Origin of the sequence: Acinetobacter sp. YH12069, assembly GCF_013419675.1 — a bacterium.
GTDB classification, from domain to species: domain Bacteria; phylum Pseudomonadota; class Gammaproteobacteria; order Pseudomonadales; family Moraxellaceae; genus Acinetobacter; species Acinetobacter amyesii.
On the sequence record NZ_VOZS01000004.1, the window covers coordinates 115,343 to 173,013 of the forward strand.

Genomic DNA, 57,671 nt, shown 5'->3' on the forward strand with positions numbered 1-57,671 from the left:
AACCCATCAGAAGCTCAGTACATTTAGCCATCAAATCCTGTTAATGGTGAATGAAAGCGACCAATCTTGTTTAAATGCGCTTGAAAGCAGTATTCACAAAATGCGTAATAATGAAACTTTAGATATTGCTCAAGTCTATGCAGCAGCAAGTGAGCTGTACATGGCACGTGCTTTAAGCGCCGATCAAAATCCACAATGCAAAAAAAGCTTAAAACAACACAGCGGAAAATTAGCTTCAAGCAAAATAAAAATGTGTATGGATCAACAGCTTGCAGACTTTGATTTCAGTCTGCGCTACAGCTATGTCTATCTATTTAAATCCGCTCAAGCCCCTGAAGAACGCTTATTTGATTTGCGTCAGGGACAAGTCCGCACCTTTTATAATGTGGCTTTATCACGTTTAATCACCTCATCATTTACCCGTTTTGACTATCAGCAAATGCCTGAAAGTTTAATGTTGGGTTCTTCGCTTTATCATTTTAACTATGAACATTATCCTGAAATCAAAAATGCGGACATTGATAAATTACTGTCGAGCTATAATTTTAATTTTTCAGGCTTAAAAACCATTAACCGTCAGGAAGGCATTGGTTCTGAATTTGTCTTAGTCAAAAAAGCTACGGATCTGTCTGCTGCGCAGCCTTTTATACTAGATCCTGAACAGTATTATTCAAATAAACCCAACCCGAATATCCATACTGCACGCTATTTATCTGTTAGTGCGATCGCCGAGCCTGCCAAGACCAATAGCAGCATTAGTGAAATTTTGTCGCCGCAATCAGACTTTAAGGTTGAATTATTTAATCCCTATCAATTTAAAAAGGCAAAAATTGAATCTCAGTCCTATACCCTAACGGCCAATTATTCTGTGCCTTATGGACTTTGGTTAGCCGAAAATAAATTAGGACAATCTGGCTATTGGACACTTCTGAATAAGGAAGAACATTTGCGCATGCCACATGTGTTTATGTTAGAGCCTTATCAACCCAATAAAAAGATTATTGTCATGGCTCACGGATTAGCCAGCAGTCCTGAAACGTGGATCGGCCTGACCAATAACATTATGGGTGATCAAAAACTACGTGATCATTACCAAGTTTGGCAAGTGTTTTACTCAACCAATATGCCAATATTTGAGAGTCGTTTTCAAATCAATGCTTTACTTAAACAGGCATTTGCAACTGTTCAGCCCAATACGCCTTCGGCTCAAGATGCTGTCATTATCGGACATAGTATGGGCGGCATCATCAGTCGTTTATTGGTTAGTGATGCAGATATTTCCGCTCAAGCTATTCCACTCATGAACTATGAACAAAATACACAGTTACAACGTCATCCAATTATCCGCGATCGTTTTGTCTTTAAACCATTGAAGCCAGTTAGTCGTGCAATTTTCATTGCCGCACCGCATCATGGTACTGACTATGCAGACCGCTGGTTTACCAATTTGGCGAAAAAAATCGTGGTATTGCCTTTAAGTTTTTTAAATGATGTCAATGTTGAAATCCCAAATGCAAAAAATTCAACTATGGGTCTGATTAAGTCTGGGCCGGCAGATTTAAGTCAACAATCACGTTTTATGCTGTTGACCGCAGACATCATGCCAAATAAAGATATTCCTTATCATTCTATTATGGGGAATCAGACGCAAAGTACTGAGCCGAGCAAAATGTCGGATGGCATTGTTCCCTATACAAGTTCTCATTTAGATGGTGCGGTGTCTGAAAAAATATTCAATGGTGGACATTCAATTCATGAGTCTGCAGATGCCATTTTAGAATTGCGACGCATTTTGAGAGAACAAATGGATAAATAAGTAAACTTTTTAATCACGGTTTTTGTGAACTTGATCTTGTAGCTCGTCTAAAGTGAACTTTATCGTTTTTTGCCCTTTAGCTTTTTCTGCTAAATGCACATCTTCCGAAAGACAATCATTCAACATTGTTTGTGCATTTTCCAAAATTCGGTTTTGACTTTCAGAGCTACGAGCATCTAAAAGTTCTTCTAGTTTTTTAGCCATAATTAATAAATCCCCCTTAGATTCTTTTTTAGGTTGAAACGCTTGCAAAAAAGCGTAAATAGATAATATGGTTCATTTTTACCGATGTCCTAAAGATGTAAATAACAGTTAAATATTGATCTTTTTAGTTGGGTTATATTTATCTTTTAATAGCTAAAACAAAATGTTAAAGTTTTATTTTGATTATTTTTAAACCACAAATTCAACTACAGATAAAGATTATTATGAAATTAATAGCACTTAAATTAGAAAACTTTAGGGGATATCAGGGCGAAAACTTGATAAATATTGATTCAGATTTAACTGGAATCATTGGTAAAAATGATGCTGGTAAATCTACTATCTTAGAAGCACTAGATATTTTCTTTGAAAACTCTTCTTTAGATAAGAGTGATAAATGTGTGAACTGTACAGAAGAAGATAATGTTTCAATAACTTGTATTTTTGATGATATTCCAACTTCTCTAACACTAGATGCAACATCCGTCACTACTTTACAGAATGAATATCTATTAAATTCAGAGGGTCATTTAGAAATAAAAAAAACATTCCGTGTAAATCAAAAAATATCTACAGATCTGAGCTTGATTGCGAAATATCCGAGTAATTCCGGATTAGATAATTTGATAATATTGAAAAATGCAGATTTAAAAGCCTTATTTAAAACCAAAAATTTAGATATCTCTCAAGTAACCGATCAAAGATCTAATACATCATTAAGACAATCCTTATTTCAATCAGAGACACTCGCATTCGCAATTAAGGAAATTCCTTTAAACAAAGAGGATGCAAAAAATGTCTGGGATGTATTAAAAAACTTTTTACCTATTTATGCTTTATTCAAATCGGACCGAAATAGTAGCGATCAAGATAGCGAAGTCCAAGATCCTATGAAACTTGCTATCAAGCATGCTCTCTCTGAAATTCAACCACAATTACAAGTGATTCAAGAACATATCAAAAATAAGGTAGAAGATGTAGCAGGAAGAACTTTAGAAAAACTCTCTGAAATGGATTCAGCATTAGCAAAAGATTTAATTCCTGATTTTTCAAAGGAACCTAAGTGGGAATCTATTTTCTCGATGGCTTTAGCATCTGAACAAGGGATTCCTGTCAACAAAAGAGGAAGTGGTGTTAGAAGATTAATTCTTCTAAATTTTTTTAGAGCCGAAGCAGAGAAAAAATTTCAAGAAGCAAATGGACGATCTATAATTTATGCAATTGAAGAACCTGAAACTTCACAACATCCTAATTATCAGGAAATGTTGATAAAAGCTCTATTAGAACTATCTTTACTTCCTAAAACTCAAATTTTAGTAACAACACATACCCCTGCTTTGGCAGGACTTATGCCTATTACTAGCCTGAGATACATAGCTAAAAATGAGAGTAATCAACATGTAATTTCTCATACTGACAACGATGACATACTAAAATCTGTCAGTAGTGATCTAGGTATACATCCTTTTAGTGAAATTTCTAATCCTCAATCTCGAGGGTATATCTTTGTTGAAGGTGTATCAGATGTCGTATTTTTGAAACACATATTTGCTAAATATGCTGAAAAAGGATTGATCCAAAAAGATTATATCGCTGAATTAGAAGTACAACTGCTAATTAGTGGTGGAAGTGACAATCTAAAACATTGGGTTAATTATAAATTAATTGAGTCACTCCAAAAGCCTTGGGCTGTCTTTTTTGATTCAGATAATGATGGACAAAGCTGTCAAAAACATCAACAAAATTTAAATGTAAAAGCAAAATATCCCAATATAGTTTTTCATTTAACTGAAAAAAGAGAGTGTGAAAACTATCTACATCCTAATGTCATATTTAGAGTATCTAATAACAGACTTAACTATACTCCTGATAAATTCTCTGATCAAAAAGTGCTTTTAACTCCTCTTTTATCCGAATATATTGCTATTAAAAAAAGTAATTTAATTGAAAAATTATGGGGAAATAGTACATGTGAGGAAATTATTGAAAGTTGCACAGATCAACAAGGAAATAATGAATTCCTTCAATTCATTAATCAAATCGAGGAAAGATTTGGTTTAGTTGAATTAGAAAAAAAGACCGCCTAAGCGGTCTTTTTATTACTATCTCATCAAGCCACTGGCGACAAAGTAAACAACACCTGCCCTGTTTTCACTGTTTGCCCTTTTTCAATGGTAATTTCAGAAACCTTCATACGTTCAGGTGCAATAATTGGAATCTCAATCTTCATCGCTTCAATCACCGCAAGCGTTGCACCTTCTTCAACAATATCACCTGACTTGCATTCAATTTTCCAAATACTTCCCGGCATGTGCGATTCCACTGCACAGCCACCTTCTGGAATTTGAACATCACTATCATCGGTCACAGCATCTAAGCTTTCAGAAACATATTCTGCAAGCCCGGCTTCATGCCAACGACGACGTTCTTCATCAAAGTTGGCTTGTTGGATGGATTTAAATGCTGAGATTGATTCTGCATTTTCAGTCAAGAAGTCATTGTATTCTTTTAGGTTCAGTACACCTTCTTCTACACGCAGTTTTAAGCGACCCGCTTTGAAGTCCTCACGCATCTGCATCAGTTCAGCTTCTGAAACTTCATAAAACTTAATTTGGTCAAAGAAGCGGAGTAACCACGGTTTTCCTTGTTCAAAATCGGCATTTTTGCGGTAGCGTGACCACATCTGCGTGGTACGACCCACAAACTGATAGCCACCCGGACCTTCCATACCGTACACGCACATATAGGCACCGCCAATACCGACAGCATTTTCAGGTGTCCATGTCCGTGCAGGGTTGTATTTAGTCGTCACTAAACGCTGGCGAGGATCAAGTGGTGTTGCCACAGGTGCACCTAAATACACATCGCCCAAACCCATGACCAAATAACTCGCGTCATAAACCACATCTTTGACCGCTTGTTTGTCTTTTAAACCATTAATACGACGGATAAACTCAATATTGTCAGGACACCATGGTGCATCTGGACGTACCGTTTGCATATAGCGCTCTGTCGCTAGCTGGGTTTGTGAATCCTCCCAAGCAAGTGGCAGATATACGGTACGTGATGGGACTTGCATCTCGGTCACATCAGGCAGTTCAGCTTCAGCGACTTGTAATAAACGCAGTAAATCAATTTGATCAAGTTTGATCGAATCAAAATGGATTTGTAGCGAACGAATCCCCGGTGTGAGATCAATAATCCCTGTGATATTTTGCTTTTGTACCCATTGCATGAGCGCATGGATACGGAAACGTAAGTTTAGATCAAGTACTAACTCACCATATTCCACCAACATGTAGTTGTTGCCCGCAGGACGATACACCACATCCGGCAAGCCATTCTGACCTTTTAAAGTGTCAAGCACCGCATTTTTTAAGGTAGAAAGTTCAGGATAAAATGACTCATCAAATGCCACAACCTGCGTATCATTTGCTTCTAATTGCGCATGATATTTTTCATTTAAAAGTTTCGCTTGATGATAACTCACAGGTATAAATTTGACTTTGTCTCCTGCTTTCAATTGACCGAGTTTCCAAAGCTCAGAATTAATCACCACGGCAGGACAAACAAAGCCTCCTAAACTTGGACCATCTGGCCCCAAGATAATCGGCATATCACCCGTAAAGTCGATAGCACCAATGGCATAAGCATTGTCATGAATATTCGATGGATGCAAACCGGCTTCACCACCATCCTCACGTGCCCATTCAGGTTTTGGACCAATCAAACGAATACCTGTACGGCTTGAGTTAAAGTGAATCTCAAAAGTATTGGCAAAGAAGGTATCAATGTCTTTTTTAGTAAAGAAGTCTGGTGCACCATGCGGGCCGTACATCACCGCAATTTCCCATTCATGGCTAAACGTTGGCACTTGTTCAGGCGCAAGCGCTGTCACTTGTTCAGATGTAAATGCCGTGATTGGCAACATATCACCAATTAATAGGTTACGCCCTGCATGACCACCAAACTGACCAAGGGTAAAGGTCGCTTGTGAGCCTAAATATTCAGGCACATTCAAACCGCCTTTAATCCCGATATAGGTGCGACAACCTGTGGCGATTTTTCCACATTTTAGAATCTGACCTTTGCGCACATTCACGGTTTTCCACATTGGCACAGGCACACCATCAAGGGTTGATGGCATATCACCACCCGCCAATACAATTTGGCTATCACAGTGGAATTTTAAGCTTGGCCCTTGCAAAGTGCATTCAAGCCCTGCCGTGTTATATGTATTACCTAACAATTGATTCGCAACATTAAGTGACAGCGGATCAATCGCACCTGATGGTGGTACACCCACATCCCAATAGCCCAAACGACCTGTGACATCTTGCACAGAAGTTTGAATGCCTGATTGCAGCACTTCAATTTTTTGAGTTTTCCACTCAAAAGTATTGAGGAAACGTGTGGTTTGCGTACCGGCTTTAAATACATCACAGTCGATAATATTTTGTAGATATTCAAGATTAGTTTCGATGCCTGCAACCGATGTTTTGGCGAGTGTTTCGGTCATGGCTTGAATTGCAGAGTCACGATCATCCGCTGTGACAATGATTTTCGCAATCATCGGGTCATAAAATGATGAGACATTTGAACCTGTTTCCACCCACGTTTCATTACGGGCATGGCTATCAAACTCGACATGTGTAAGTAAACCTGCACTTGGCTGGAAGTTCTTAATTGGGTCTTCAGCATATAAACGCACTTGAATCGAATGACCTTTCGATTCAAGTTGTTCTGTTGGTGTAATCCAATCGCCACTACCGAGAGTGACCATCCATTCCACAAGGTCTACACCAAACACTTGCTCCGTCACGCCATGTTCAACTTGCAGGCGGGTATTCACTTCTAAGAAATAGAATTCCTGTGTGTCGGTATCCATGACAAATTCAACTGTACCTGCCGAACGGTAACTCACCGACTGCATGAGCCCAATCGCGACAGATTGAATATAGGCACGTTGCTCATCATTGATATGTGGTGCTGGGGTTTCTTCCACGACTTTTTGGTTTCGTCGCTGCACCGAACAATCACGCTCGCCAAGTGCCAAGACTAAGCCATTACCATCACCAAAAATCTGCACTTCGATATGACGGGCATTCTGTACAAATTTCTCTAAATATAAACCTGCATCTTTAAAGTTGGCTTGGGCAAGATATGACACTGTAGAATAAGCATCTTTCAGCTCTTCTTCATTCCACACCAAACGCATACCAATACCACCACCGCCCGCGGTACTTTTCAGCATCACAGGATAACCAATACGATTGGCTTCAAGCAGTGCTTCGGCTTCATCTGCCAAAAGCTGACTGCCCGGAAGAAGTGGTACATTGGCTTGAATCGCGAGTTGACGCGCGGTATGTTTTAAGCCAAAGGATTTCATTTGCGCCGAATTTGGCCCTAAAAATACAATGCCTTGCGCTTCACACAGATCACAAAATTCTGCATTTTCAGACAAGAAGCCATAGCCGGGATGAATCGCTTCTGCACCTGTTTGCTTTGCAACTTCTAAAATTTTATCGACATTTAAATAGCTTTGGCTGGCAGGACTACCACCAATAAATACCGCTTCATCAGCTAAGGTCACATGCAAAGAATCACGATCTGCTTCTGAATACACTGCAACGGACTGAATGCCTAATTTTTTCAGTGTACGGATCACACGGCAAGCGATTGCACCACGGTTGGCAATGAGGACTTTATTGAACATAGTATTACTCCTCGCCTTCACGAATGATCAATTGAATTTTTGTTGGGTTATAGGCATTACATGGGTTATTCAGTTGTGGGCAGTTTGAGATCAATACGACCAAATCCATTTCGGCTTTAATCTCTACATATTTTCCCGGTGCAGAAATACCGTCATCAAATTTCAAATGTCCCTCAGCGGTCACAGGCACATTCATAAAGAAGTTAATATTTGGGCCGATATGGCGCACGTTTAAGCCATGTTTTTTTGCAATCGGATGTTGTGACAACGCAATCATGAAATTATTACGGCAACTGTGCATTGGAAATTTGTCATGTGCATAGCGAACAGTGTTGCTTTCACATGAACATGCACCGCCTAAGGTGTCATGACGGCCACAATTATCGTCATGGATGGTAGCAATTTTTTTGCCAAAGTTAGTGTATAGCGCCGTGCCTTTTTCTAAATAAATCTGTTGGTTAATCGCTAAAGTATCCGTCGCGCTATAACGCTCTTCAGGGTTTTGGCTAGAGATAAATAGCGTATCCACCGCTTGATTGCCTTCGAGGTCAACGATACGGAAATATTGCCCTTTTTTGACTTCGCACATCCAAGCTTCGCCGGCAGGACATACTTCGCTTAACACTGATTTTTCAAAATTTTGTGTTGGATTTACTAATGCAGTCATGATCATTCCCCTCAAGCCGTTAAAGCGTAATAGCGTTTATTATTTTGAAAAGCACGTTGATTTTGCGGGCAAGAATCACGGCAAACATCGGTGTCTGCCAAAGGCAACGCCTTAAATAAACTTAGTTGTACATCAGCAGGGTTATATTCTTCTGCTTGAGATAATCCATGTGGTGCACTAGATAAAAAGACCAAACAATCCATTTCAAAGCGCAGTTCAATGACTTGATTTGTATTGTCCGATGCAACATAACTTAAGTTGCCATTGTCATCAGGTTGAACTTTAGAGAATAAATTTAAGGTACTGCTGAGGTCAGTTGCAGATAAGCCAAACTTGGTCATTTCAAGCAATAAGCTATCTTTGCCATTACGGTACATATCATTACGGGCATCTTGGAAAGTTTTGTTGCCGAATTGGTTTTCAATTTGCGATGCCGTACTTGGTGCACAAAAAGCATCATTCCAAGCGTGATCATCTTTGACTATCGAGATCATGGCACGGCCTAAATCCGACGCCAAAATATGACCTGTACTTAAATAAGCCGTGTGCTGCCCCTTAAGACTATCTGGCATGTTGTAACGTTCAAGCTTATCTTCACTATTTACACAGTACAGCGACACATTGGCATTTTGCCCTAGCGATTTAAGCTGTAATACTGCACCACGCTGAATACGCGCTGACCAGTGGTGCCCACCCGGTAAAAGTTCAGTCCATAGTGCTTTATCTTCATGATAATGTGTTGTGCTCATTGCAGCCTCTGCCTAATTCTTAACTGTTTACCTCCCGGGCTTTTATCCCTCCGTGCAGCTTTGCTTTGAATTAAAACGAAGCCGTGAACTCTCGGTCGCGGTCATACATGAAGATGTATCGGAACCCTAGATCACTTTATGATGTATGTAGAAATGCAAAGGCTGTGCCAATTTAGTATTACCAATTTATATAAACGTAATACTGCTATTTATTAGACTTTTTTATAGTATTGAGCTATAGCATGACCAAATCGGGTGCAACCCATGCACAAAATTGCTGCAAAAATTGCAAAAAAAAAGGCCCAAAATCATTTTTGGGCTTTATGTAATGCATAAAAATTATTTTACCAATATCTCATGGAACATATGACGTAGCCATTGATGGCTGGTTTTATGATGGCAAGACATATGCCAATATTGCTTCACGCCATAGGTTGGAAATGCAATCGGTGCGTCAAATATTTTTAAGTTGCCGCGCGAAAGCAATACTTCACTCAAGTAATACGGCACAGTAGCAATCGCATCAGTGTCTTGCACGACTAAGCCTACACCTAAATAACTAGGTAAACGCATCAAAATATCACGTTTTAAATCAAGGTTAAGCAGCTCATTTTCAATATGGTAGTGCCCCATCCCTGCATCAATATCAATATGCGACTCTGACAAATATTGCTCAGTTGTAATAGTGTCACCCGTTAATCGTGGATGATCCTTAGCTGCAATCACCACATAATATTGCTCAAACAATTTTTGCTGATAAAAGCCGTTTTCCAAATGCGGTAAAAACCCCAGTGCTAAATCAATTTCACCATTCGCCATTTGATAACTGGTTTCAGTGGTAATCGGGCGTACATTCAGACGTATTTGTGGCGCGTGTTTTTTTAGATATTGGCTGATTTTAGGCAATAAAACCAAATGCGAAACATCGGTCATGGCCAAAGTAAATTGTTGATCTGAAATGGCTTGATCAAAATTAATCGTAAAATTATTAATAGCTTCGACTTTACTCAAGGCTTCGCTAACTAAAGGAAATAATTGACGCGATAACTCCGTAGGCACCATTTCATTGCCGATACGTAAAAATAAGGGGTCGTTATAATGCTGTCGTATTTTATTTAAAATATTACTGACTGTAGGCTGACTCATCTGCAAGTGTTCAGCAGCTTGTGACACATTTTTGTACTTATAAACATGAAAAAAAATGCTAAGAAGTTTACAGTCCAATTCAAACACGAAAGATTTAGTCCCTAATTAAATATTGCAAGTTATGCTGTGCATCATCTGCTGAATTATACAAAAAGCCAATAACGAAATATTACTTTTATTGCAGATGAAACGCCAGTTTAGCCTGCTCAGTTGCATTTGGCTTTTCAACACTCCAATCAGTCCGCATAATAGACCCAGCACGAATTTGGATATCAACATGCTTCAAGGAAAAAAACTGGTTTGTTTTGATTTAGATGGCACACTTATCGACTCTGTTGGCGTGTGGAATCAGGTTGATGCAGATTTGATTCAACAGTTGACTGGACAAACCATCCAATTGGATTTAATTCAACGTGAACGTGACATTCAGCTGCAATTATTTAAAAACACACCAGACCCTTACTTAATGTACTGTAACTATCTAAAAGATACTTATAAGATTGAACAACACACAGCAGATCAAATCAAACAGCAACGATATGCCATTTCACAGCATTTTTTAGAACATATCATTTTGCTTAAACCACATGCAGCGTTATTTGTTCAACAGCTCATTCAGCAAGGCATTCAGGTGGCAATTACCACCACGACCAGCTTGCAAAATATTTATCGATATCAAAAAAATATCAACATTTATCCAAAGCTGCATTTTGAAAATAGTTTTGATCTGATCCTGACCCGTGAAAGTGTCAAAAATATTAAGCCGCATCCTGAAGTTTATTTACAAGCTATTCAACATTTTGCAGTAAAACCTGAAGAATGTTTAATTTTTGAAGATTCACTCATTGGTGTAGAAGCTGCAAATGCAGCAGGCATTGAAGTGGTTGCCGTGTATGATGCATATTCAGAGCACGAAATTGAGCAAATCAAAAATAAAGCGGATTATTTTATCCATGATTTCTCTTCTGTCTTAAACTAATGACTAGTAATCAATCATTCGCTTTAAAGTTAAAAAAGCAGCCCAATTTAGAGGCTGCTTTTGATTTTTTTGCATCAATAGATAATTGATCTATTTTACTTTTTTATAAATGGATCCAGACCCGACTAAATTTCCTGTTTTTTCGTCAATCGCAAATTCAACAGCACCTGTCCCAGAGTTTACAGCCAGTAACCCAGATTCAGCAACAGACGCAGGTACAGGATTTTTCTTTTCAGATTTACCACTTTGTTTATCTTTTAAAGTATTGGTAATGAAATAGTTTTCACCATTTTTACTAATAATCAGCGCATTTTCAAGTTGCGGATCTACTGCGGTATTTTGCCATGTTCCTGCATAATCGGGCGCTGGACTTTGTTTACATGCACTGAGGAGAACTGCGAGCAACATCGCAGAAAAAAATTGAATCTTTTTCAAAATACTGACCTTCTTTGTCAATGAGTTTTGCATTATAGAAAGCCTTGAAGAGAACTTAAGACCGTTCATGTTGTGCAAAAGTTTCAAACCAAGTGCTGCTGTTTTTCTTTTGTCATGTTTTGAAACATTTGTAGTCTTTCATAAAAAATAAGCCCACTTGATCATGGGCTTATTTAAAAATTTTCAATCTTTAGATTTATACGATTTGACGCATTGAACCAGTTTCTTCAAAAGTGGCATGCCAAGATAAAGCCTCTTTTAAAATATGCGGCGTTTGACCACCACGCTCACATGCGCGTTCAAAGTAGCTCAACAATGCTGCGCGATAATCTGGATGCGCACAGATTTCAATGACTTTACGTGCACGCTCACGTGGTGAAAGACCACGTAAATCTGCCAAGCCCTGCTCTGTAACCACGATATCAACGTCATGGTCAGTATGGTCGGTATGACTCACCATTGGGACTACAGATGAAATCGCACCGCCTTTTGCAATCGACTTGGTTACGAAAATGGCAATGTGCGCATGACGAGTAAAGTCTCCAGAACCACCAATACCATTCATCATTTTGGTACCCGTCACATGGGTCGAATTTACGTTTCCGTAAATATCAAACTCAAGCGCCGTATTAATCGCGATAATGCCTAAACGTCGAATGATTTCAGGGTTATTGGATAGCTCTTGTGGACGTAACACAATTTTGTCTTTGTACTGATCAAAATTGTTCATCACGCGCTGTGCGCAAGGCTCAGACAACGTCATTGAACAGCCTGAAGCAAATTTCATTTTTCCAGAATCAATTAGCTGGAAAGTACAGTCTTGTAGTACTTCTGAATACATTTCCAAATCATGAAAATTCGAATGCTCAAAACCGGCAAATACAGCGTTGGCAATCGAACCCACACCTGACTGTAGCGGGCCTAAATTTTCAGGCAAACGCCCTGCTGCGACTTCACCTTCAAAGAAATCAATCAGATGCTGAGCAATCGCTAGGGTTTCAGCATCAGGTTCATCCATTTTAAACTGGGTATCTGGCAGATCATTCAACACAATAGCTGAAATCTTATCGGGGCTGACATTGATCCCAATTGTACCAATACGTTCACCGACCTGAGTCAGTGGAATTGGCCCACGGTTTGGTCGCGCTTTCGGCACATAAATATCATGTACACCTTCGAGCACTGGGTTAATCGTATTATCAATTTCAATAATCACATGATCTGCCATTTCAATGAAATTGGCTGAGTTACCACATGAACCTGTCGGAATAACTTGACCATCTTCTGTAATTGCAGTCGCTGCAATAACGGCCACATTAATGCGCGGTAAATTATGATGACGAATATTATCGGCCATTTCAGACAAGTGTTGGTCAATATACATGACCTCGCCAGCGTTAATGGCTTTACGTAAACCAGGATCTGCCTGATACGGATAACGACGTTCTATCGCATGCGCCGCATTGAGGCGACCATCGATACTATTTCCTAAACTAGCACCCGTTGCCAACGTGATACGAAGAGGATGTGAAACTGCATGATCTGCAAGTGCCAATGGAACCGTCTTTGCCTCACCTGCACCACCAAAACCACTTAAACCAACCACTGAACCATCTTGAATTAACTCAATCGCTTTTTCAGCAGACATTACTTTGTCGCGAAGGGAGAGTAAGCGAATGCGATCTAAACCATTCATAATTAAATCTCAAAAAATAAATATCTCAAAATAAACATCTTTTTTCGCCATCCCAGCGAACTGAGATAGCGTTTGTTATTGCTTATCTAAAAACGTACTTATCTAAAAGCTTACTTATATAAATTGAGGCAAATTAAATCAGTTCAACCGCAATTGCAGTTGCTTCACCGCCACCAATACACAGTGCTGCGACACCTTTTTTACCGCCAGTGCGTTTTAAGGCATGAATCAGCGTCACAATAATACGTGAACCTGATGAACCTAGTGGGTGACCAAGTGAGCAAGCACCACCATGAATGTTCACTTTTGCTTCATCTAAGTTAAATCCATCAATCGCCAGCATTGTAACCATGGCAAATGCTTCATTGACTTCCCACAGGTCAACTTCTTGTGCATCCCAACCGGCTTGTGCAAGTACTTTCTCAATAGCACCGACTGGAGCAATCGTGAACTCTGACGGATGCTGTGAATTTGTAGCATAAGCAACGACTTTTGCCAGTGGTATTAAACCACGTGCTTGGGCCGTTTCTTCTGATGTAACCACCAAAGCAGATGCACCGTCAGAAATTGAGCTGGCATTGGCAGCTGTGATCGTGCCGTCTTTTTTGAATGCAGGACGCAGTGTAGGGATTTTTTCAGGCTTAGCACTTAAAGGCTGTTCATCTGTGTCAACAACGACGTCACCTTTACGGCTTTTAACGGTAACCGGCACGATTTCATTTTTGAAGAAACCGCCTTGAATCGCTGCAACGGCTTTATTGAGTGAGTTGATGGCAAAAGCATCTTGCTGTTCACGGGTATAGCCTTTTTTATCTGCCATATCTTGTGCCAGAATACCCATCGATAAACCTGTCTCAGCATCTTCTAAGCCTTCTTGAAACATGTGGTCTGTAGTTTTACCATGCCCCATACGATAGCCTGAACGCGCTTTTTCAAGTAAATATGGCGCATTTGACATCGACTCCATACCACCAGCAACCACAATATTAGCAGAACCGGCTTTAATCGCATCAGCTGCTTGCATCACTGCCTTCATGCCTGAACCACAAATTTTATTAATCGTGGTGGCACCCGTTGTATCTGGCAAACCTGCTTGACGCATCGCTTGGCGTGCAGGACCTTGTTTAAGACCAGCCGGTAATACACAGCCAAAAATAACTTCGTCAATATCTGTAGGTTCTAAACCTGCACGTGCAACAACAGCCTGAATCGCTGCAGCACCTAAGTCTGGGGCTGTACAAGATGAAAGTGAACCCTGAAAACCACCCATCGCTGTACGTACGCCATCTACAATTACAATCATTTCTTATTTCATCCTGTTTTAAATCTTTTAACCCCAAGGAACCATGACTGGTTCCTCAGATTTTCCATCTTAATGTTTTTCACAGTGGTTTCGATGAAACCTTAAGATTGAGCGGTGAAGTATTCTTCAGATAGCTGCATGATAAGTTCAGAACCTGCTTTAATGCGTTGAGCACGGGCAGCAAGGTCAGGTAGAACTTTCTCAACATAGAAATCTGCGAGTACCAGTTTGTTTTGGAAGAAGCTCTCTGGTTTTGCAGCCGCAGCTTTGCTAATACGCGCAAACATATAAACGAAGCTGAGTAAACCAACAGCGTGCAGGTAATCGACTGCCACCGAACTGCTAAAGTCTGGGGTGGTCTTAGATTGTTCTACAATGAATTGCGTTAATGCTTCAACTTCGTCAGAAACTTGCAATGCTGCAGATTTAACTTTTGAATCAGCCATGGTTGCAGCAAAGTCACGAATTTCAGCAATGTATTCGGCAATAAATGCACCATTACATTTCGTGGTTTTGCGTCCAATTAAATCAATCGCTTGTACGCCATTTGTGCCTTCGTAAATCTGTGAAATACGTAAGTCACGAATGCATTGCTCCATACCCCATTCACGGATATAGCCATGACCACCAAAGCACATTTGCGCTTCTAAAGTAGCTTGTAGGGCTGTATCTGTTAGGTAGGCTTTTGCAATAGGTGTCAATAAAGCCACGCGGTCATTGGCTTTTTTCACTGCAGCTTCGTCAGTTGAATATTTTGTAATATCCAGTTGCTGGCCAACATACACAGCAAATGCACGAGATGCTTCGTTGTTGGCGCGTACATTCAACAACATACGACGTACATCACCATGTACTAAAATAGAGTCTGCTGGTTTTTCAGGAGATTTCACACCTGTCGCAGAACGACCTTGTAGACGATCAGTCGCATACTGTGCAGCATTTTGGTAAGCAAATTCTGCTGCGCCAATCCCTTGGATACCCATCGATAAACGTTCGTAGTTCATCATGACAAACATCGCCGCAAGACCTTCGTTTTCTTTACCAACGATATAACCTTTGGCACCATCGAAGTTCATAACACACGTTGCAGAACCTTTAATACCCATCTTGTGTTCAATTGAACCCGCTGAAACAGCATTACGTTCACCGACTGAGCCATCGGCATTGACATGGAATTTTGGAACGATAAACAATGAAATACCACGTGAACCCGCAGGTGCATTTGGCGTTTTTGCTAACACAAGATGGATGATGTTTTCACACAGATCATGTTCACCACTGGTGATGAAAATTTTCGTGCCTGTAATATTAAATGAACCATCTTCATTCGGCTCTGCTTTGGTTTTAATGATCCCCAAATCAGTCCCTGAATGTGGTTCAGTTAAACACATAGTGCCTGACCATTCACCCGTATAAAATTTTGGAAGATAGGTTTCTTTTTGCTCTTGCGAAGCACGGTCATTAATCGCCATACCTGCACCCACAGTCAGTAGTGGATACAACATAAATGATGGATTGGTACTCCAAATCATTTCGTCAGCAAGTACTGTCAACATTTTCGGCATGTTTTGGCCGCCCCATTCTTCAGAAGCGCCTAAACCCACCCAACCACCTTCAGCGAATTGTTTAAAAGCGTCTTTAAACCCTGTAGGCGTAGTAACAACACCATTACTAAACTGCGCACCACCTTCTTCATCTGCAGTACGGTTCAAGTCTAGAATAACGTTTTTAGAAAACTTAGCCATTTCTTCTAAAATGGCATTTGCAGTCGCCATATCAATATGAGCTAAGTTTTCATTTGACTGCCAGAACTCATCTGCATTGAATACATCATTTAAGATGAAGTCCATGTCCTTTAACGGCGCATTGTATATTGGCATTGTACTTTCCTTTTCTACAGGCTTTGTCAGCGTCTTTGACAAAGTACTTTTTTAAAGTTGCACGCTCCCGCACAAAATCATCAAATCAATTTTGTGTGGATTTTTTAAAGATCTGTTTTTTCAGATAGATATCTAAAAAGAATATAGATAATGTGTTTTTACCGACAAGTGGAAAATAACCACCTGATATTTTGAGCAGCATTATTTTATTACAATTAAATAAATTTATTGAATTGACTAAATTTATAATTGGTAATTGATTAAAACCAAACATAATAGTACCTATAATCATGTTTAATTTAGGTTGTATTAATAACATAACAACCAAGACCGTTTTGTTAAATGCTGCTTTTGTTGTAAAAGCGAAAAGACAATAAATTAAAAAAAATAAAAATGGAATTTTATTTCAAAAAAATGACCTCAAGGGTTCAGTTTTATTGACATTAATTTTATGCTATGAATTCTATATGCTTTACGCACTCTACTAATGTGTTTATTTTTAACCAATTTATGTAATATTTGAGACCATAGTGGAATGTAAGATTCACAAGATTTAGCTTAAGCTAGGCTTGTTCACCATCAAGCTGTTTATGGAACAGGTATCATGAGTTCAGTACGCCAACAAAATTTTATCCTTCGCAAGGAAAAAATTTTAGCCATGGCAGAAACCCTGCTATTAGATAATAATCAAGACATCACCTTAAGTGAGTTAGCTTGTGAACTAGATATTGCCAAAGGCACGATTTATAAACATTTTAAAAGTAAAAACCAATTATATTTAGAACTTATTATTTTAAATGAAAAACGATTATTAGAAATTTCAAAAAAATATAATCACGATATTAAAACTTATGTTTCACAATATATGCTTTATAATATGTTGAATTCTAATAGAACTATATTATTACATGTCATTGAAGAACGTCTAACCAATAATGAACGTAAATTAAAAGAGTTATTTGAAGAGCTCTATCGTGTTCGGGAAGAACGTATTATTGAAATTAAGGACATGACCAGTGATTATTTAAAATCACTTGAAAGCGCAATGTCGATTCGTGATTATTTATCCTATATTTGGACTGTCACTTATGGTGCGTCCCTACTCCTCAATTCAACGCATTATCAAAAATCAATCGGTTCACGTGAACGTTTAATCAAGCTATATATTAATCAGGCGCTGATGACGCCAGATAAAATTTCAGCCGTATAAAATTGATTTATAAATAAAAAAGCCGAACAATTGTTCGGCTTTTTTTATACATTAGACAATATCTAAGTTATGCAATCACAGGTGGGAAACCATCTTCGGTTAAAGCGCTAATCAATTGCTCTGCACTAGCACTAGATTCAACGTCAACTAATTTTGTTGCTACATCAATAGTAACCGTTGCATTTTCATCTAAGTCTTTAATCGTTGCTGTCACGCTACGTGCGCAACCACCACATGTCATATTATCAATACGAAATTTCATGATATTCATCCTTCTTTTCTAATATCAATACTATAAACCTTGCCACGATTGTAAGGTCAAGCGAGTTTAATTCTTTGCTGTATGGCAGCACTCAGCCATGCCTGTTTCAATTTGATTTAAAATCGTACAGTCGGCTTGATCATTACCGGCACACCCATCGACAGACTGTTGCAAGATCTCAACCATGGCCTGTAAGTCTGCGATTTTTTGATTTAAGGTCTGGATATGTTTTAACGCCAATGCTTTAACTTCTACACTTTGCCGACTTTGATTTTTCCAAAGCCCAAGTAAATCTTTCATTTGTTCAGAAGAAAAACCCAAATCGCGCGCATGTCTTAAGAAACTCAAGGTTTTAATATCGGCTTCTGAATAAATTCGATAGCCTGCATCAGTGCGCTGCGCATTATTTAACAGCCCAATCGATTCATAATAGCGGATCATTTTTGCAGAAATGCCCGAAGCTTTTGCTGCTTGTCCAATATTCATCTCAAGACTCCTGAAAAACTGGCCCTTTAAATGCTTTTAAACGTAAGGCATTCGACACAACAAACACCGATGAAAGTGCCATTGCACCTGCTGCTAACATAGGTGAAAGCAATATGCCAAAGAATGGATATAACACACCTGCAGCGACAGAAATCAATGCTGCATTGTAAATAAATGCCCAAAATAGGTTTTGGCGAATATTATTCATCGTCGCTGTGCTCAGTGCGATTGCTGTCGGCACCATTTGTAAATTACCCGACATGAGCACAACGTCCGCAGCCTCTATCGCCACATCTGTCCCTGTACCAATCGCCATGCCCACATCTGCTTGCGCAAGTGCAGGCGCATCATTAATACCATCGCCGACAAAACAAACAACACCATGTTCTTTTTGCAACTGTTGTACAGATTGCACTTTTTGGTCTGGCATTACTTCAGCGATCACATGATCAATCTTCAACTGTCGTGCTATGGCAGTGGCAGTGTGTCGGTTGTCACCTGTAATCATAGCCACTTTCAGTCCTAAATCATGCAAAGCTTGAATGGCTGTAAAGGTTGTGGCTTTGATCGGGTCGGCAACAGCAACAATGGCAGCAAGCTGTTGATCGATCGATACATAGAGCGGGGTTTTCCCTTCATTGCCCATGCGTTCTGCAAATGCTGAAAAGACTTGTGTTTCTAAACCGAGTTTATGCATCAAATGATCTGCACCAATATAAATGCTTTGTCCTTCAACAACCGCCTGAATCCCAGCACCAGTCACGGAGTCAAACTGTTCAACCTCTAAAAGTTGCACTTGCATCTCTTTTGCAGCGTGAACGATGGCATAGGCAATCGGATGCTCAGATTTCTGCTCTACAGAGGCCAATAACTGAAATACGCGATCTTTATCAAAAGCTTCAGTGACTTCAAAATCAGTTAGTTTCGGTTTACCTTCCGTCAATGTCCCTGTTTTATCAACTGCAACCACTTGTGTATTTTTGAGTTGTTGTAAAGCTTCACCTTTACGGAATAAAACTCCAAGCTCTGCACCTCGACCTGTACCGACCATAATAGACGTTGGCGTTGCCAAACCCATTGCACATGGACATGCGATGATCAGAACTGCTACAGCATTGACTAAAGCATAGGTTAAACTCGGTTCAGGTCCTATAACATACCAAACTAAAAAGGTGATCAAGGCCAACGCCATCACCACTGGTACAAACCATAACGTGATTTTATCCACCAAAGCTTGAATTGGTAATTTTGAACCCTGAGCCTGTTCGACCATATGGATAATTTGTGCCAAAACAGAATCTTGACCCACAGCAGTGGCTTGTATTTTCAAGGCCCCATTTTGGTTAATCGTTCCACCGACGACTTGATCACCGGCTTTTTTCTCGACAGGAATCGGCTCTCCACTGATCATCGATTCATCAATATAACTATTCCCAGACACCACAGTACCATCGACCGGACAACGTTCACCAGGCCTTATTTCAATCAGCATGCCTGTTTCAACATCACTAATCGGTAAATCTATAAAGGTACCAGATTGCTCTACACGTGCTGTTTTGGGTTGCATGCCGACTAAGTATTGAATAGCTTGCGATGTTTTACCTTTGGCTTTCGCCTCCATAAAACGACCCAAAAGAATCAACGCCACAATTACTGCGGCTGCTTCAAAGTACACATGAACCGTACCTTGCGGTAATAATTGCGGAGCAAATGTTGCAACACAAGAAAAACTATAAGCAGATAAAGTCCCGACTGCGACCAAAGAATTCATATCCGGGGCAAGTCGCGCAAGTGCTGGTATGCCGTGCTGATAAAAGCGTCTTCCGGGTAGGATTAACACCAAAGTGGTTAATATAAACTGAATATACCAACTATTTTGTGTCCCTAAATTATGCGCAATAAAATGATGAAAAGCTGGAATCATGTGTGATCCCATCTCCAAGATAAAAACAGGAACAGCGAGTACCAATGCGATGATTAAATCACGTTTGAGTAACCGAGCTTCGTCGGCTTTTTTTTCTGCCATTGTCGGTTGTTGCTGCGTAGCAATGCTAGCACTGTATCCCGCTTTTTTAACTGCCGCGATCAATTCTTGTGTTTTTGAAGCGGGAGCCTGAACAAAGGCTTTTTCACTGGCTAAATTTACCGTTGCTTTATTGACACCGTCTACAGCGTTTAAGGCTTTTTCAACCCGTGCCACACATGAAGCACAGGTCATTCCATCAATATTTAATTCAATATTGGGCTGTGCAATATGAAAACCTGCTTTTTCTACAGACTTCGCCAATGCAGAATTTTCAACAGATGCCAATGCCGTAATCGTGGCTTTTTCAGTTGCCAAATTCACTTTTGCATCGATGACTTCTGGAACTATCTTTAAGGCTTTTTCAACACGTGCAACACACGATGCGCAAGTCATCCCTTCAATTTCAAGTTCAAGCTGCTTTTGTGCAACGCCAAAACCGGCCTTTTTAACAGCCTGAATCACCGCCGGATAATCCACACTTTTATCACTCTGAACATGTGCTATTTCAGTGGCTAAATTCACTTGAGCATCAGTGATGCCATCGACTTTTTTTAAGGCTTTTTCGACCCGTGCCACACAAGAAGCACAGGTCATCCCTTCAATAGCAAGTGTGCCGTCAAAAAGTTTGCGTTCTGTCGAATCTGTCATGGCAACATCCCAATTATATGTGCTTGTTTTAGCTTATAGCTTAAACTTTACCATAATGGGAAGGTCAAGTTTTTCTGGCTCACAGCAAGGCTTTTCTTTAAGGTATAAAGAATTGCGAAGATTTAAAAACATAATCAATAATATTGAATAATGATTATTCAATTAGTTTATTTTTCTGATATTAAAACTACACATTTCCTCATTATTCAGTAAGATAGAGATTCGTGACCACCAAACGAATTACTCTCTTTCGCATGTACAAACTGTCGAACATTTGCTTTAACTGCGCATATTTGTGTGCTTTTTTATTTTTAATTTTAAGTTGGAGTCTAGATCATATTGATGTTTGGCTCACTCAAGTGGTTATCCCTGCTGTCACGATATGCATACTCTTAGGCTTCCTGTTTAAATACATCGCTCGAAAGTTAGGACATGAACCGCCTAAACGAAAAATTAAACAACAAAATCCCAAAAACGATGATCAAGACGCGGCTTAAGACACGTACAAATAGCAAAATCATCAATAAAAAAGCCCATTCAAATGAATGGGCTTTTTTCATGTCAGAACTATTAGTCAGCACTAATATCTTCAAATAAAACGGAAGAAAGGTAACGTTCACCACCATCCGGTAAAATAACCACAATGGTTTTGCCTGCATTCTCAGGACGTGCAGCAAGTTTTGCCGCAGCAGCCATTGCCGCACCACTAGAGATACCCACTAAAATACCGTCGTGAGTAGCCGTTTTACGTGCCCACTCAATTGCTTCAGCACTTTCAATACCGATCACTTCATCAACAAGGTCTAGATCTAAGTTACCCGGAATAAAGTTAGCGCCAATCCCCTGAATTTTATGTGGCCCAGGAGTCAGTGTTTCGCCTTTTTTTGCTTGGGCGATAATCGGAGATTCAGCCGGTTCTACCGCAACAGAATAAAGCGGCTGATTTTTCACTTTTTCAAAATAACTTGAAATGCCAGAAATCGTACCACCTGTACCTACACCCGATACTAAAATATCCACTTTACCACCAGTTGCTTCCCAAATTTCTGGGCCTGTGGTCAATTCATGAATTTTAGGGTTTGCAGGGTTTTCAAACTGTTGTGGTAAATAATACGTTTCAGGATGTTCGGCAACGAGGCGCTGTGCTTCTTCGACCGCACCTTTCATGCCTTTAGCAGGTTCAGTCAATACGAGATTTGCACCAAAAGACTTCAACACCTTACGGCGTTCGATACTCATACTTGCTGGCATGGTTAATGTAATTGCATAACCTTTCGCTGCTGCAACAAATGCCAAAGCAATCCCTGTATTACCACTTGTAGGTTCTACAATATGCATACCCGGTTTTAATAAACCTTTTTCTTCTGCATCTGCAATGAGAGCTGCACCTACACGACATTTCACTGAAAATGCTGGGTTACGGCTTTCAACTTTAGCCAAGACCGTTGCTTCTGACTGAATCGCACGATTAATACGAACTAAAGGTGTATTACCAATCGCTTCAGCGTTATTACTATATACTGCGATACCTAAATTACTCGTTGCTGGAAAAGCTGAATCTGTTGTCATGACTATTTATCCCTTGTGTATTTATTGAATACGATCTTTAGATGATACAATTATTTTCAAAGTGTGCATGATTTTTTAAGCTAATGTCTTATATTTATGTGCATTTTGTGAAAGCTTGCACTAAAATCAAGCAATAAATTTAACTGATTAACTAAATTTAAACTTATAAAAATTAATGATATTTGATTTCATAAAAAACCATAGAAATTGTCTTATTTATTCAATGTATTAAGCCGTGATATCCGTATACTTGAGCTGTTGTTAATCGTATGGACATATCCAATGAATACCGATCTGGAAATCACTACTATGCGTGATTCTGCCGAATTAGTCGTGGGCGTTTTAAAGTCGCTGGCAAATACGGATCGTCTACTAATTTTATGTCATCTAGCACAGCAAGAATTGAATGTGTCTCAGATTGAAGAAATCACTGATATTAAACAGCCAACCCTCTCACAACAACTGATGATGTTACGCAAAAGTGATGTTGTGACCACGCGTCGTGATGGAAAGCAAATTTATTATTCAATTAAAGATGCAAATTTAGTTCAAGTTCTCAATACTCTTTACCAATTGTATTGCAACCAATCTTATAAATAACATTCAGTTATTTTAAAATTTCAAGCCAGGCATGCTGTTCTTGCACCACTATAGATGAATTATCGCAATGGACAGCAATTCAATATCTCAATTTACCCTCCAGACTTCTTTTAAATATCAATATCTATTTCGAATATCCAAAGCTTTAAATCAGCGCATACTTTTCATTAATTCATTTAAAATGATGGCTTCTTAAATATCCCCTTAAATTTCCTGCAATATTGTACGGTCAAAATTTATTGCACAAGACTTCTTAGCATTTTTTATGCATAATATATATGAAATTGTGATTTAGATAAATTTATGTCAGATTTAAAACCCCATTTCTTACAGAAATTTCCTGCTTGGCAGTGGTTACAACACTACAGCCCCGTGAAATTTAAATCTGATGTACTTGCTTCGCTGATCGTGATTGCCATGTTGGTTCCTCAAGGTATGGCCTATTCCATGCTGGCAGGTTTACCTCCAATCATGGGTTTATATGCCAGTATTTTACCGATGATTGTTTACGCCCTCATTGGTGGAAGCTCAACCTTATCGATAGGCCCTGTGGCAATCATTTCGATGATGACCTTCGCCACGCTCAATCCACTATTTGAAGTCGGTTCGCCTGTTTATATTGAAGCAGCGACACTTTTGGCCTTAATGGTCGGGCTGATTTCTCTGCTGCTAGGTGTATTACGTTTCGGTTTTTTAATTCAGTTGATCAGTCATCCAGTAATTAAAAGCTTCATTATTGCTTCGGCTCTGCTCATTGCACTAGGTCAGTTTAAGTTTCTCGTCGATGTCCCGCTAAAAGCCAACAACATCCCTGAATTTGTTTTGAGTCTGTGGGAATACCTGAGTTTAACTCACTTTGCTTCACTCATCTTTGGTGTGCTGGCCATACTGTTTTTAATCTATGTGCCGAAAATATTGGCGACTCAATCGATCCAATCTCGATTCGGCTCTACTGCCTTTCTAAGTAAAGCACTTCCATTGATACTAGTGGTGATCTCGATTGCATCGGTGATGTTATTTGACCTGCAAAATGTCGGGATTAAAACCGTCGGTGAAATTCCTTCAGGATTTCCACCCTTAAGCTTTCCACATTGGAACTGGGAACTGGTACAAACCTTACTGCCCGGTGCAACAATGATTGCCATGATCAGTTTTGTTGAGTCACTGTCTATCGCCCAAGCCACTGCCTTACAACAACGCAGCCAACTCAATAGTAACCAAGAGTTGATCGCTTTAGGTTTAGCCAATCTAAGCGCAGGTGTTAGCTCTGCCTTTCCTGTGACAGGTAGCTTATCTCGTACAGTGGTTAATGCAGATGCAGGTGCAAAAACCCCGATGGCTGGCGTGTTGTCGTCATTGCTGATTATCGTTGTCAGTCTCTACTTCACTGGTTTTTTCCAAGACTTACCTTTAGTGATCTTGGCGGCCACAATTATTGTTTCCATTTGGAAATTAGTCGACTTTAAACCTTTTGTGGATACATGGCGTTATTCAAAAGCTGACGGGATTGCGATGTGGGTGACCTTTTTCGGTGTGGTGTGTATCGATATTTCTACAGGTCTCATTATTGGCATCATTTCTACCTTTATTCTGTTGTTATGGCGCATCAGTCGTCCACATATTGCGGTGATCGGTTTAGTCGAGGGCACACAGCACTTCCGCAATGTACAGCGCCATCATGTCTATACCGCACCACATATTCTCTCGCTCCGTATAGATGAAAATATCTCGTTTTTAAATGCCAATACGCTTAAAGGTTTCCTGATCAATGAAGTCAGTCAAAATATTGACCTAGAGCATGTTGTTATCAATTGCTCAAGCGTCAGCTCAATTGACTTAAGTGCCTTGGAAATGTTGGAAGATTTAAATGCTGAATTATCAAAATTAGATATTCGACTGCATTTTTCCGAGGTCAAAGGCCCTGTCATGGACAAATTGCAGCACTCAAAATTACTCACTCATTTGAGTGGTCAAATTTTTCTCACCCACTATCAAGCCGTTACAGAGCTTGCGACAGCCAGTTCTGAGTACCAAATTTAAAGGCCTATTAGCTCACTGTTTAATCAATGCGAATTTGATAAACAGTGAGTTTTGAAGGGTTTACATTTTAATACACAAAAATATATTATAAAAAACAAAGGTTTATTTTTAAATTAAATTATTTTTTAAGCATTCCACATTTTCGTATAAAATACAGGGCTAATTTTCATCATTTTGTCATTGTAATTCTGACAAGGCTCTCCTATGTTTTCAGCATTTACACGCTTGAGTTTAGTAACCCGAATTATTATCGCCATTATTTTAGGTGTATTGGTTGCTGTCGTCGCTCCGGGCGTTGCACCCTATTTAAGTTTGCTTGGTGATTTATTCATTAAGGCATTGAAATCCGTAGCACCGATACTGGTCTTTGTACTTGTACTGTCATCCATTGCAAATTTCAAAGTGGGCAGCAGTAATTCTTACATTAAACCGATTATGTTGATGTACGCTATTGGTATGTTCCTTGCTGCTTTAAGTTCAGTAGTAGCAAGCCTTTTATTCCCAATTACATTAATTTTGGATGTTGCTGCAGAAAATCTTGTTCCGCCAGGCAGTCTTGCTGAAATATTGAAAAACTTATTATTAAGTTTTGTCGCAAACCCTGTTACAGCCATTTCAGAAGCAAATTTCATTGGAATTTTAGCTTGGGCTGTTGCCTTGGGTATTGCATTTCGCCATGCATCAGATACCACTAAAGTTTTCTTATCCGATGCTGCTGATGCGGTGAATAAAGTAATCCGTTTAGTGATTAACTTTGCACCTGTCGGTATCTTTGGTTTGGTTGCTGTTACATTTGCCGACTCAGGTTTGAAAACACTGATCAGCTATGCACACTTACTTGCGGTCTTAATTGGTACCATGTTCTTTGTTGCCTTGGTCATCAATCCACTAATGGTGGCATTTATGACCCGCTCAAATCCGTTCCCATTGGTTTTCCAATGTTTACGTGAAAGTGGTATCACTGCATTCTTTACACGTAGTTCCGCTGCAAACATTCCAGTTAACTTAGACCTTGCAAAGCGTCTTGGTGTACCAGAGTCAACTGCAAGCGTAGCGATTCCTTTAGGTGCAACTGTCAATATGGCAGGTGCATCGGTCACAATTACAGTCCTCACACTAGCAGCAGTTCATACTTTGGGCATTTCTGTTGATTTCAGCACAATGTTGATTTTATCAGTCGTTGCTACCGTTTCTGCATGTGGTGCTTCAGGTGTTGCTGGTGGTTCATTGCTGCTTATTCCAGTGGCTTGTGGCCTGTTTGGTATTTCAAGTGATATCGCGATGCAAGTTGTTGCCATTGGTATGGTTATTAGCGTACTTCAAGATTCAACTGAAACAGCTTTAAACTCTTCGACTGACGTATTATTTACAGCTGCAGTCGACCGTGGTTTAAGATAATATCCTGATATTGGATACTTTTTAAGGCGAGGCCATGCCTTTTCAGACTTTACCGCTTTGGATACAACTGGGTGCTTTTTTTCTCGCAGTGAATGCAGGAATGATTAATGTACTCGGCCTGGTGACGATCTTGCACCAGTCGGTATCTCACATGACGGGTAATGTCAGTATGTTAGCCATGGCTTTAATTGCATGGCAGCCGGCTACAATTATTTATTTGATTTTAGTGTTGCTCTGTTATGTGATTGGCTCATTTTATAGTGGGCTAATTCTAGGAAATAGTCACTTTAGCTTAACGCGACGTTATGGCGTCCCATTAAGCTTAGTGGCTTTTTTTATTGTCCTGTGTTGGATGATATTGCCCTATTTTCCACGTTACGCTTTGCTTTGGGCATGCGTGGCGATGGGTGTACAAAATGCAATGGTCAGCCACTATAAAGGTACCATTATTCGTACCACACATCTCTCTGGTGTTTTGACGGACTTAGGTTTAGCTTTGGGCTATAAAGCTCGCGGATTGCCTGTTGAGTCTAAACGTGTGGTTTTACATGTATTAATTTTGGTTGGATTTATCGTTGGTGGCATACTTGCCAGTTGGCTTTATCCTTATTTAAAATTAAACGCATTCCTAATTCCTGCCGCACTCAGTGTAGTTATGAGCGCAGTATATTGGATCATCTATTTTCATTATCGACATATACACGATTAGTTGGAACGTACTATGGTTAAAAATGCATTACAGGCGCAACTGCTTAAAGCAGGTCTGGTCGATAATAAAAAGGCAAAAAAATTGTCTAAACAAGCCGTACATGAAAAACGTACTGGTGAAAGTAAAGATGCTGAAATCAAAGCGAAAATTGAGCAAGATCAGCAACAGAAAATGGCCAAAGATCAGGCTTTAGAACAAAGTAAAAAAGCGCTATTACATGAAAAAGAATTGAAAGCTGCCATCATGCAAATGATTAATCAGCATAAAATTCGTGATACCGATGGTGAATCGACCTATCAATTTATTGATGATGCGAAGATCAAAAAGCTTTATATCAATCAGCAAATTTATAATGCCCTTGTTGCTGGCAGTTTGGTGATTGCACGTGAAAATGCAAATTATGCCTTTCTTCCAAAAGCTTTAGCCGACCGTATTAATGCAAAAATGGAAGGCTTTATCATTGTGAATAATTCTGAAGTCAATGAGCAAACCACGGATGAAGAAGATCCGTATGCAGCTTATGTGATTCCTGATGATTTAATGTGGTAAGCACTTCAAATCGCCAATGAAGCTCCCAATTTGGGAGCTTTTTTTTAGCTCAACGTTCATCCATTTCAGTCCATGAAATTAGTTATACCTTCAAAAAATCATTCCTTTGCACCCAATAAGTAACATTATGGACTATACATGTCGTAACTCCGTAAAGTTTTCGAGTATAAAATTGCTTAAATAAGCATCATAATTACAATAGTTTGATCATTAACCCTTGCATTTACATCAATAAGAGTAGGATGATTTTGGAAAAAATTCAGTTCATTAAAAATATTCAAGATTGGTCAGATCAATACCCTTGGCTAGAAATGCTGACTTCGCTCAGTCTCATTATTGTTTTTGCCATTATTGCAAATTTTATCGCCAAGCAAATTGTGGTGCGTGGTATTCGAAAGCTCGTATCTAAAATGGCCTTTAGCCATAGTCAAATTTTGTCAGAACATAGTGTGATTAAACGCTTTGCTAACATTGTTCCAGCAATTGTGATCTTAAATGGCATAACTACAGTCCCACATTTATCTGTGAAATTTATCTCAATCGTGCAAATGGCCTGTCAGGCCTTTATCTTCCTGACCATTGCTTTAGCCATTTCTGAATTACTGAATATTTTTAATCTGATTTATCAACGTAATCCGAAATCAAGAAACAAACCAATTAAAGGCTATTTGCAGTTGGTCAAATTGATCATTTTTTTGGTTTGTGGCCTAATGATCTTAGGTACTTTTCTGAAAAAAGATGTATTTACATTACTCGCAGGCTTTGGTGCTATGGCGGCTGTACTGATGTTGGTCTTCCAAAATACCATTTTGTCACTGGTCGCTTCGGTACAAATTTCTTCTTATGATATGGTGCGAATTGGTGACTGGATTGAAATGCCCTCGCTCAATGCGGATGGCGATGTCATTGATATGTCATTACATACCATTACTGTACAGAACTTTGATAAGACCTTTACCACGATTCCAACCAATAAACTGGTGACAGACACCTTTAAAAACTGGCGTGGTATGGCACAGTCCGGTGTACGCCGCATCAAACGCTCACTTTATATCGATCAAAGCTCTATTCATTTTATGACTCAGGATGAGCAAAACAAACTCAAAGAATTTTTATTACTAGATCAATATCTTGATCATAAGCATGAAGAGCTTGCTCAGTTTAATCAGCAACTTTCCAATCAGTCGCAATATAATCAGCGCCGTTTAACCAATCTTGGGACCTTTCGTGCCTATGTAGAATTTTATTTACAACAGCATTCAGGCATTGCCCAACACCAAACGATTTTGGTGCGTCAGTTACAACCCACGAGTGAAGGCATTCCTTTAGAGATTTATGCTTTTAGTAAAACTATTGCATGGAAAGATTATGAAGCGATTCAATCGGATATCTTTGACCATCTGATCGCAATCACACCTGAGTTTGGACTTAAAATCTATCAAGCCCCTTCTAGTGCCGATTTTAAAGCCCTCGTTCAACCAAATGTCGATAAAAGCTAAGACTTAATTGCGCAACTCCCCATGTATATTCGAAGAAGAAATTCTTTGGGTTAAAGAATTCACAATGTCGATTGAATATATATTGGGAGCATTGTCTTTTAGACCTATTCAACTTCCGCTAGTGCTTTTTGATCATGCTAGGTTATGAATGTGAGCGAACCAGATATATGCGCTGACCGAATAATTGCTTAAAAATATATTTCATCCTGAACAGCTAAAGATAATTAAAAAAAACCAGAACAAATACTATACAAATGTAGACAATTTTAGATACTATTTGTTAACAGTTGCATAAAAACGCTTCTAAAATAGGAACTTGATCATGGAAGGCCCCAATCAACCTTCTCGGAAATCAGTTAAAAACGAATCACAATTACTCATAGAATCGATGAATCGCACTTCTACCAAACATACGCTCATACAGGCAGAAGCATGTGACCTAGAGAATCGTGTCCGTATTGAGCGTGCTTTATCCGACCCGATTGCACGTATCCCGGCACAGTTTAAAAATGCTTATTACAAATTTTTGTACTACAACCAGAAAGACTATTTAAAGCAGGTCAACTATTTCGCTCAATTGGCATTTTTAATCTATTTTTGGGCAGATCGCTATGTTCTGCCTGACATAGAAGTACTGTCAGGTGTGATTCGTATCATTGCTATTATTGGTGCATTTAGCCTGAACTATGTTCTGTTTAAATATATCAAACAGATTAAATTGCTCGATTTAATATTACCACTAGCGACTTGCCTTTCTGCAATCCTCTGGTTTGAGATATTACTTCAGTCGAAAAATGAACTGGTTCATAGCTATCAATATGCCGCCATTATTTTGATCGTATTGGGTAATTTAAGTATTCATGTGCATTTTCGCCCTTCGATTATGACCTCAGCCATGATCACGGCAGCGATCCTTTTTGGCGCATGGCGCATTAATGATTTTGGTGATTTTACAATATTTTTATTGGTGTACGTTCCTGTGCTGCTGTTCAGTATGTATATCTGCTGGAACTCTACGCTCAACTCTCGTAAAACGTTTCTAAGAGCGCTGCTAGATGACTGGAACTTTCATACCCTGCGCAAAATTGCCCATACGGATGAATTAACCCAGTTAAGCAATCGTCGCCAATTTGTACATGCTGCCAATAAAAAAATCCAAGAAACCCCAATGACGGTCTGTACCAGTCTTTTGATTTTTGATGTCGATCATTTTAAAGCGATTAATGATCAATACGGACATGATGTCGGCGACCAAGTGCTATGCCAAATTGCTGAAATTGCGCGTAAAGAAATGCGGTTTTACGATATGTTGGCGCGTTTCGGGGGTGAAGAATTTATTGTACTTTTGCCTTTTACCGTCCCAGAAGATGCATTAAAAATTGCTGAACGGTTAAGACATAAAATGGAACAACATCAGTTTTATATGGATAGTCAATTGGTGAAATTTTCGATCTCCATTGGTGTTTCAAAAATTGACCCTGACCACGCCAAACTCGATCAGTTAATTAAACAGGCCGATATTGCTTTATATGAAGCAAAACGCCAAGGTCGTAATCGGGTTGTTCATTTTAATTTTATGAATTTTTGCAGCCAAGCTTTTTAAGTAAATAAACTAATCAAAATGGAGAAAAACCAGCGAATCCATTACACTCAAAGCTTAAGAAAGAAAGTTTAATTACAGTAAAATTCTCAGGTTATCTGCATGCTTAAATGGTTTGAAAATTTAGTTGACGCTTATCCTGAACAGGACTTGAATAATCCATTGCCGACAAAATTTTTCCCCTTTGTATGGCAAGCTGCAACGGGTGTAAAAAAATACCTATTGTTATTGGTACTCTGTACAGCTGGTGTAGCGAGTTTTGAAGCCCTGCTTTATTCCAAAATTGGTGAATTAGTCAATTGGATCAGTAAGTCTCAACCTGAAACCTTTTTACAGCAGCACCAGACGAATCTGACCATTTTAAGCTTTATTTTATTGGCAAATATCTTCTTTTCTTGCCTTCAAACTATTATTAAACATCAGATTTTATACAGTACCTTTCCAATGCGCCTACGTTGGAGATTTCATAACTTATTACTGAAACAAAGTTTAGATTTCTTCCACAACGACTTTGCAGGTCGTTTATCTGCCAAAGTCATGCAAACTTCACTGGCTGTACGTGAGTTTTGGATTATTCTTGGTGACATGTTGGCCTATGTCTTCATTTACCTGATTTCGATCACCGTGATTTTAGGTGCTATATCGCCACTGTTGATTGTTCCATTATTACTTTGGCTGGCTTTATTTATTGGTTCTGCATGCTATTTCATCCCAAAATTGAGCAAAATTTCAAATGAACAAGCCAATGCACGCGCAGTAATGACTGGTCGTGTCACCGATGCCTACACCAATATTCAAACGGTGAAATTGTTTGCCCATGCAGGCCGTGAAAGCCAATATGCCAAAGCCTCAATGAAAGAATTTATGGTGACGGTGTATAAGCAAATGCGACTTGCTGCAAAATACAACATCGCGACGAATTTGCTGATCATTGTTTTATATGGTGGCGTACTTGGAACAGCCGTTTGGCTCTGGATGGATGGTCAAGCTGAGCTTGGGGTCATTGCAGCAGCGACCGCCATGATTTTAAAACTCAGTAGTATTTCCGAGTTTATGATGTGGCAAACATCTGCCCTATTTGAAAATGTCGGGACCATTCAAGATGGGATGAAAACCATGGGCCGCCCAATTCATATTCAAGATAAAGCTGATGCAACCGACTTAAAAGTACCGCAAGGCGAAATTAAATTTGAGGACGTCAGTTTTGCTTATAATGATAAAAATGTCATCGATCAATTTAATTTAACTATTCGACCAGGCGAAAAAATCGGTATTGTCGGACGTTCAGGTGCCGGAAAATCAACATTAATTCAACTTTTACTCCACTTTTACGATATCAATCATGGTCGTATTTCGATTGATGGCCAAAAAATAGATGATATTACTCAAGATAGCTTAAGAAAAAATATTGCATTGGTGACCCAAGACACCTCGTTATTGCATCGTACAGTTGAAGAAAATATTAAATATGGTCGCCCGAATGCAACCGATGAAGAAATGTATGATGCAGTGCGTAAAGCGAAAGCTGATGAATTCATTCCTCAATTGATCGATTTACGTGGCCAACGTGGCTATGACGCATTTGTCGGTGAACGTGGCGTAAAATTATCAGGTGGTCAGCGTCAACGTATTGCGATTGCTCGAGTATTTTTAAAAGACGCACCGATTTTAATTTTAGATGAAGCCACAAGTGCGCTCGATTCAGAAGTCGAAGCCGCGATTCAATCGAGTTTAGATGATTTGATGCAAGGTAAAACTGTGATTGCCATTGCGCATCGACTTTCAACAATTGCGCAAATGGATCGCTTGATTGTCTTGGATCAAGGACGTATTGCTGAGCAAGGCACCCACGAAGAGCTAGTTGCTTTGAATGGTATTTATGCACACTTGTGGCAGCGTCAAACCGGTGGATTTTTAATAGAACAACATAAAGTAGAATCAAAGGAAGATGAAAATGCTGTATCTGGAAGACCTTAAAGTTGGTGATCACTTTAGTAGTCGTGAATATGAAATGACTGTTGAAGAAATCAAGCAATTTGCCAACGCTTATGATCCTCAGGAATTTCATACAGATGAAGTCAAAGCCCAACAGCACCCGATCTTTCAAGGGCTTGCGGCAAGTGGTTGGCATACTGCTGCTGTAACGATGCGCTTATGGACTGAATGTTTCCCTGTGGCTTATGGCTTAATTGGTTCTGAATCAAGTCTACGTTGGCCGCGCCCAACACGTCCGGGGGATAAAATTCGTGTAGAAGTTGAAATATCTGCAATTACTCCGTCGAAAAGTAAGACAGACCGCGGCATTGTGACCTATGTCACTCAAGCGCTCAATCAGCATAATGACGTTCTTTATATGTCTACGACCAAAATTGTGGTCTTTTCCAAAGAATTTAAAGCGAATTAATCCTTAATGGCCTACTTTACAACGCTAAGGTAGGCCGCTATAAATAGTTGAGCCTAGTCAGTTTGTCCAACAATTTTTGTGGGATACAACACAGAATCATGCCAATATAACCTTAGAACAGAAGAAAAACCCGCATTGCAACGGAACGCTATGAAAACAATTAATTCCCGTCAGGATCAGGGTATTCCCGGAGTGTATGGATTGCTCCTTTTAGATGTGGTCTCTCGATGGGGCTACACTGCAGAAACATTATTTAGTCCCTTCGGATTAAACAGCGAACAATTGGCTGAACCAGATTTCCGTATTCCAACACCCATCGCCAATCAATTGGTAGAGCACGCACTACGTTTAACTGGTGAGCCAACATTAGGTTTTCATTTAGGCAACCAAATGCGCATCTCGATTCATGGTTTTATTGGCTATGCCATCATGACGGCGAAGGACATAACCGATGCCTTAGTCTTGGCAAACCGTTTTATTCAGTTACGCATGCCCTTTTTACAGCTTTTTTTCTCGACTTTTGGAACCAAAGCGACTGTTCAACTACAAACCGACGTTACGATAGAGCCTTTACGTACTGAGATTTCAATTGCCTTAATTTTTGGCATGATCAGCATGGGCAAAGCAATTACCGGTGTGGATTATTCTGCTGGTGAAATTGATTTTGATTTCCCTCAACCTGAAGGTTTTGAGCGGTTTATTGCCAAATATCCACGGCACCAATTTAGATTTGATCAGCCACACCTTTTACTCAGTTTTGATAAGCAATATTTAACCAATAAATTGGTCCATGCAGACCCGATTGCCAGTCAAATCGCGATTAATCAATGTGAAGCTGAACTCTCCGCTTTGGGCGAACGTCACCGTATTGCCATGCGCGTTCGTGACATTTTAACCAACTCCGAGCAGCACTATTTAAGTATCGAAAGTGTTGCTGAACGGCTACACATGTCCGATCGAACCCTTAAACGCCAACTTGCTGCTGAAGGGACTTCATTTTCAACTTTGGTCGACGAAGTTCGCTACCGCCATGCTACTTCGCTTCTATCACGGACTGACTTTACCTTAGAGCAAATTGCTGATGAATTGGGCTATAGCGATGTTGCCAATTTCAGCCGTGCATTTAAACGCTGGAGTGGTCGTAGCCCAAGCAATTGGCGTAAAGATCCGTACTTATAAGTCTTTTGTTTTACCTAAAAAGCATGTATAACTCATGCCAAAAATGAATTTAATGGATTTAAGGAGTTATCAATGAATCATCCTTCAGATTTAAAGTACGCAAGTACACATGAATGGGTGCGAATTGAAGGTGACCTTGTTGTTACAGGCATTTCTGATCATGCACAAGACGCATTGGGTGATTTAGTTTATGTTGAAGCACCAGATGTGGGTCAACATATCACTGCTGGCGAACAAGCGGGTGTGGTTGAGTCGGTAAAAACCGCTTCTGATATTCATGCACCGGTTTCTGGTGTAGTCGTTGAAGTCAATCCAGACCTTGAAGATGATCCAGATTTTGTAAACGATGCGCCTTATAGCAAAGGTTGGATTTATAAAATTAAACCAGACAACATGGCTGATATAGATGCTTTATTGACCAGCGAACAATACGAAGCTGGTCTGTAAATATTTATAATATCTAAAAAATCAGCCCTCAGGCTGATTTTTTTATTTCAATAAGATGGCTAAATTGCCTTATATAATATTTGCATGAATATGCAGCTTATATTTCTTCCGAAGCTTCGGTACTTTCAGGTTCTTCTTTCTTTTCTTCAACCATACTAAAAGATTGCGCAGCCGCTGAAGTACCATTTGCACGTGAACTTTTCAGTTTAATTTGCAAACGTAATTCATTAGTTGAATCGGCATTTCTTAAAGCTTCTTCATAAGAAATAGCGCCGTCATTATATAAATCAAATAAAGCTTGGTCGAAAGTTTGCATCCCAAGTTCACGAGATTTTGCCATAATCGCTTTTAGTTCATGAAACTCACCTTTCAAAATCAAATCTGAAATGAGCGGCGTATTTAACATAATTTCAACGGCTGCACGGCGTCCTTTGCCATCTTCAGTCCGGATTAATCGCTGAGAAACAATCGCTTTCATATTTCTCGATAAATCCATAAGCAATTGATTTCTTCGCTCTTCTGGGAAGAAGTTAATGATTCGATCTAGGGTTTGATTGGCGTTATTTGAATGTAGCGTACCTAAACATAAATGTCCTGTTTCAGCAAAGGCAATTGCATGTTCCATAGTCTCGGTGTCACGAATTTCACCAATTAAAATCACGTCTGGTGCTTGTCGCAAGGTATTTTTTAAAGCGTTATGCCACGAATGACTGTCTACACCGACTTCACGATGTGTAATCATGGATTTTTTATGCTTATGCACATATTCCACTGGGTCTTCAACAGTGATGATATGCCCTGCGCTGTTTTCATTTCGATAATCAATCAGCGCCGCTAAAGAGGTTGATTTTCCTGAACCTGTACCTCCAACCACTAAAACTAAACCACGTTTTTCCATAATCACGTGCTTAAGCGAAGCCGGTAATTTAAGCTTTTCAAAATTTGGAATTTCTGCCGTAATGGTACGAATGACCATACCTACATGTAACTGTTGCTGAAATACATTGACACGAAAACGCGAAACGTTTGGCACACTAATCGCAAAGTTACATTCTAGTTCTGTTTCAAACTCTTTGCGCTGCTTCTCATTCATCAAACTATAGGCGAAAAGCTTTGTTTTCTCAGCATCAAGTTCTTGCTGCCCAAAGGGTTTCATCATGCCTTGATGTTTAATACTTGGTGGAAAATCTGCCGTAATAAATAAATCAGAACCACCATATTCAACCACTTTGGTTAACATGTGGAACATAAAACGGCGTGCTTCTTCCAGCAATTCAGCAGTGTACATCAACTTCCCCAATATAAAATTTCAAACACCCAAGCACAGATTGTCATTATTTCAGGCGCTGTATTGGGCTTAGATATTATTGTGCATAAAAAGTGTGATTCACTCAAACATAAAATACTGAATTATCAGTATATATTTTAAAATATAGGCCATATTTCAATTTTTATATTGAAGTAAGCAACAAAGGATTTTTCAAAATAAAAGCCTTAGAACAATCAATATTCTAAGGCTTTGGGCTACATCAATTCAGACTGAATATGCTCTGGATTGTTAAGCACTACGTTTGATTTGTGATGCACGAAGTTCATTCGCAACCTGTTGAATCAAATCAATGGTTTTGTCCCAACCTAAGCATCCATCTGTTATAGATTGACCATAAGTCATGTCACAACTAATTTTTTGATTACCATCCACTAAATGACTTTCCAACATCACGCCACGCACTTGGGTATGCTCACGCTCCGCTACAATAGTGCGTAATACTTCAGGTTGCTTCATTGGGTCTTTATGGCTATTACCATGACTACAATCGATGACTAAAGCCGGTAAATCGCCTTTTACTTTACTACGAATTTTGTCTATTTCAGCCAAACTATAATTTGGACCTGTATTGGAGCCACGTAAAATCAAATGTGCTTGCGGGTTGCCAACAGATTCTAAAACACACGGTAAGCCAGTTTGACTCATACCTAAAAACTGGTGTGGATGCGAAGCAGATTGAATAGCATCTAGAGCAATTTGGATTGAGCCATCTGTACCGTTTTTGAAACCGATGCTGTATGGCATATGACTTGAGATTTCACGATGAATTTGTGATTCGCTGGTACGCGCACCGATTGCACCCCAAGCCAAAAGGTCATCAAAATAACCCGTCGCCATTGGGCTTAAAATTTCAGAGGCGATCGGCAAACCCATTTCAATAATTTGTAAGTACAGCTCACGTGATTTTTCTAAGCCCAACTGCATATTAGATGAACCATCTAAACTTGGGTCATACATATAGCCTTTCCAGCCCACTGTAGTTCGTGGTTTCTCAATGTATGCGCGCATCACAAGAAAAATTTGATCTGAAACTTGTGTCTGTAATTGTTTTAATTTTTCGGCATATTCCAAAGCAGCAATTGGATCATGAATTGAACATGGGCCTGTAATAATCATTAGACGCGGATCTTGACCCGTCAAAATATTTTGAATCGTTACACGATGTGCAGCAATTTGTTCCGCTGATTGAGCAGATAAAGGTAATTGTTGTTTCAGTTGATGAGGCAAGCTCAAAAGTATTTCTTTCGACTGCGTAGATTTCTGTTGAATTTCTGAATTTTGAGTTTGTTGTAAAGCTGTATTTAGCGCATTCATTGGTTTTATTCCTTTGGACTGTGTACACAAACAGTCCGATCTTTTATCTGAGCGTTATGGGACTTTGGGACTTCAAGGCTTTAGACATAGACTGACTAAAGTAAAACCAATAACCGTTGCTAAAATATGAATTATTTACTGTAAACATGAGATTTCTCCAAAAATATTATAAAAATCAAGACATAAAAAAACCTGATCAGGGTTGCCGATCAGGTATAAACTTGGTGGGCAACCTTTTTCATGCCCGAACGCGTTCAGGCAATTATCTAAACTGCCAAAAGTAATAATATGCGTTTGAGATTAAAGGTTGCTTTAACATCTTGATTTCATCAAAAAGTATCTATCTGAAAATTAAAATACGCTGTATTCATCGGTTTGACAATAGTTTTTTGCTATTTTGTTGTATTAAATAACTCTGCTGTAAATAATTGCGACCTATTTTTAAAATTTGATGTATTGATTAATAAATAAACATTTATTAGACTGCACAACATTAGGCTGTCTTAAGATTTTTTCCATTTATTTTTAATTCGAGTATTTGCCAATGAAGTAAGCCCTGTTTTTTTCATCATCAAATCCATTTTTTGATGTGCAAACACATGGCTAATGACTTCGACTGCATTTTCTCAAATATTGTCTTTTTTATAGAATAAAATTAGTTATTTGTATTGCGCATCTTTGCTATCGCAAGGTGCATCTATGACTCAAACAGCTTGTACAATTTCCAAACTAAGCTTGGAATTTCCTTCTAAAACACTTTTTAAAAACCTGAAATTTAACCTCAATCAACAACAGCTTTCGGCATGTATTGGTCGCAATGGTTTAGGAAAGTCCTGCATCCTTAAAATCTTACATGAGCAAAATCTGAAAGATCTCCCCTATGAAGGTGAAATTTTATGGAATGTACCACATGCTTATTTATCACAATTTTCTCGACTAGAAGCTGACACGATTGCTTCTGCACTCGGTGTGGAAGATTTATATAACGCATTTCAACGTATCGAAATAGGCAATGCCAGTTTTGAAGACTTTGAGCTGACTGAAAACCAATGGCACCGTCCTGCACTATGGCAGCAACAACTTAAGCAGGCTTCACTTCCAACAGATTTAAATTTCCCAGTCGCTCAGCTGAGTGAAGGTCAAAAAACCAAATTGGCTTTGTGTGCATTATTTTTAAAAACTGGCCATTATTTACTTTTGGATGAACCTAGTAACCATTTAGATGCATCCTCACGCTTATGGCTCATCGATCGTTTAAAAAACCATCCTGCGGGTGCATTCGTCGTCAGTCATGATCGAGAGTTGCTGCAACATGTAGAGCATATCTATGCTTTAAATGAGTTTGGACTCAGTCATGTTACTGGCAACTATGAAGACTACATTCAACAAAATGATCTGCAAAATAAAGCCTTACAGCGTAATGTTTTACAGCATCAGCGTGAGTTAAAACAACTCAAATCACAGCAACACAAAACACAGATGAACGCGCAAAAACGAGAACAACAAGGTCATGCACTACGCAAGTCAGGCTCCCAAGCCAAAGTATTACTCGATTTTAAAAAAGAACAAGCCGGTCAAAGCCTCGCGACAGTTCAAACGCAACAGCAGAAGCAATTGGAAGAAAAGAGATCTCAACTGATTCAGTCACAGCAACTACTTGAACATGTCAAAGAGCAGAAATTCGTTTTTCAACATCACGCTGAAAAAACAGGAGAAATTTTAAGAGTTAAACATTTTCATCGCAAAACATCTCAGCACCTTCCTTTCGATTTGGCCTTACAGGCAGGTGAAAAAATTCATTTAAAAGGAAAAAATGGTATTGGTAAATCTACATTTCTAAAATATCTGAGTCAGATCACATCACAGTCTAGCCATGAATTATTTTTGTCTGTGCATACCCTGTATTTAGACCAAAACTTGAGTGATTTATCACCTGAATTGAGTGTTTTAGACAATCTAGCAAAGTTTAATCCTGAGGTTTCCTCAACGGAATGGCGTAATCAACTCGGTCAACTTAGAATCCGCGGTCAAAAAGCGGAACTACCATTTCACTGTTTAAGTGGTGGTGAACGTTTAAAAGCGACCTTGTTGGGCTTAAATTATTTAACATTGAATATTGAGCTTTTATTGTTAGATGAACCTGAAAACCACTTAGATATAGAGTCTAGAGCGTTATTGGCTCAAGCCATTCAGCATTATACAGGTGCGGTGATCCTCGTTTCACATGATGCATATTTTGTAGAATCTTGTGGCATTCAGAGTAGCGTGCAATTAGTTGAATAACTCTTGCTCACTAGATATATCTAAAAAAGCCAAAGTAGATGAACGTTACTTTGGCGAATTTACTGCTTTAGAAATCGTTCTTATTTAACTGATATTACGCACGTAAAAGTAATTTCGCATTTTTAAAATGCTTTTTCAGTCTATTCGACGGAGTCTTACATCTAGGGTTTAGATAAAGAGATTAGCCTTCGGCTGGAGGTGCTCTTACGAAACAATGTTTCTCATTAGGCAAAATGAGAAGCAAAGCTTCGCAAGGAAACCATCTTGCAGTGCAATGCACCTCACCGACAAAACTCGTTCACTAGCGTCAAATTATTCAAAGTATCGCAAAAGCATTTTTGATGAGAAGTAGTCCTGTCTCAAACAGTTGCAGATGACGTTACCGTGTATCGTTCTTTTATTTGAATCAAATTGCGTTTCTGGTGTTAATACATAACTTCAGCTTCTAATTTAAGATCTCTTAGGACAATATTGCTAAACAATACTGTTTTTTAACGCCCGATTTTCTTCATGATTTTTTGTTTAACATGCTGCTGAAGTGATGCTGAGCGTTCCTTGAACTCGGCTCTCCAGTCATTCGGCACTGAGCATTTCGCGAGGCGAACCCAAACGCTAGCAAATTGTTTGATAAAACTGGCTTCATTATAGTGAATACCATATTCCTCACAAACTGCTTTAATTTTAGGTGCAGCTTCTGCATAGCGGTTTGCAGGCATATCTGGAAATAAATGGTGTTCAATTTGGTGACTTAAATTACCACTGAGTATATGCAACCATTGTGTTCCACTAAAATTACTGGAGCCACGAATTTGACGGAGATACCACTCTGCTCGAGTTTCATTTTCGGTATTGTCCATCTCAAAGTTTTCCGCATCTTCAGTAAAATGGCCATTAAAGATGACAGCGGAAGCCCATAAGCTACGAATCACGTTGGCTACAGCATTTCCTGCAAATACAGGAATCGCATTGGGACCTGCAATAAGCGGGAAAAACACATAATCTTTAATCACTTGGCGCTTAATTTTCTGACGTACATCGGCTGCTTCATGCCATACATCTTTCCAAGTTTTGGTTTTATACGCAATAACATCTTCTAAATGTAAACGTTGAATGCCGACATACCACTCAAAGAAAACCATGAGTTGGGCAGCCAGTGGAATATTAAAAAGGAAACGTGGCTCCCACTTTTGCGATTCACTCACACGAATTAAACCATAGCCGACATCATGGTCCATACCGACAATATTGGTATAGGTATGATGCACATAGTTATGGGTATATTTCCAGTCTTGGCCTGTAGCAATGGTATCCCAATCATAATTAGCACCATTTAAGCTTGGGTCATTTAACCAATCAAACTGACCATGCATCACATTATGACCGAGTTCCATGTTCTCTACGATTTTAGAAATACCTAATAAACCTGTACCCATTAACCAAACCGGTGGAATCCAACCTGCAAACATCAACATGCCACGAGATGCGATCTCGCTATAACGTACAAAATTACGAATTTTATAAATATACGCTGCATCTTTTTCACCTACACTCTGCATGATTTCACGTCGTATTTGCTCGACTTTTTCGCCAAATTCAGCAGTTTGTTCTGGAGATAAATAACGTGACTTACTATTCGGACGAATATATATCGATTGATTCATGATGATGCCCCTGATTTGTTTTTATGCGGCTTGGATTAGAGTTGAATACGTACAGGTGAAATGGCCTGAGAGACACATAACTTGATTTGCGTGTTATTCGCATGATCAATTGCGCCAGTGAGTAAGTTTTTCACTGACCCCTGCAATTTCGTACACGAACAAGTATTACAAATACCCATCCGACAACCATGCGCAGGTTTTAAACCGGCTTTTTCAGCACTTTCCAGTAAATTTCCCTCTGCCAAAAAATCTTGCTGGGCTAAACTAAAAGTAACAGGTTGAGCAGGTACTGAATCATCAGCAATCATTTGAAAGTATTCAGTATTTAAATACTCTGAAAGCCTTAACTCACGATACAATTGCTCAATGCTTTGCATCATTTGCGTTGCACCACAGGCATAGCAATCTCGCAGCTTAAAATCAGGAACCATGTGATTTAGCACCTCTGGTGAGATATGCAATTTGGTTTTCAGCGTATTAATCGCATGTAAATGTACATGGTTAGATTGCTTCGCTAGTTGAATCAATTCATCCAAATAAGCATCATCTCGATTGAAGTAAATCAGGTCAACTGTACGTCCAAGCTGAATGGCTTGTTTAAACAAAGCCATGATTGAGGTAATACCACTCCCTGAAGCAAGCAGTAAAATTGGGCGATCCGAATTTAGCTTTAGACCAAACACACCTTGCGGTTGGGATAATTCAACAACATCACCTGTTTTTAATTGCGTCAGGCAGTTGGACACTTTGCCTTGTTGTTTGACGGCAATCACCACATGACCTGATGTATTGATTTCGACGATGCTATAGCTACGTTGATGACGTACACCATCTTTGACAACTGTCACCAGAACACATTGGCCTGGTCGAGAGTTTGCTGCTTTAAAATTTTGATTCGCTAAAAAACTCAGTTCATAAAACCCGATCCCCACACAACGTGATTTGACTAATTGTGCTTTTACACGTTTGTAGGCCCAAATTGCATCAAATTTTTCTGCAATAAAATCAATAAAATCTTCCCGAATCCACTCAGGCTTGTAACTTGTAGTTGTCATTTTTTGCCTCGGATAATGCATTAATATACATTTGTTTTTTAAATTATGCTTACATTAAGTTTAGTGCTAATTCCCCACCATGTGAATTCGGGACAAAATCTATCATTTGGCATTTTTTATCATTTTATGTCTAACAATCTGTCACTTTTTGCAAATCCAAATTTGAAGTTCTGATTTGTCGTAACAACACAAATAAAAAAAACTAGGCCAAAGCCTAGTTTTTAAAACAGTGAAAATTAACGCATTAATATTTAATGATTAGTAGATAAATCAATAATATTTAAATCAATGTTTAGTCTTCAAAATGCACAACAGAGCGAATTGATTTACCTTCATGCATTAAATCAAACGCTTCATTGATTTTATCCAACCCCATGGTATGGGTCACGAATGGTTCAAGTTTGATCTCACCTGACATGGCTTCTTCTACCATACCCGGTAATTGTGAACGACCTTTAACACCACCGAATGCAGTGCCTTTCCAAGTACGACCAGTAACCAATTGGAATGGACGGGTTGAAATTTCTTGACCTGCACCTGCCACACCAATAATCACAGATTGACCCCAACCACGGTGAGCACATTCCAAAGCAGAGCGCATCACATTGGTATTGCCAATACATTCAAATGAATGGTCGACGCCCCAGCCCGTCATTTCTACAATCACTTCCTGTACAGGACGTTCATAATCTTTTGGATTAACAAAATCTGTAGCGCCAAATTCTTCAGCCAGTTTGAATTTGTCAGGATTGGTATCTACGGCAATGATACGACCTGCTTTGGCTTTTTTAGCACCTTGTACCACAGCCAAACCAATTCCACCTAAACCAAAGACTGCAACTGAGTCACCTTCCTGAACTTTAGCGGTGTTTTTAACTGCACCTAAACCAGTAGTTACGCCGCAACCCAACAAACATACATGTTCATGGTTCGCTTCAGGGTTAATTTTTGCCAAAGACACTTCTGCAACCACAGTATATTCAGAGAATGTTGAACAGCCCATATAGTGATAAATAGGCTGACCATTATACGAAAAACGTGTTGTACCATCTGGCATTAAACCTTTCCCTTGTGTTGCTCGAACAGATACACAAAGATTTGTTTTACCCGATTTACAGAATAAACATTCACCACATTCTGCGGTATAAAGTGGAATAACATGATCACCTGGTTGCACTGAAGTCACACCTTCACCGACTTCAACCACAACACCTGCACCTTCATGCCCTAAAATTGCTGGAAATACGCCTTCAGGATCATCACCTGATAATGTAAATGCATCTGTATGACACACACCTGTATGGCTAATTTTGACTAAAACCTCACCTGCTTTAGGTGGTGCCACATCAATTTCAACAATTTCTAAAGGCTGACCCGGTCCAAAAGCAACGGCTGCACGTGATTTCATGTCTAAAAACATCCTGTATGGCTTATATTAACAGATGAGTTACAGTAACCTCTTTTTAAGCCTAGATACAACCTTAAAACATGATGTTATGATGAATTTTTCAAGGAATGATTAATGCTATTCGAATGATACAATTACGTGAAATAAGTTGTACTGTCGGTTTAACTGTTTCCATCAGCCTATTAACTGGATGCAGCTTACCTAGCAATCAGCCAAAAAAAGATGTCCCTATACAATCACATGCAGAAAAATGGATTACGTCTGCTACGGATTTAGAAAAATTAGAACAAAAACAAACGGCTTATTTAGCATTAGATGATGCCTTCTTAAGCATTGCTTCTCGCCTACATTTGATTCGAAATGCAAAATACACCATCGATTTGCAATATTATATTTGGGAAAATGATGCTATTGGGCATCTGATGTTTCAAGAATTACTGCATGCCGCTGACCGTGGGGTAAAAGTCAGGCTACTAATTGATGATCAAAACGGGACGAAACTCGATCCGACCTTACAATCCCTTTCAGCTCATCCCAACATTTCAATCAAACTGTTTAATCCCTATAAATTCAGAAAATTACGTGTCATTGATTATGCATTTCGCTTAAAGCATATTAACCATCGTATGCATAATAAATTAATTGTTGCCGATGGTTTTATAGGCGTAACTGGTGGTCGTAACATCAGTAATGAATATTTTGATGCCAGTGAAAGTTTTCAATTTACAGATTTGGATATCCTTTTCTATGGGGAAGCCATTCAACAAGCCAATCAAGTGTTTTTGAACTTTTGGAATGATGATTTAAGTTATTCTGTTCAGCAATGGATTGGTGCAGGTACAAAAGAAGAATTAAATCAATTAAGAAAAACATATAAAGAAAATTCAGCAACCTTGACTAAAGATCAGCAGCGCATTAACTATGCACAACAACAACTGGCGGCACAGCTTAAACTTAGACCGGTAAATTGGGCCGAAGCACATTTTATTGCGGATAGTCCGAATAAAATACGTGGTGAAGCCAAAGAACAAGAATTGATTTATAACCAATTTTCCACCTTAATGGGACAGCCCAAAGAACGCATGGAATTGGTTTCGGCTTATTTTGTTCCTACGCAACAAGGCACTGACTTTCTGACGGGTCTTGCAGGTAAAAATGTAGAAGTCCGCGTCTTGACCAACTCATTTTTAGCCAATGACGTCGCTGTCGTTCATGCGTTTTATCAAAAATATCGCAAAGACTTACTCGAAAATGGCGTGAAACTATATGAATTTAAACCTTATATAGAGCGTTCAAAACGCACATGGTATGAGGTCATAACTGGAAATATCATCCCTGCGAAAGGCAAAAATGCCTTTAGTTTGCATGCAAAATTTTTCGATATCGACGGAATGGTGTTTATTGGATCATTTAACTTTGATCCACGTTCCGCAAATTTAAATTCGGAAGTTGGCCTTGTCGTTAAGTCTGATCGATTACAAAACGATATTTCTGCCGCATTAAACCAATATTTACCGCAAATTGCGTATGAATTAAAACTGGATGAAAACGGCGAAATCATTTGGTTAGAGCATCAAAAAAATGGAAAAACCAAAACCTATACCCATGAACCTGAAACAACTCGATTCCAACGATTTAGTATAAAAGCAGTGTCATACCTCCCGATTGAATGGATGATGTAATGACAACGTACTGCTAAATAATTGAATTGCCCTCGTTGAGGCTATTTATTGAAATAATCTGATAAGTTCGATCAAGTCAAAAACGGTCTTAGTCAGTCTCGTTCATATGAGTGCTGGCTTTTGAAAATGACCAAACCATTGACTTCACCAATGAATTCCACTTGACCATACTTAGCTGCTTTCAGCGCGGCTAAATGTTCCTCAACTGACATATACAACTCATGATTTTGCTGAGCATGTGGTGCATATAAATGATCACATACAAAATACACGCCTTGTGTATTTAACAACTTTTTTACAGTCCGATGAAACTCTGCTGCATACGCCTTATGTCTCAATTCATGTAAGGCCTGATGAATAATAATCACATCAAAGGTGCTTTTCTCATTGAAATGAAGAGGTTCTTCCCAATTAGATTGTTTGAAATCCCCTGTTATAAAATTACATTTTAAGCGTTGCGATGCACTTAGTTTTCCTTTTGCCAAGTCATGCATAGCTTCGGAAAAATCAAATGCTGTGTAATCTATATTTGGACAATGATTGATTAAAAACTCAGCCAAATAGCCTGGGCCTGAACCGAGTTCAAGCACGTGCGCATTCGTGTTGAAAGCCAAAATAGAGTCGACATACATTTGAAATATGTCATAACGCCACGGACGTTTAAGATTGACTTCAGCAGCCCATTGTTTAGCTTGGATTGGATCTTTTAAGTCTATGGGGCTTGGTACATGGTTTGTGTGTATATTATTTTCGCAATTCATTTTTCTTAGACTTAATTTAGATAGATTGAATGCTATTTATACATAAAATATCTCAATAAAAGCAAAGGTTTTACTCAAACTTGATGATGCTTTAACATCCACCTCTTATTTTGTTTTATCTCCTCCTAAAGTTTTCTAATGCAATTTTTTGATTTAAGCCGCCAATTTAATTTAAGTGATATTTTAACGCCTTTTACGACACTTCCTGAACTTGGTCATCAAGAATGGTTTTTGTCGAAAGTTCGGGTTGAGCATGACTGCTTATCTGACAATGACATGATTGAAGGCCAAGCTGTACTTAAATCTAATCACAATATTCAAATTGAGTTGGAATGGTTAATTCAAGATACAGGTCATGAATTACAGCTTTTATTTAAAGGCATTGAAACTGCAGCTAGCGAAGAAACTTTGGTGATCGTGAAAGGCGCGCAAATTGTAGATGATGCAAACAAAAAAGTTTCATCCCAGACTCTGAGTTTATGGATCGATGGCACTTTACTGCCTATGCTGCCTCATATTCGCAAAGAAATTAAAGCGCGTTTAAACCTTTGGGATTATGTTGAATATGATGGCTAAGGAGTTGATGTTTATCCATAAGATGCCACGTGTTGAGTATTGAATGTTGCCTGTTTAAATGAGACATATATTTCAAGGTATCTCACAATAACGTAAACTTCCCTAAAGTAAGCCTATATCTTTAAATAAGCTTTGATAGGCTTCAGCTTTTTTTTCCAGTGCTAGTGGATAAGCTCTAGATGATGATGGCATACGGTATAAAGTCAAATCTCTGCCTGCAAATTCGATATGAACAGCATGCCCAATGTGTGGTTTTTCAGTATTTTCTGGCATCGAGAGCATCAAAGTATCAGTCGCCTTGTCTCCCGTCGTCATAATACTGCGGCAATTCGGCATCTGCGTGAGTAACTTCGCAATATCGGTTGGCTGATAAATCTGTAAAAACTTGTCTGATGCATTGCCTTTCAAACGAATCACTTGATAGGCCGTATCAAAAATGCCTATGCCTGTTTCATTTAAAAAATCTCGAATGAGCTGTTCTTTAAAAGTTTTGCTCTCTAGATTGAGAAAATGATTTTTATCCTGAAAAAAACATAGGCCAAAGATTTTCCACATGTCATTTTGGAAATTTGGATAGTAAAAATCCATTTTCCAGCGTGTTTTGGGTGGTGGAAAACTCCCTAGCATCAAGAGTTTCCCATTTGCTGGCAAAAATGGCGCTAATGGATGCGTTTCAATTTGCGGATTCACGTCTGAAATATCTTTGCTCATGTAAATTTAACTTCGCCCAGTGGTTGAATCATAAAATGTCTATGAAAATTGTTCAGTGATTTGTTTTGCTATTTTTTCAGCCCATAACTGATAAATTTCTTTGCTCGGGTGAAAGCCGTCTTTTGCCATTTGTAAATTTTTTTCACGATATTCTTGTAAATCGTATTCAATTAGCCTCGTATTAGGCTTTGTTTTAATAAAATTTTTTAACAGCGCATTCATCTTCTGAGAATATTGTCCAAACAGCCATGACAATGGAAACGGTAAAGCTGGAAACTCATCCATTGGTGGCACACCTGAAATGATCAATAGCTGTGGTTGAAACTTTTCCTCGACAGCTTGATATAAGCGCTGCTGGAGCTTCAACCACTGGTCTGGTTGTTTTAATGCTGTGACATCATTGACACCAACAGAGCTGATCACGACATCAAAGTTCTGCGTTGTGACATTATCCAAAGCATTGATGATTTGCTGGCTGTTACGCCCCGTTGTGGCTTCAAGGCAAAAGTGAACTTGATAATCAGGCGATAAAATTTTAAGCAATTGTCCCAATAGCGCATCTGACTGATGCTCGACGCCGACACCTGCTGCTGCTGAATCACCTAGTATTAATAGCGATAATGGTCGATTACCCTGACCACTCATCCCACAACGTTCTCCCATCGGTTCTGCTAAACGTGGGGTATTTTTTTTCACACGGTAACCTTGGATCAGTAACGCAGGTAACAGCAGCAGTGTTGATACTTTGAGTAGCATAATATTTGGGTAATGATTTAAAGCTTATCGTCTTCATTATTTTAATTAGTTTAAAAAACAAAGCATTGACTCTATTGTTATTTTTCTACATTTTCTTTTTTTAAAAGCACCATTCTGCGGCATATTGCTAGTTTTTTATATTAATAATGATTATCATTTATCTGATTTCATTCTACCTATTTTATTATTTCAATGAAAAAACTTTCCCTACTTTTTTTGGCTTGTTCTATGAGCTTTGCAGTTTCTTCTGCTTTTGCCCAAATTCAAAATTCACCCGCTTTAACCGATACAACAGAAAAAAAACATTTCCCCTATGCTGCTGCATGTGAAGATGTCAAGGCGCAAAGCCAAATATTATTAAACCTACAACATCAGTTAAATCAAAATCCAAAACAACATGCTCAAATTCTTGAAGATTTTTGGAAGCGTGTAGAGCTTATGGGTACACCAATCATTGAAAACTATGATGAAAAACATGACCGTATAATTTTTTTATGGAAAGGTGCGCAGCATAATGTACGCCTTATTGGTGGCCCGAGTAATGACCATGAATGGTTAACACGCCTACCAAATACCGATATTTGGTTTAAAGAATCGATTATTGATCATCGTTACATTGGCAGTTATAGCTTTGCTGTCGATTTACCGAACTTTGAAGGTTATCTGTCAAATTATTGTCCGCATCTGAATCCTAAACTTAAAGAATCAAGAACGCAGCGTCGTGCTGTGATACAAGTACAACGGATTGATCCTTTCAACAAAAACACTTATCTCGCAAGTGATGACACATCAGGCTTGCGTAATGAAAATTTAGTGGCGCTTAAAGATGCCCCGCCTTTTATTGATCCAAAACAATATCCAAATGTGCACCAGCCCCAATTACAAGAGTTTGTTCTAGACAGCAAAATTTTGAATAACTCACGTAAAATCCAAATTTACCAATCTAAAGCTAAGAAAAATCAAAGCTATATCACCGCTATATTTTTTGATGGTCAGCAATATAACGAGTTGCTGAATGTTCCAAAGGCATTAGATATATTAGTTGAGCAAGGTCAGTTACCGCCAATTCAAGCCATTTTTGTTTCTCCACCGAACGATCAGGAACGACCGAAAGAATTAACACCAAATACTAAATTTTCAGCATTTTTTAGTGATGAACTGAAGCCTTGGATTCAAAAAAATGCACCTGCAAAAGTCGATTCGAAGAAAACGGTACTACTTAGGTCAAGTCTTGGCGGTTTAAGTTCAGCTTATTTAGCCTTAGAAAATCCAAATCAAATTAGTCACGTCGTACCTTTATCTGGATCATTTTGGTGGCAAAATGAAGCGACAGACCTCCCAAATGGCATGAGTAAAATCATTCGTGATAAAACCTCGCAACCTAAACAGCATTGGTTTATTACTGCCAATAGTTATGAAAGCTCACGCAATAATAATGAACTGAGTATTTTAGAGACTTCGCCTATTGTTGCAGCCGACTTAAAAAATAAAGGTCATGATGTACATTACAAATCGTATATAGGCGGACATTCCTACGCGGTATGGCAAGTTGCCTTGCAAGATGCACTCAAACATTTTTTTGCGCAAAAGTAGTTTATAAACGTTTAGATCATAAAAAAGCCCTCAATTGAGGGCTTTTTTTGAAGATGGTACTGATTTAATTCCAGCGGTTTATGCGTTTAAAGGTTCCAAAATCATTGAAACGTACACCAACCTCACGCATGACTTGGTGTGCAGTTTTTGCGGTTAGATGACGAATATAAAACGGCTCTTTGACCACAAAATGGTGGATGGCATGGGTCGAACCAAAGTTAAAGCAAAATAATTGCATTGGGAACAACCACCACGGATTTAACACCTGAGTTTGTTTAATGACATCGCGTGGGTCAATATCACCATAATAATGCATATTTGAGCTGATAAATTGCAAGCAGAAAGAGCGTATAAAGTTCGGAATAATCCAAACCACAGCTAGAAAATTAATCGTTGGAATTAATTTCACTAAATTGACTGACCAACTAATACTTTGCCCTAACATCGGAGCAATTCCATTCACCACATGATAAATGACAAATACATACCAAATGCCGTAATAAACAAAACTTAAAGGAAAAAAACCAGTCAGCTGAGAGAAGAATGCAGTTTTACGTTCTTTTTCAGGCTGTTTTTCAATGAATGTCCTAATCATCTTGAACATTTGAAATGGGCGCAAATAAACCGTCATCAATTGATCGCTAATGACCAATATACGACGTAAACCCCACGGCATGCCATTACTAATGCCCCGTTCTTCCAAATCGTATTCTGAACCTGAATATTTATGGTGGTTGAGATGCAAACGACGACGTGCCCAAGGACTAATGGTATTGGGACGTGCTAACCACACCAAAGCCAACATGAGATGGTGAGCCCACGGCGTCTTTTTAAAATACATATAATGAATCAGGTCATGTTCTAATTCATGTGTCAGTGAAGCAAACATCGCCACCAAAATCACACAAGCCCATGCCGGTAAAATGCCAACAGCAAACGCCCAAGCTGAACCCAACATTCCCAGTAGCGCAAAAATAAGGATGGCTGCGCCTATAAAGTTTTGATGTTTTAAAATGGGATATTGCTGACGTAAGTCTTCACCAGCTTTCGTTACGACAGTTCTGACTTTGTTAATTCGCTGTTGATCTGTCATATCGGAAGACATAGACATAGTACAAACCTAAAAATTAATGAACAGTTGTACATTAAAGCAAATTAAAAAAAAGGAAATCGCTATTTTGAGAACAAATCATCGTCTGTTCAAATATTCAACATTTTATTTATTTTCAATATCTTATTTATAAATAATCTGAGTATTTACTCCATTTTTTCTTTGCAAAATCGGCTGCTTTTACTGTCTTTTCATCACAGGTTTTCTGTATTCATTTTAACCTTCAGAAGGTTGTGAATATCATTTGAGAATAAAAAAGCCCCAATATTGGAGCTTTATTATTACATAAAGGTTTAACCCAATTTATTCACGATCTTCAACGGCAATACTTTCATCGCAAGACCTAAAGGCAACCAAGGCCATTGTGGTACATAAGCTTTAACTGGTGCTTTCTCAATGGCTTTTGCTAAAAGATGTGAACCAGTTTTTTCATCGACTTCAAATGGCAGTTTTTTCGCACCTTCATTGATCTCCGTACGAATATAACCAGGGAAAATAGTCGTCACTTTAATTGGGGTATCAATCAGCTCTGCACGAATACCTTCAGCTAGAGCAGCAACACCTGCTTTACTTGCACCATAAGCCGTTAAATGTTTAGGCATACCACGCATAGCACTCATCGACGAAATCACAACCAAATGCCCTGCATTTTGGCTACGGAAAATTTCAACCGCAGCTTCGCATTGCGCCAAAGCAGAGATAAAGTTAGTTTCAACTGTGGCACGGTTAATTTCAAAATTGCCTTTACCAATACGACGACCTTCACCGACACCTGCGTTGACAATAACACGATCAATACTGCCAAAATCTGCTTTAAAGGCACGGAATACTTCAAACACTTGATCGTAATTTGTGACATCGAGGGTTTTCGCAACCACTTTGATGCCATATTGGCTTTCCAGTTCATTTTTTAGCGTTTCTAGACGCTCTAAACGACGTGCGCAAATGGCCAAGTTGTAGCCTTTTTGTGCAAACTCGCGTGCCATTCCTGCACCAATCCCTGAGCTTGCACCTGTAATTAAAATTGTTTTAGCCATGATAATTCCTTTGTTTATCTTAGATCCAAGTCAATAAATTTGGATCAACTGCTTTTATAAAATGGTGTTCATTTAAACTGAGTAATTGCGGTTCATTTCCAACCAAACGCAGTGTTGTCATACTGGTATTGGCAATGGCCCAATTGAGTGCAAATGTTTTTTCTGGACTCAGCCCTAAAATTTTACCTACGGCAACGGAGATCACTCCACCTGAACTAAACACAACAGCATAGCGTGGTTTGGTTTCAGCCAGTTGAGTGCATAACTTTTCTAGCGCTGTTTCGACTCGACTTTTAAAATGTGGCCAAGATTCATCATATTCATGATGAAATTCTCCACCTGTCCAACGCTCAATGGCGCCTTCAAAAATTTTCGATAAATAAGCACGTGGGTTTTCATGCTTAGATACATCTTCTTTTAATAAATGCGGTTGGTTAAATCGAGGTTCATATTGAGCAAAAACTTGCTGATGATTAAATTCATTCCACGCGTTATCTGTATCAACTTGTGCTTCTGGAAAGCATTCAGCCAATGCAAGATTGGCTGTTTGTTGATGACGTTGCATGGAGCCTGCAACCACATAAGGACTTTCTTTTAAAATACGGTCGAAATACTGTCCCAGCACCTTAGCCTGTAGCTCACCATTGGGAGAAAGCTTGTCATAGCTTTCTGCACCAAAAGAAGCCTGACCGTGCCGAATTAAATATATCGTGGTCATTTCCCTAAAATATCCTTCATTTTTTCAATATATTTTTGTGCCACGTCATTGGCTTCAAGTTTTTGCAAACCGATGAGTTTCAAGGCACGAATATGTAAAGCATGGATCACAATCCAAAAATCTTTGAATGCCGGATTATTGGTTTGCTTGTGGTAAAAGCGGTAATAAATTTGCTGTGCAATTACAGCTAAACGGAAAATGCCGAACACTTCATAAAAGGTCCAATTGTCCGTTTGAAGACCAGTTTTATCCAAATAATATTCAACGACTTCTTTACGGCTAAACATGCCTTTTAGGTTGGTCGGCTGACGGCGTGTGGCTTTAAAAATTGCGTTATCGCCACTTTCAACCCAATACGCCAAAGCAGAACCTAAGTCCATCAATGGATCACCCAGTGTTGCCATTTCCCAATCCAATACGCCAATCACTTGGGTTGGGTCATTTGGATCTAATATCACGTTATCAAAACGCCAATCGTTATGAATTACACAGGTTTTAGAGTCAGCAGGAATATTGTCTTTGAGCCAATTACGGACATATTTAAACGAAGGAACATTTAAGGTTTTGGCTTTTTCATAGCGTGCGTCCCAACCTTCCACTTGACGACGACAGTACCCGTCGCCCTTGCCTATTTTTTCTAAAGCTGTACCTTCATAAGGCACTTGATGCAGTTCAATTAACTTATCGATGACGTTGGTACACAACGCTCGAACTTGAGTTTCATCAAAATTGATTTCTTTGGGTAAGTTTGCACGTGGAATGATACCTTCTACGCGCTTCATCACGTAGAAATCACAGCCAATCACTGATTCATCCTGACATAGCGCCACCATTTCAGGGAGCACAGGATAAAATTCAGATAATGCCTTCTGTACATTATATTCACGTGCCATATCATGTGCAGACTTGGCTTTGGTGCCTTTCGGTGGACGACGTAAAATTAAATCAGCATTGTCGTATTTTAAGCGATAAGTCCAATTTGATGCACCGCCTGAATATTGAGTGACTTCTACAGGCCCTTCTATTTCAACGCCATGTTCAATCAACCAATTTCCTACAGCACGTACATCCAGTTCTTCACCCTCACGAACTGAACCGCCTACATCGATCACTGACATGCTTTTCTTCCTAAATTTGAATCTATCATGATGATAAAAATATAATTTTCTATAGTTTTATAGCATGGACAACTCGGGGTTGCCATGCCAAATATGTGACTACAACTTGTTTATTTTTTACGACGGCTGCTATAACCGCGCTTCGCCAATTCTAATTTTGCAATCATGCCTTTATGCACTTCATCAGGGCCATCAGCTAGACGCAGTGAACGTGCTTGCGCAAAGAAACCTGTGAGCGGTGTATCTCTAGAAACCCCAGCACCACCGTGAATTTGAATCGCCATATCAACAACTTTTTCTAAGACACTCGGCGCGACCACTTTAATGGCAGAAATCTCGGTTAATGCAGCCATATTCCCAAGAGTATCCATTTTATATGCTGCATAAAGGGTCAGTAAACGTGCCTGATCAATCGCAACACGTGCTTCTGCTACGCGTTCTAAATTTCCACCGAGTTTTAAGATTTCTTTACCAAAAGCAGTACGGCTCATACCACGGTCAATCATCAGTTCTAGCGATTTTTCGGCAGCACCAATACAACGCATACAGTGATGAATACGGCCTGGGCCTAAACGACCTTGTGCAATTTCAAAACCTTGACCTGCACCGCCAATAAAGTTTGCAACAGGAACACGTACATTTGTGAAGCTAATTTCACCATGTCCATGTGGTGCATCATAATCACCAAAGACTGGAAGCATACGTTCGATTTTCACTCCAGCAGTTTCAACTGGTACTAAAACCATTGAATGCTGATGATGACGGTCTTTGCTTTCATCTGGTGTATGCGCCATAAAAATAATGATTTTAGCATTAGGATCACCTAAACCTGAAGACCACCACTTACGGCCATTCAATACAATTTCGTCGCCTTCAACGACAGCCGTAGCTTCCATATTGGTGGCATCACTTGAAGCAACAGCAGGTTCTGTCATACAAAATACCGAACGGATTTTGCCGTCTAGTAATGGTGTTAACCATTGCTGCTTTTGTTCTTCGGTACCATAACGCCAAATCACTTCCATATTGCCGCTGTCTGGTGCATTGCAATTGAATACTGTAGGTGCAAGTAAGCTACGGCCTGAAAGTTCTGCGATGTGTGCATATTCTTGTACAGATAAGCCTTGCCCAAGTTCAGGACAAGGTAAGAACATATTCCATAAGCCTGCAGCTTTGGCTTTATCCTTTAAAACCTCTAACTGTGCCGGCCATTGCCATTTGGTCCAATCACCACCTTGGTTCAACTCATGAACTTCTGCCCAAAACTCAGTTTCTACAGGCTCAATTTCATCTTTAATAAATTTTTTTGTTCTTTCAATATAATCTTGTGCACGTGCTGAAAGTTCAAACATGACAATATCCTTTAAATATTATGTTCTTTACGCTTTACAACACCATAACCTGAAATCTAATATGAACAAAATGATTTAATTCAATAGATGAACATGAATAGTATTCATAAAAACACCGTCATTGATATGGGTGTTTTCCACCGTATGGATATCAATTTATATCCACTGTATATCGCAGTTTATGAACAAAAAAGCATTTCAAAAGCAGCACAAATTTTGTGTATTACTCAGTCTGCAGCGAGTCATGCACTTCAACGTTTAAGACAACATTTACAAGATGACTTATTTGTACGTGCTGGAGCAAAAATGCTCCCGACTCCATTTGCTGAACAGATTTATCCCGTAATTAAAAATGCGCTTATTGCGATTCAAAGTATTTCTATCCAAAAACAACAATTTACTCCTTCAATGGTACAGAGCTTAAAAATTGCGGTACATGATGAAATTGAACCGATTATTTTTCCTAAGTTAGTTGAACACTTTCAACAGCAACAGTTTCAGATCCAATTTTCCAGTATTAAATTAGACCGCAAAACCATTGTGGCTGACCTTGCTGCACAGCAAATCGATTTTGCGATTGATCTTGAGCAAAACTTTGGTGAAAAAATAAATTTTCAAACTTTAGTTGAAGACCAATTCGTGGTTTGTAGTCAACATTCCAAGATGGATGAATCTATTTATCTTTCTGCTCCTCACATTGGGGTTTCTTCCCGACGTGCAGGTGTATTAGTTGAAGATATTTATTTAAATCGTAAAAAACACTCTAGAGAGATTTTTTTACGCTGTCAGCATTACTCTACTGCGCTACAAATTTTGGCACAGCAACCCAAGGCGATATTGACGATTCCGCAAAATATTTTGACGCATTTACAGGTTGCTCCCGAACTGAATATTTTTGATGTACCTGTAGACTTGCCGAAAATTAAATTAGGGATGTATTGGCATAATGATTTGGAATTAAATTCACGGCATGTTTTTTTGCGAAGCGAAATTTCTAAAATATTTACTTAGGCTATTTTCAATGGGACACCACTTTACTTAGGCTATTTGCATGTATTTAGATAGAGTTTTGCGTGATGAAACTTGCTGTATATTTATAGATCAAATGCTGATTATTTAAGGTATTTTTAACTGACCGTCGGTTTATTCGACAGCCATATATCATGAGTTCTTATAAAATCTAAACTCCTGTTTTTATGCGATATGACCTCGTTCATATCATTGTGTATGCTTTCAAATCTCTCCGCGAATTGGCTCATGGCTTTAGGTGCAGTACTGTGCCTGATCACAGTCTATGTTCTTTATAAAGTCACCATTTTCTTAAAGGATTTTTTCCAACCTTTTAAGAAAGGAAAATCTTACCTCTGTCGTGTATCTGATATTAGTGATGGCGACACCCTCACCTGCTATCGGATGAATCTAAGACGTTCTAAAACCAAACTTCGCTTTGCTTATGTGGATGCGCCAGAATCGACACAAGCCTACGGTAAAGAGTCAGCCCGCCTGATCAAATCCATGGTTTACAAGAAATTTGTTCGCGTAAAAATCACTGATGTAGACCGTTATGGCCGCTGCGTTGGGGTTATTTATCGCTATCGTAAATGCATGAATGAAGAAATGGTAAAACGTGGTGCTGCGTGGGTTTACGAAGAATACATCCGTGACCAAAAGCATTTGCACTATATGATGAATTTACAAAGCAAAGCACGTAAACAAAAGAAAGGTTTGTGGAAAGCCAGTCGTCCAATGCGCCCTAAAGAGTATCGTAAATTACATAAATAACAGACCACAGTGCAGCATGGCTAAGGAATATTTGATGACTTAGCCATGTCTAATATTTGACCTTTTTTTACTTCGCTATACAATAATGCTGCCCTTTTGGGCATAGAAAATAAATTAGATAATTAAAATTGGAATAATAATGACTGAACTTACTTCAAGCGAATTGAATCCGTTTCAACAAGATCAAAATATTCAGCCTCAAATTC

48 protein-coding genes, 1 pseudogene and 1 riboswitch (2 of these 50 running past the window's edge) are annotated in these 57,671 nt (G+C 39.0%); of the genes and pseudogenes, 22 read left to right on the forward strand and 27 right to left on the reverse strand.

From position 1 onward, the window contains the following. Positions 1–1,816, forward strand: partial view of a triacylglycerol lipase gene (locus tag FTU16_RS03340; RefSeq protein WP_180162693.1) — the 3' portion only. Its footprint begins 134 nt before the window's first position; 1,816 of the gene's 1,950 nt are visible here — the last part of the coding sequence; its start codon lies off the left edge, out of view; it ends in the stop codon at positions 1,814–1,816. 9 nt (positions 1,817–1,825) lie between these two features. Here the strand turns inward: FTU16_RS03340 and FTU16_RS03345 are convergent, their stop codons facing one another. Further along, the gene (locus tag FTU16_RS03345) at positions 1,826–2,020 is read right to left on the reverse strand and encodes a hypothetical protein (protein WP_180162694.1); all 195 of its coding nucleotides are present in this window, start codon (positions 2,018–2,020) and stop codon (positions 1,826–1,828) included. Positions 2,021–2,244: 224 nt separating this feature from the next. Here FTU16_RS03345 and FTU16_RS03350 point away from each other — a divergent pair, with 224 nt between their 5' ends. After that, positions 2,245–4,107, forward strand: a complete 1,863-nt coding sequence (locus FTU16_RS03350) for an AAA family ATPase (protein ID WP_180162695.1) — start codon at positions 2,245–2,247, stop codon at positions 4,105–4,107. A 23-nt stretch (positions 4,108–4,130) separates the two neighbouring features. On the opposite strand, the gene uca is transcribed toward FTU16_RS03350, so the two are convergent. The 4 genes from uca to FTU16_RS03370 all read right to left on the reverse strand — a co-directional run bounded on the left by uca (position 4,131) and on the right by FTU16_RS03370 (position 10,385). Beyond that, on the reverse strand, positions 4,131–7,736 hold the full coding sequence (gene uca / locus FTU16_RS03355; protein ID WP_180162696.1) for an urea carboxylase: 3,606 nt from the start codon (positions 7,734–7,736) through the stop codon (positions 4,131–4,133). Positions 7,737–7,740: 4 nt separating this feature from the next. Next, positions 7,741–8,403, reverse strand: a complete 663-nt coding sequence (locus FTU16_RS03360) for an urea amidolyase associated protein UAAP2 (RefSeq protein WP_180106789.1) — start codon at positions 8,401–8,403, stop codon at positions 7,741–7,743. An 11-nt stretch (positions 8,404–8,414) separates the two neighbouring features. Beyond that, the gene (locus FTU16_RS03365) at positions 8,415–9,152 is read right to left on the reverse strand and encodes an urea amidolyase associated protein UAAP1 (RefSeq protein WP_180162697.1); all 738 of its coding nucleotides are present in this window, start codon (positions 9,150–9,152) and stop codon (positions 8,415–8,417) included. 29 nt (positions 9,153–9,181) lie between these two features. Next, positions 9,182–9,293: riboswitch (guanidine-I (ykkC/yxkD leader) on the reverse strand. 198 nt (positions 9,294–9,491) lie between these two features. Continuing rightward, on the reverse strand, positions 9,492–10,385 hold the full coding sequence (locus tag FTU16_RS03370) for a LysR substrate-binding domain-containing protein (RefSeq protein WP_180162698.1): 894 nt from the start codon (positions 10,383–10,385) through the stop codon (positions 9,492–9,494). Between the two features lie 190 nt (positions 10,386–10,575). Between FTU16_RS03370 and FTU16_RS03375 the strand changes: the two genes are divergently transcribed. Then, positions 10,576–11,277 carry an HAD family phosphatase gene (locus tag FTU16_RS03375; protein ID WP_180162699.1) on the forward strand — a complete coding sequence of 234 codons (702 nt, stop codon included), beginning with the start codon at positions 10,576–10,578 and terminating at the stop codon, positions 11,275–11,277. Positions 11,278–11,367: 90 nt separating this feature from the next. Here FTU16_RS03375 and FTU16_RS03380 read toward each other — a convergent pair whose 3' ends face one another. The 4 genes from FTU16_RS03380 to FTU16_RS03395 form a co-directional block, all read right to left on the reverse strand. After that, positions 11,368–11,685, reverse strand: a complete 318-nt coding sequence (locus tag FTU16_RS03380) for a hypothetical protein (RefSeq protein WP_373683882.1) — start codon at positions 11,683–11,685, stop codon at positions 11,368–11,370. Positions 11,686–11,908: 223 nt separating this feature from the next. After that, a complete protein-coding gene (locus FTU16_RS03385) occupies positions 11,909–13,408 on the reverse strand; it encodes a succinate CoA transferase (protein ID WP_180003676.1) in 1,500 nt (499 codons plus the stop codon). Positions 13,409–13,541: 133 nt separating this feature from the next. Next, positions 13,542–14,711 carry a thiolase family protein gene (locus FTU16_RS03390; RefSeq protein WP_168377520.1) on the reverse strand — a complete coding sequence of 390 codons (1,170 nt, stop codon included), beginning with the start codon at positions 14,709–14,711 and terminating at the stop codon, positions 13,542–13,544. A gap of 101 nt (positions 14,712–14,812) precedes the next feature. Then, positions 14,813–16,591 carry an acyl-CoA dehydrogenase C-terminal domain-containing protein gene (locus tag FTU16_RS03395; protein WP_180041492.1) on the reverse strand — a complete coding sequence of 593 codons (1,779 nt, stop codon included), beginning with the start codon at positions 16,589–16,591 and terminating at the stop codon, positions 14,813–14,815. A 604-nt stretch (positions 16,592–17,195) separates the two neighbouring features. Between FTU16_RS03395 and FTU16_RS03400 the strand changes: the two genes are divergently transcribed. Next, positions 17,196–17,801 carry a TetR/AcrR family transcriptional regulator gene (locus FTU16_RS03400; protein ID WP_078190941.1) on the forward strand — a complete coding sequence of 202 codons (606 nt, stop codon included), beginning with the start codon at positions 17,196–17,198 and terminating at the stop codon, positions 17,799–17,801. A 67-nt stretch (positions 17,802–17,868) separates the two neighbouring features. Here the strand turns inward: FTU16_RS03400 and FTU16_RS03405 are convergent, their stop codons facing one another. The 5 genes and pseudogenes from FTU16_RS03405 to cysK all read right to left on the reverse strand — a co-directional run bounded on the left by FTU16_RS03405 (position 17,869) and on the right by cysK (position 22,792). Next, on the reverse strand, positions 17,869–18,063 hold the full coding sequence (locus tag FTU16_RS03405) for a heavy-metal-associated domain-containing protein (protein WP_078190942.1): 195 nt from the start codon (positions 18,061–18,063) through the stop codon (positions 17,869–17,871). A 66-nt stretch (positions 18,064–18,129) separates the two neighbouring features. Continuing rightward, entirely contained in the window at positions 18,130–18,549 is a 420-nt protein-coding gene (gene cueR, locus FTU16_RS03410; protein WP_180008866.1) for a Cu(I)-responsive transcriptional regulator, read from the reverse strand. 1 nt (position 18,550) lies between these two features. Beyond that, the gene (locus FTU16_RS03415; RefSeq protein ID WP_373683883.1) at positions 18,551–21,037 is read right to left on the reverse strand and encodes a copper-translocating P-type ATPase; all 2,487 of its coding nucleotides are present in this window, start codon (positions 21,035–21,037) and stop codon (positions 18,551–18,553) included. Positions 21,038–21,061: 24 nt separating this feature from the next. Then, a pseudogene (locus FTU16_RS16665) lies at positions 21,062–21,223 on the reverse strand (cation transporter); the annotation flags it as partial. Positions 21,224–21,793: 570 nt separating this feature from the next. Beyond that, a complete protein-coding gene (gene cysK, locus FTU16_RS03420; RefSeq protein ID WP_111884368.1) occupies positions 21,794–22,792 on the reverse strand; it encodes a cysteine synthase A in 999 nt (332 codons plus the stop codon). 282 nt (positions 22,793–23,074) lie between these two features. On the opposite strand from cysK, the gene FTU16_RS03425 reads away from it, so the two are divergent. From FTU16_RS03425 to gcvH, 11 genes are all read left to right on the forward strand, one after another. Further along, on the forward strand, positions 23,075–23,392 hold the full coding sequence (locus tag FTU16_RS03425) for a helix-turn-helix transcriptional regulator (RefSeq protein ID WP_078193801.1): 318 nt from the start codon (positions 23,075–23,077) through the stop codon (positions 23,390–23,392). Between the two features lie 303 nt (positions 23,393–23,695). After that, positions 23,696–25,432, forward strand: coding sequence for a SulP family inorganic anion transporter (locus tag FTU16_RS03430; RefSeq protein WP_180082432.1), 1,737 nt, complete (start codon positions 23,696–23,698; stop codon positions 25,430–25,432). 204 nt (positions 25,433–25,636) lie between these two features. Continuing rightward, positions 25,637–26,830 (forward strand): serine/threonine transporter SstT, encoded by a 1,194-nt coding sequence (sstT, locus tag FTU16_RS03435; protein WP_180059591.1) that lies wholly within the window; start codon positions 25,637–25,639, stop codon positions 26,828–26,830. Positions 26,831–26,864: 34 nt separating this feature from the next. Then, positions 26,865–27,539, forward strand: a complete 675-nt coding sequence (locus tag FTU16_RS03440) for a YoaK family protein (protein WP_168377528.1) — start codon at positions 26,865–26,867, stop codon at positions 27,537–27,539. A 12-nt stretch (positions 27,540–27,551) separates the two neighbouring features. Further along, positions 27,552–28,088: a DUF2058 domain-containing protein gene (locus FTU16_RS03445; RefSeq protein WP_180085024.1), complete on the forward strand. Its 537-nt coding sequence runs from the start codon at positions 27,552–27,554 to the stop codon at positions 28,086–28,088. 242 nt (positions 28,089–28,330) lie between these two features. Then, positions 28,331–29,587, forward strand: coding sequence for a mechanosensitive ion channel family protein (locus FTU16_RS03450; RefSeq protein ID WP_373683880.1), 1,257 nt, complete (start codon positions 28,331–28,333; stop codon positions 29,585–29,587). A gap of 322 nt (positions 29,588–29,909) precedes the next feature. Then, positions 29,910–31,190: a GGDEF domain-containing protein gene (locus FTU16_RS03455; RefSeq protein ID WP_257227082.1), complete on the forward strand. Its 1,281-nt coding sequence runs from the start codon at positions 29,910–29,912 to the stop codon at positions 31,188–31,190. A 99-nt stretch (positions 31,191–31,289) separates the two neighbouring features. Continuing rightward, positions 31,290–33,164 carry an ABC transporter ATP-binding protein gene (locus FTU16_RS03460; protein WP_180160304.1) on the forward strand — a complete coding sequence of 625 codons (1,875 nt, stop codon included), beginning with the start codon at positions 31,290–31,292 and terminating at the stop codon, positions 33,162–33,164. After that, positions 33,142–33,591 carry a MaoC family dehydratase gene (locus FTU16_RS03465; protein WP_180027119.1) on the forward strand — a complete coding sequence of 150 codons (450 nt, stop codon included), beginning with the start codon at positions 33,142–33,144 and terminating at the stop codon, positions 33,589–33,591. Before FTU16_RS03460 ends, FTU16_RS03465 begins: the two co-directional genes overlap by 23 nt. A gap of 150 nt (positions 33,592–33,741) precedes the next feature. Next, positions 33,742–34,770, forward strand: coding sequence for an AraC family transcriptional regulator (locus FTU16_RS03470; RefSeq protein WP_078190954.1), 1,029 nt, complete (start codon positions 33,742–33,744; stop codon positions 34,768–34,770). A gap of 72 nt (positions 34,771–34,842) precedes the next feature. Then, positions 34,843–35,217: a glycine cleavage system protein GcvH gene (gene gcvH, locus FTU16_RS03475; RefSeq protein WP_180117366.1), complete on the forward strand. Its 375-nt coding sequence runs from the start codon at positions 34,843–34,845 to the stop codon at positions 35,215–35,217. Between the two features lie 97 nt (positions 35,218–35,314). Here gcvH and FTU16_RS03480 read toward each other — a convergent pair whose 3' ends face one another. Then, a complete protein-coding gene (locus FTU16_RS03480; protein WP_180162701.1) occupies positions 35,315–36,505 on the reverse strand; it encodes a PilT/PilU family type 4a pilus ATPase in 1,191 nt (396 codons plus the stop codon). Positions 36,506–36,775: 270 nt separating this feature from the next. Then, the gene (locus FTU16_RS03485; protein ID WP_180162702.1) at positions 36,776–37,861 is read right to left on the reverse strand and encodes a 3-deoxy-7-phosphoheptulonate synthase; all 1,086 of its coding nucleotides are present in this window, start codon (positions 37,859–37,861) and stop codon (positions 36,776–36,778) included. Between the two features lie 699 nt (positions 37,862–38,560). Here FTU16_RS03485 and FTU16_RS03490 point away from each other — a divergent pair. After that, complete coding sequence (locus FTU16_RS03490) at positions 38,561–40,144, forward strand: ATP-binding cassette domain-containing protein (RefSeq protein ID WP_180162703.1); 1,584 nt, start codon at positions 38,561–38,563, stop codon at positions 40,142–40,144. 491 nt (positions 40,145–40,635) lie between these two features. On the opposite strand, the gene FTU16_RS03495 is transcribed toward FTU16_RS03490, so the two are convergent. From FTU16_RS03495 to FTU16_RS03505, 3 genes are all read right to left on the reverse strand, one after another. Further along, on the reverse strand, positions 40,636–41,805 hold the full coding sequence (locus FTU16_RS03495; RefSeq protein ID WP_180162704.1) for an acyl-CoA desaturase: 1,170 nt from the start codon (positions 41,803–41,805) through the stop codon (positions 40,636–40,638). Positions 41,806–41,840: 35 nt separating this feature from the next. Then, positions 41,841–42,860 (reverse strand): flavin reductase family protein, encoded by a 1,020-nt coding sequence (locus FTU16_RS03500; protein ID WP_180162705.1) that lies wholly within the window; start codon positions 42,858–42,860, stop codon positions 41,841–41,843. Between the two features lie 292 nt (positions 42,861–43,152). Further along, positions 43,153–44,268 carry an S-(hydroxymethyl)glutathione dehydrogenase/class III alcohol dehydrogenase gene (locus FTU16_RS03505; RefSeq protein ID WP_168377538.1) on the reverse strand — a complete coding sequence of 372 codons (1,116 nt, stop codon included), beginning with the start codon at positions 44,266–44,268 and terminating at the stop codon, positions 43,153–43,155. A gap of 125 nt (positions 44,269–44,393) precedes the next feature. Here FTU16_RS03505 and FTU16_RS03510 point away from each other — a divergent pair, with 125 nt between their 5' ends. Then, positions 44,394–45,950 carry a phospholipase D family protein gene (locus FTU16_RS03510; protein WP_180162706.1) on the forward strand — a complete coding sequence of 519 codons (1,557 nt, stop codon included), beginning with the start codon at positions 44,394–44,396 and terminating at the stop codon, positions 45,948–45,950. Between the two features lie 92 nt (positions 45,951–46,042). Here FTU16_RS03510 and FTU16_RS03515 read toward each other — a convergent pair whose 3' ends face one another. Further along, positions 46,043–46,711: a class I SAM-dependent methyltransferase gene (locus FTU16_RS03515; RefSeq protein ID WP_180162707.1), complete on the reverse strand. Its 669-nt coding sequence runs from the start codon at positions 46,709–46,711 to the stop codon at positions 46,043–46,045. Positions 46,712–46,849: 138 nt separating this feature from the next. Between FTU16_RS03515 and FTU16_RS03520 the strand changes: the two genes are divergently transcribed. Then, positions 46,850–47,287 (forward strand): hypothetical protein, encoded by a 438-nt coding sequence (locus tag FTU16_RS03520; RefSeq protein ID WP_180152907.1) that lies wholly within the window; start codon positions 46,850–46,852, stop codon positions 47,285–47,287. A 102-nt stretch (positions 47,288–47,389) separates the two neighbouring features. On the opposite strand, the gene FTU16_RS03525 is transcribed toward FTU16_RS03520, so the two are convergent. Beyond that, positions 47,390–47,998: a uracil-DNA glycosylase family protein gene (locus FTU16_RS03525; protein WP_180162708.1), complete on the reverse strand. Its 609-nt coding sequence runs from the start codon at positions 47,996–47,998 to the stop codon at positions 47,390–47,392. A 39-nt stretch (positions 47,999–48,037) separates the two neighbouring features. After that, positions 48,038–48,754, reverse strand: coding sequence for an SGNH/GDSL hydrolase family protein (locus FTU16_RS03530; RefSeq protein ID WP_180162709.1), 717 nt, complete (start codon positions 48,752–48,754; stop codon positions 48,038–48,040). A 228-nt stretch (positions 48,755–48,982) separates the two neighbouring features. On the opposite strand from FTU16_RS03530, the gene FTU16_RS03535 reads away from it, so the two are divergent. Then, positions 48,983–50,347: an alpha/beta hydrolase-fold protein gene (locus tag FTU16_RS03535; RefSeq protein WP_180162710.1), complete on the forward strand. Its 1,365-nt coding sequence runs from the start codon at positions 48,983–48,985 to the stop codon at positions 50,345–50,347. Positions 50,348–50,411: 64 nt separating this feature from the next. On the opposite strand, the gene FTU16_RS03540 is transcribed toward FTU16_RS03535, so the two are convergent. The 5 genes from FTU16_RS03540 to FTU16_RS03560 all read right to left on the reverse strand — a co-directional run bounded on the left by FTU16_RS03540 (position 50,412) and on the right by FTU16_RS03560 (position 55,683). Then, complete coding sequence (locus FTU16_RS03540; protein WP_180011456.1) at positions 50,412–51,458, reverse strand: fatty acid desaturase; 1,047 nt, start codon at positions 51,456–51,458, stop codon at positions 50,412–50,414. Between the two features lie 293 nt (positions 51,459–51,751). Beyond that, the gene (locus FTU16_RS03545) at positions 51,752–52,495 is read right to left on the reverse strand and encodes an SDR family oxidoreductase (protein ID WP_180134707.1); all 744 of its coding nucleotides are present in this window, start codon (positions 52,493–52,495) and stop codon (positions 51,752–51,754) included. 19 nt (positions 52,496–52,514) lie between these two features. Further along, positions 52,515–53,213 carry a histidine phosphatase family protein gene (locus FTU16_RS03550; protein ID WP_078193820.1) on the reverse strand — a complete coding sequence of 233 codons (699 nt, stop codon included), beginning with the start codon at positions 53,211–53,213 and terminating at the stop codon, positions 52,515–52,517. Then, positions 53,210–54,331, reverse strand: a complete 1,122-nt coding sequence (locus tag FTU16_RS03555) for a phosphotransferase family protein (RefSeq protein ID WP_180073901.1) — start codon at positions 54,329–54,331, stop codon at positions 53,210–53,212. Before FTU16_RS03555 ends, FTU16_RS03550 begins: the two co-directional genes overlap by 4 nt. Before the next feature lie 110 nt (positions 54,332–54,441). After that, a complete protein-coding gene (locus FTU16_RS03560; RefSeq protein WP_180003722.1) occupies positions 54,442–55,683 on the reverse strand; it encodes an acyl-CoA dehydrogenase family protein in 1,242 nt (413 codons plus the stop codon). Positions 55,684–55,776: 93 nt separating this feature from the next. On the opposite strand from FTU16_RS03560, the gene FTU16_RS03565 reads away from it, so the two are divergent. The 3 genes from FTU16_RS03565 to FTU16_RS03575 all read left to right on the forward strand — a co-directional run. After that, the gene (locus FTU16_RS03565) at positions 55,777–56,694 is read left to right on the forward strand and encodes a LysR family transcriptional regulator (protein ID WP_180162711.1); all 918 of its coding nucleotides are present in this window, start codon (positions 55,777–55,779) and stop codon (positions 56,692–56,694) included. 216 nt (positions 56,695–56,910) lie between these two features. Beyond that, entirely contained in the window at positions 56,911–57,465 is a 555-nt protein-coding gene (locus tag FTU16_RS03570) for a thermonuclease family protein (RefSeq protein WP_078193824.1), read from the forward strand. A gap of 139 nt (positions 57,466–57,604) precedes the next feature. Beyond that, on the forward strand, positions 57,605–57,671 hold the 5' end (the start) of the coding sequence (locus FTU16_RS03575; RefSeq protein WP_168377548.1) for a DUF805 domain-containing protein. Its footprint extends 710 nt past the window's final position; 67 of the gene's 777 nt are visible here — the first part of the coding sequence; it begins with the start codon at positions 57,605–57,607; its stop codon lies beyond the right edge, outside the window.

Coding starts and splice junctions, on each gene's coding strand:
- FTU16_RS03345 (WP_180162694.1), bottom strand. CDS start 2,020: ATGGCTAAAAAACTAGAAGAACTTTTAGATGCTCGTAGCTCTGAAAGT.
- FTU16_RS03350 (WP_180162695.1), top strand. CDS start 2,245: ATGAAATTAATAGCACTTAAATTAGAAAACTTTAGGGGATATCAGGGC.
- uca (WP_180162696.1), bottom strand. CDS start 7,736: ATGTTCAATAAAGTCCTCATTGCCAACCGTGGTGCAATCGCTTGCCGT.
- FTU16_RS03360 (WP_180106789.1), bottom strand. CDS start 8,403: ATGACTGCATTAGTAAATCCAACACAAAATTTTGAAAAATCAGTGTTA.
- FTU16_RS03365 (WP_180162697.1), bottom strand. CDS start 9,152: ATGAGCACAACACATTATCATGAAGATAAAGCACTATGGACTGAACTT.
- FTU16_RS03375 (WP_180162699.1), top strand. CDS start 10,576: ATGCTTCAAGGAAAAAAACTGGTTTGTTTTGATTTAGATGGCACACTT.
- FTU16_RS03380 (WP_373683882.1), bottom strand. CDS start 11,685: ATGTTGCTCGCAGTTCTCCTCAGTGCATGTAAACAAAGTCCAGCGCCC.
- FTU16_RS03385 (WP_180003676.1), bottom strand. CDS start 13,408: ATGAATGGTTTAGATCGCATTCGCTTACTCTCCCTTCGCGACAAAGTA.
- FTU16_RS03390 (WP_168377520.1), bottom strand. CDS start 14,711: ATGATTGTAATTGTAGATGGCGTACGTACAGCGATGGGTGGTTTTCAG.
- FTU16_RS03395 (WP_180041492.1), bottom strand. CDS start 16,591: ATGCCAATATACAATGCGCCGTTAAAGGACATGGACTTCATCTTAAAT.
- FTU16_RS03400 (WP_078190941.1), top strand. CDS start 17,196: ATGAGTTCAGTACGCCAACAAAATTTTATCCTTCGCAAGGAAAAAATT.
- FTU16_RS03405 (WP_078190942.1), bottom strand. CDS start 18,063: ATGAAATTTCGTATTGATAATATGACATGTGGTGGTTGCGCACGTAGC.
- cueR (WP_180008866.1), bottom strand. CDS start 18,549: ATGAATATTGGACAAGCAGCAAAAGCTTCGGGCATTTCTGCAAAAATG.
- cysK (WP_111884368.1), bottom strand. CDS start 22,792: ATGACAACAGATTCAGCTTTTCCAGCAACGAGTAATTTAGGTATCGCA.
- FTU16_RS03425 (WP_078193801.1), top strand. CDS start 23,075: ATGAATACCGATCTGGAAATCACTACTATGCGTGATTCTGCCGAATTA.
- FTU16_RS03430 (WP_180082432.1), top strand. CDS start 23,696: ATGTCAGATTTAAAACCCCATTTCTTACAGAAATTTCCTGCTTGGCAG.
- sstT (WP_180059591.1), top strand. CDS start 25,637: ATGTTTTCAGCATTTACACGCTTGAGTTTAGTAACCCGAATTATTATC.
- FTU16_RS03440 (WP_168377528.1), top strand. CDS start 26,865: ATGCCTTTTCAGACTTTACCGCTTTGGATACAACTGGGTGCTTTTTTT.
- FTU16_RS03445 (WP_180085024.1), top strand. CDS start 27,552: ATGGTTAAAAATGCATTACAGGCGCAACTGCTTAAAGCAGGTCTGGTC.
- FTU16_RS03450 (WP_373683880.1), top strand. CDS start 28,331: ATGATTTTGGAAAAAATTCAGTTCATTAAAAATATTCAAGATTGGTCA.
- FTU16_RS03455 (WP_257227082.1), top strand. CDS start 29,910: ATGGAAGGCCCCAATCAACCTTCTCGGAAATCAGTTAAAAACGAATCA.
- FTU16_RS03460 (WP_180160304.1), top strand. CDS start 31,290: ATGCTTAAATGGTTTGAAAATTTAGTTGACGCTTATCCTGAACAGGAC.
- FTU16_RS03465 (WP_180027119.1), top strand. CDS start 33,142: ATGCTGTATCTGGAAGACCTTAAAGTTGGTGATCACTTTAGTAGTCGT.
- FTU16_RS03470 (WP_078190954.1), top strand. CDS start 33,742: ATGAAAACAATTAATTCCCGTCAGGATCAGGGTATTCCCGGAGTGTAT.
- gcvH (WP_180117366.1), top strand. CDS start 34,843: ATGAATCATCCTTCAGATTTAAAGTACGCAAGTACACATGAATGGGTG.
- FTU16_RS03480 (WP_180162701.1), bottom strand. CDS start 36,505: ATGTACACTGCTGAATTGCTGGAAGAAGCACGCCGTTTTATGTTCCAC.
- FTU16_RS03485 (WP_180162702.1), bottom strand. CDS start 37,861: ATGAATGCGCTAAATACAGCTTTACAACAAACTCAAAATTCAGAAATT.
- FTU16_RS03490 (WP_180162703.1), top strand. CDS start 38,561: ATGACTCAAACAGCTTGTACAATTTCCAAACTAAGCTTGGAATTTCCT.
- FTU16_RS03495 (WP_180162704.1), bottom strand. CDS start 41,805: ATGAATCAATCGATATATATTCGTCCGAATAGTAAGTCACGTTATTTA.
- FTU16_RS03500 (WP_180162705.1), bottom strand. CDS start 42,860: ATGACAACTACAAGTTACAAGCCTGAGTGGATTCGGGAAGATTTTATT.
- FTU16_RS03505 (WP_168377538.1), bottom strand. CDS start 44,268: ATGAAATCACGTGCAGCCGTTGCTTTTGGACCGGGTCAGCCTTTAGAA.
- FTU16_RS03510 (WP_180162706.1), top strand. CDS start 44,394: ATGATACAATTACGTGAAATAAGTTGTACTGTCGGTTTAACTGTTTCC.
- FTU16_RS03515 (WP_180162707.1), bottom strand. CDS start 46,711: ATGAATTGCGAAAATAATATACACACAAACCATGTACCAAGCCCCATA.
- FTU16_RS03520 (WP_180152907.1), top strand. CDS start 46,850: ATGCAATTTTTTGATTTAAGCCGCCAATTTAATTTAAGTGATATTTTA.
- FTU16_RS03525 (WP_180162708.1), bottom strand. CDS start 47,998: ATGAGCAAAGATATTTCAGACGTGAATCCGCAAATTGAAACGCATCCA.
- FTU16_RS03530 (WP_180162709.1), bottom strand. CDS start 48,754: ATGCTACTCAAAGTATCAACACTGCTGCTGTTACCTGCGTTACTGATC.
- FTU16_RS03535 (WP_180162710.1), top strand. CDS start 48,983: ATGAGCTTTGCAGTTTCTTCTGCTTTTGCCCAAATTCAAAATTCACCC.
- FTU16_RS03540 (WP_180011456.1), bottom strand. CDS start 51,458: ATGTCTATGTCTTCCGATATGACAGATCAACAGCGAATTAACAAAGTC.
- FTU16_RS03545 (WP_180134707.1), bottom strand. CDS start 52,495: ATGGCTAAAACAATTTTAATTACAGGTGCAAGCTCAGGGATTGGTGCA.
- FTU16_RS03550 (WP_078193820.1), bottom strand. CDS start 53,213: ATGACCACGATATATTTAATTCGGCACGGTCAGGCTTCTTTTGGTGCA.
- FTU16_RS03555 (WP_180073901.1), bottom strand. CDS start 54,331: ATGTCAGTGATCGATGTAGGCGGTTCAGTTCGTGAGGGTGAAGAACTG.
- FTU16_RS03560 (WP_180003722.1), bottom strand. CDS start 55,683: ATGTTTGAACTTTCAGCACGTGCACAAGATTATATTGAAAGAACAAAA.
- FTU16_RS03565 (WP_180162711.1), top strand. CDS start 55,777: ATGAATAGTATTCATAAAAACACCGTCATTGATATGGGTGTTTTCCAC.
- FTU16_RS03570 (WP_078193824.1), top strand. CDS start 56,911: ATGCTTTCAAATCTCTCCGCGAATTGGCTCATGGCTTTAGGTGCAGTA.